The 48,042-nt window shown below is 42.1% G+C and carries 43 protein-coding genes and 1 other annotated feature; of the genes, 28 read left to right on the top strand and 15 right to left on the bottom strand.

Annotated elements, in window-relative coordinates; all coding sequences use genetic code 11:
• Positions 1-1,851: DNA translocase FtsK 4TM domain-containing protein (locus tag PSI14_RS15885; protein WP_273576791.1), on the bottom strand; the 1,851-nt coding region annotated here is incomplete at its 3' end.
• Between the two features lie 133 nt (positions 1,852-1,984).
• Positions 1,985-2,479 (bottom strand): leucine-responsive transcriptional regulator Lrp, encoded by a 495-nt coding sequence (lrp, locus tag PSI14_RS15880; RefSeq protein WP_004256338.1) that lies wholly within the window; start codon positions 2,477-2,479, stop codon positions 1,985-1,987.
• A gap of 837 nt (positions 2,480-3,316) precedes the next feature.
• On the opposite strand from lrp, the gene trxB reads away from it, so the two are divergent.
• The 5 genes from trxB (at position 3,317) to infA (ending at position 9,060) form a co-directional block, all read left to right on the top strand.
• Positions 3,317-4,276, top strand: coding sequence for a thioredoxin-disulfide reductase (gene trxB / locus PSI14_RS15875; protein WP_273576790.1), 960 nt, complete (start codon positions 3,317-3,319; stop codon positions 4,274-4,276).
• A 105-nt stretch (positions 4,277-4,381) separates the two neighbouring features.
• Complete coding sequence (gene cydD / locus PSI14_RS15870) at positions 4,382-6,166, top strand: heme ABC transporter permease/ATP-binding protein CydD (RefSeq protein WP_273576789.1); 1,785 nt, start codon at positions 4,382-4,384, stop codon at positions 6,164-6,166.
• Positions 6,167-6,168: 2 nt separating this feature from the next.
• Positions 6,169-7,974, top strand: a complete 1,806-nt coding sequence (cydC, locus tag PSI14_RS15865; protein ID WP_273576788.1) for a heme ABC transporter ATP-binding protein/permease CydC — start codon at positions 6,169-6,171, stop codon at positions 7,972-7,974.
• Between the two features lie 11 nt (positions 7,975-7,985).
• On the top strand, positions 7,986-8,675 hold the full coding sequence (gene aat / locus PSI14_RS15860) for a leucyl/phenylalanyl-tRNA--protein transferase (RefSeq protein ID WP_273576796.1): 690 nt from the start codon (positions 7,986-7,988) through the stop codon (positions 8,673-8,675).
• A gap of 163 nt (positions 8,676-8,838) precedes the next feature.
• On the top strand, positions 8,839-9,060 hold the full coding sequence (gene infA, locus PSI14_RS15855) for a translation initiation factor IF-1 (protein ID WP_086111255.1): 222 nt from the start codon (positions 8,839-8,841) through the stop codon (positions 9,058-9,060).
• A gap of 119 nt (positions 9,061-9,179) precedes the next feature.
• Here infA and clpA read toward each other — a convergent pair whose 3' ends face one another.
• Both clpA and clpS read right to left on the bottom strand, forming a co-directional pair.
• A complete protein-coding gene (gene clpA, locus PSI14_RS15850; protein ID WP_273576787.1) occupies positions 9,180-11,465 on the bottom strand; it encodes an ATP-dependent Clp protease ATP-binding subunit ClpA in 2,286 nt (761 codons plus the stop codon).
• A gap of 31 nt (positions 11,466-11,496) precedes the next feature.
• On the bottom strand, positions 11,497-11,817 hold the full coding sequence (gene clpS / locus PSI14_RS15845; protein WP_273576786.1) for an ATP-dependent Clp protease adapter ClpS: 321 nt from the start codon (positions 11,815-11,817) through the stop codon (positions 11,497-11,499).
• 324 nt (positions 11,818-12,141) lie between these two features.
• Here clpS and cspD point away from each other — a divergent pair, with 324 nt between their 5' ends.
• Positions 12,142-12,372, top strand: coding sequence for a cold shock-like protein CspD (cspD, locus tag PSI14_RS15840; RefSeq protein WP_273576785.1), 231 nt, complete (start codon positions 12,142-12,144; stop codon positions 12,370-12,372).
• Between the two features lie 62 nt (positions 12,373-12,434).
• Here cspD and macB read toward each other — a convergent pair whose 3' ends face one another.
• Together macB and macA are read right to left on the bottom strand one after the other, a co-directional pair.
• A complete protein-coding gene (gene macB / locus PSI14_RS15835) occupies positions 12,435-14,390 on the bottom strand; it encodes a macrolide ABC transporter ATP-binding protein/permease MacB (RefSeq protein ID WP_273576784.1) in 1,956 nt (651 codons plus the stop codon).
• A gap of 2 nt (positions 14,391-14,392) precedes the next feature.
• Entirely contained in the window at positions 14,393-15,556 is a 1,164-nt protein-coding gene (gene macA, locus PSI14_RS15830) for a macrolide transporter subunit MacA (protein ID WP_273576783.1), read from the bottom strand.
• Positions 15,557-16,076: 520 nt separating this feature from the next.
• Here macA and PSI14_RS15825 point away from each other — a divergent pair.
• From PSI14_RS15825 to artM, 5 genes are all read left to right on the top strand, one after another.
• Positions 16,077-16,979 carry a LysO family transporter gene (locus PSI14_RS15825; protein ID WP_273576782.1) on the top strand — a complete coding sequence of 301 codons (903 nt, stop codon included), beginning with the start codon at positions 16,077-16,079 and terminating at the stop codon, positions 16,977-16,979.
• Positions 16,980-17,203: 224 nt separating this feature from the next.
• Positions 17,204-17,932 carry an arginine ABC transporter ATP-binding protein ArtP gene (gene artP / locus PSI14_RS15820; RefSeq protein ID WP_273576781.1) on the top strand — a complete coding sequence of 243 codons (729 nt, stop codon included), beginning with the start codon at positions 17,204-17,206 and terminating at the stop codon, positions 17,930-17,932.
• A gap of 158 nt (positions 17,933-18,090) precedes the next feature.
• The gene (gene artJ / locus PSI14_RS15815; protein WP_273576780.1) at positions 18,091-18,828 is read left to right on the top strand and encodes an arginine ABC transporter substrate-binding protein; all 738 of its coding nucleotides are present in this window, start codon (positions 18,091-18,093) and stop codon (positions 18,826-18,828) included.
• Positions 18,829-18,839: 11 nt separating this feature from the next.
• The gene (artQ, locus tag PSI14_RS15810) at positions 18,840-19,556 is read left to right on the top strand and encodes an arginine ABC transporter permease ArtQ (RefSeq protein WP_273576779.1); all 717 of its coding nucleotides are present in this window, start codon (positions 18,840-18,842) and stop codon (positions 19,554-19,556) included.
• Positions 19,556-20,224, top strand: a complete 669-nt coding sequence (gene artM / locus PSI14_RS15805; protein ID WP_273576795.1) for an arginine ABC transporter permease ArtM — start codon at positions 19,556-19,558, stop codon at positions 20,222-20,224. The genes artQ and artM overlap by 1 nt, the downstream gene beginning before the upstream one ends.
• Before the next feature lie 88 nt (positions 20,225-20,312).
• Here the strand turns inward: artM and rlmC are convergent, their stop codons facing one another.
• The 3 genes from rlmC to PSI14_RS15790 form a co-directional block, all read right to left on the bottom strand.
• Positions 20,313-21,446 carry a 23S rRNA (uracil(747)-C(5))-methyltransferase RlmC gene (rlmC, locus tag PSI14_RS15800; RefSeq protein ID WP_273576778.1) on the bottom strand — a complete coding sequence of 378 codons (1,134 nt, stop codon included), beginning with the start codon at positions 21,444-21,446 and terminating at the stop codon, positions 20,313-20,315.
• 24 nt (positions 21,447-21,470) lie between these two features.
• Positions 21,471-21,992, bottom strand: a complete 522-nt coding sequence (locus tag PSI14_RS15795) for a type III secretion system chaperone family protein (RefSeq protein WP_273576777.1) — start codon at positions 21,990-21,992, stop codon at positions 21,471-21,473.
• 86 nt (positions 21,993-22,078) lie between these two features.
• Positions 22,079-22,384: a YbjC family protein gene (locus tag PSI14_RS15790; protein WP_273576776.1), complete on the bottom strand. Its 306-nt coding sequence runs from the start codon at positions 22,382-22,384 to the stop codon at positions 22,079-22,081.
• A 210-nt stretch (positions 22,385-22,594) separates the two neighbouring features.
• Here PSI14_RS15790 and PSI14_RS15785 point away from each other — a divergent pair, with 210 nt between their 5' ends.
• The 3 genes from PSI14_RS15785 (at position 22,595) to PSI14_RS15775 (ending at position 26,317) form a co-directional block, all read left to right on the top strand.
• Entirely contained in the window at positions 22,595-22,858 is a 264-nt protein-coding gene (locus PSI14_RS15785) for a GrxA family glutaredoxin (RefSeq protein ID WP_273576775.1), read from the top strand.
• 486 nt (positions 22,859-23,344) lie between these two features.
• Complete coding sequence (gene ybjG, locus PSI14_RS15780) at positions 23,345-23,965, top strand: undecaprenyl-diphosphate phosphatase (RefSeq protein WP_273576794.1); 621 nt, start codon at positions 23,345-23,347, stop codon at positions 23,963-23,965.
• A gap of 1,041 nt (positions 23,966-25,006) precedes the next feature.
• Entirely contained in the window at positions 25,007-26,317 is a 1,311-nt protein-coding gene (locus PSI14_RS15775) for a serine/threonine transporter (protein ID WP_273576774.1), read from the top strand.
• Positions 26,318-26,394: 77 nt separating this feature from the next.
• Here the strand turns inward: PSI14_RS15775 and PSI14_RS15770 are convergent, their stop codons facing one another.
• Positions 26,395-27,600, bottom strand: coding sequence for a serine hydrolase (locus PSI14_RS15770; RefSeq protein ID WP_273576773.1), 1,206 nt, complete (start codon positions 27,598-27,600; stop codon positions 26,395-26,397).
• A gap of 253 nt (positions 27,601-27,853) precedes the next feature.
• Here PSI14_RS15770 and PSI14_RS15765 point away from each other — a divergent pair, with 253 nt between their 5' ends.
• Positions 27,854-28,417 carry a glutathione S-transferase family protein gene (locus tag PSI14_RS15765; RefSeq protein WP_273576793.1) on the top strand — a complete coding sequence of 188 codons (564 nt, stop codon included), beginning with the start codon at positions 27,854-27,856 and terminating at the stop codon, positions 28,415-28,417.
• 11 nt (positions 28,418-28,428) lie between these two features.
• On the opposite strand, the gene PSI14_RS15760 is transcribed toward PSI14_RS15765, so the two are convergent.
• Complete coding sequence (locus PSI14_RS15760; RefSeq protein WP_273576772.1) at positions 28,429-29,262, bottom strand: SDR family oxidoreductase; 834 nt, start codon at positions 29,260-29,262, stop codon at positions 28,429-28,431.
• 353 nt (positions 29,263-29,615) lie between these two features.
• On the opposite strand from PSI14_RS15760, the gene hisL reads away from it, so the two are divergent.
• The 9 genes from hisL (at position 29,616) to hisIE (ending at position 37,017) form a co-directional block, all read left to right on the top strand.
• Positions 29,616-29,663: a his operon leader peptide gene (gene hisL / locus PSI14_RS15755; protein WP_113967449.1), complete on the top strand. Its 48-nt coding sequence runs from the start codon at positions 29,616-29,618 to the stop codon at positions 29,661-29,663.
• Positions 29,639-29,761, top strand: a sequence feature (His leader region). It overlaps the preceding gene by 25 nt.
• 56 nt (positions 29,762-29,817) lie before the next feature.
• Positions 29,818-30,717, top strand: coding sequence for an ATP phosphoribosyltransferase (hisG, locus tag PSI14_RS15750; protein ID WP_273576771.1), 900 nt, complete (start codon positions 29,818-29,820; stop codon positions 30,715-30,717).
• A 2-nt stretch (positions 30,718-30,719) separates the two neighbouring features.
• Positions 30,720-32,033 (top strand): histidinol dehydrogenase, encoded by a 1,314-nt coding sequence (gene hisD / locus PSI14_RS15745; protein WP_273576770.1) that lies wholly within the window; start codon positions 30,720-30,722, stop codon positions 32,031-32,033.
• A gap of 43 nt (positions 32,034-32,076) precedes the next feature.
• Positions 32,077-33,195 (top strand): histidinol-phosphate transaminase, encoded by a 1,119-nt coding sequence (hisC, locus tag PSI14_RS15740; protein ID WP_273576769.1) that lies wholly within the window; start codon positions 32,077-32,079, stop codon positions 33,193-33,195.
• Entirely contained in the window at positions 33,192-34,274 is a 1,083-nt protein-coding gene (gene hisB, locus PSI14_RS15735; RefSeq protein WP_273576768.1) for a bifunctional histidinol-phosphatase/imidazoleglycerol-phosphate dehydratase HisB, read from the top strand. Before hisC ends, hisB begins: the two co-directional genes overlap by 4 nt.
• Positions 34,275-34,297: 23 nt before the next feature.
• On the top strand, positions 34,298-34,888 hold the full coding sequence (gene hisH, locus PSI14_RS15730; protein ID WP_273576792.1) for an imidazole glycerol phosphate synthase subunit HisH: 591 nt from the start codon (positions 34,298-34,300) through the stop codon (positions 34,886-34,888).
• Positions 34,889-34,892: 4 nt separating this feature from the next.
• Positions 34,893-35,630: a 1-(5-phosphoribosyl)-5-[(5-phosphoribosylamino)methylideneamino]imidazole-4-carboxamide isomerase gene (gene hisA / locus PSI14_RS15725; RefSeq protein WP_273576767.1), complete on the top strand. Its 738-nt coding sequence runs from the start codon at positions 34,893-34,895 to the stop codon at positions 35,628-35,630.
• Positions 35,612-36,388 (top strand): imidazole glycerol phosphate synthase subunit HisF, encoded by a 777-nt coding sequence (gene hisF, locus PSI14_RS15720; protein WP_273576766.1) that lies wholly within the window; start codon positions 35,612-35,614, stop codon positions 36,386-36,388. Before hisA ends, hisF begins: the two co-directional genes overlap by 19 nt.
• Positions 36,382-37,017, top strand: a complete 636-nt coding sequence (gene hisIE, locus PSI14_RS15715) for a bifunctional phosphoribosyl-AMP cyclohydrolase/phosphoribosyl-ATP diphosphatase HisIE (protein ID WP_273576765.1) — start codon at positions 36,382-36,384, stop codon at positions 37,015-37,017. The genes hisF and hisIE overlap by 7 nt, the downstream gene beginning before the upstream one ends.
• A 225-nt stretch (positions 37,018-37,242) precedes the next feature.
• On the opposite strand, the gene PSI14_RS15710 is transcribed toward hisIE, so the two are convergent.
• Positions 37,243-38,325, bottom strand: a complete 1,083-nt coding sequence (locus PSI14_RS15710) for a methyltransferase domain-containing protein (RefSeq protein WP_273576764.1) — start codon at positions 38,323-38,325, stop codon at positions 37,243-37,245.
• Positions 38,326-38,478: 153 nt separating this feature from the next.
• Positions 38,479-39,483 carry a permease gene (locus PSI14_RS15705; protein ID WP_273576763.1) on the bottom strand — a complete coding sequence of 335 codons (1,005 nt, stop codon included), beginning with the start codon at positions 39,481-39,483 and terminating at the stop codon, positions 38,479-38,481.
• A gap of 120 nt (positions 39,484-39,603) precedes the next feature.
• Between PSI14_RS15705 and PSI14_RS15700 the strand changes: the two genes are divergently transcribed.
• Positions 39,604-39,942 (top strand): ArsR/SmtB family transcription factor, encoded by a 339-nt coding sequence (locus tag PSI14_RS15700; protein ID WP_273576762.1) that lies wholly within the window; start codon positions 39,604-39,606, stop codon positions 39,940-39,942.
• A gap of 365 nt (positions 39,943-40,307) precedes the next feature.
• On the opposite strand, the gene yiaY is transcribed toward PSI14_RS15700, so the two are convergent.
• On the bottom strand, positions 40,308-41,459 hold the full coding sequence (gene yiaY / locus PSI14_RS15695; RefSeq protein ID WP_273576761.1) for an L-threonine dehydrogenase: 1,152 nt from the start codon (positions 41,457-41,459) through the stop codon (positions 40,308-40,310).
• Positions 41,460-41,628: 169 nt separating this feature from the next.
• Here yiaY and PSI14_RS15690 point away from each other — a divergent pair, with 169 nt between their 5' ends.
• Positions 41,629-42,123 (top strand): YbaK/prolyl-tRNA synthetase associated domain-containing protein, encoded by a 495-nt coding sequence (locus PSI14_RS15690; protein WP_273576760.1) that lies wholly within the window; start codon positions 41,629-41,631, stop codon positions 42,121-42,123.
• A 324-nt stretch (positions 42,124-42,447) separates the two neighbouring features.
• Here PSI14_RS15690 and gnd read toward each other — a convergent pair whose 3' ends face one another.
• Complete coding sequence (gene gnd / locus PSI14_RS15685; RefSeq protein ID WP_273576759.1) at positions 42,448-43,854, bottom strand: NADP-dependent phosphogluconate dehydrogenase; 1,407 nt, start codon at positions 43,852-43,854, stop codon at positions 42,448-42,450.
• A gap of 290 nt (positions 43,855-44,144) precedes the next feature.
• On the opposite strand from gnd, the gene PSI14_RS15680 reads away from it, so the two are divergent.
• Both PSI14_RS15680 and PSI14_RS15675 read left to right on the top strand, forming a co-directional pair.
• Positions 44,145-45,725 carry a TerC family protein gene (locus tag PSI14_RS15680; RefSeq protein WP_273576758.1) on the top strand — a complete coding sequence of 527 codons (1,581 nt, stop codon included), beginning with the start codon at positions 44,145-44,147 and terminating at the stop codon, positions 45,723-45,725.
• A 255-nt stretch (positions 45,726-45,980) separates the two neighbouring features.
• Positions 45,981-48,042, top strand: a 2,062-nt coding sequence (locus PSI14_RS15675; RefSeq protein WP_273576757.1) for a phage tail protein, incomplete at its 3' end; no start/stop codon positions are given.

The following is a 48,042-nucleotide window of genomic DNA, read 5'->3' as shown; positions in this document are numbered from 1 at the left end:
AAAAGTATGCTGACTTTTCAATTCGTGAGAATCAAGAGCAGTAGCTATATTTTTCTCCTGAACTTGTTGAATCGAAGATTCTGTTGGCATCAATGTAGATTCAGCAAGCTCAGTTTTATTAAGATCACTTATCTGAGGGAGATAATTGGGTTCTGGTTTTTCATCCTGTGCAGAAACTGGTACTAAAGAGGCAGGTTGATTCATTTGATAACGTTCACGTTGCTGTTGTTCAAATGCTATTTGCAACGTTTCTTCCTGCGTTTTCTGTTCATCTACTGCTTGTTCGTATACCTGTTCATCTACGCTATTTTTCGTAAATTCGGCTACTGATGGTTGTTTATGTATCAACGTGCCTTCTTTACGATCTTCACTATGCTCTCTATTTTCTTCTTCAAAATTGGCACCATAGCGTTCACGCTGTTGCTCGATAAATTGCTGGCGCAACACATCTTGCTGTTGAGCATCCATTTGCTGTTCATTGGTTTCTGCAATCAGCTCATTCTGTCTCTCTTTTTCTTCCCGTTGCATATGTTCTGCCAAACGGTAAGAGGGCACTTTGATACCATATAATTCTCTGCGTGTTGGGATCCTAACAGGATTAGGGCGAGGCATTTCAGGGCCAATACCTTGCTTAACCTGAGGATTTTTCGACGCAACTGTAGAACTGGCTATACCCGCTGCCGCATTTTTCAAATTGGCATTATCGTGTGGAGAAAGAGTAAATGTCTCTGTTACATCAGCTTGTGACTGCGTATTCGTGACGGCAAAACTGTCTGTAGATTGCTTCGAAATAGTCTGGGAAACGTTATCCGCTTCTGGATTTGTACCTGATTGATAATCGTCGGGTAATTCAAAAGTATAACGAACAGGCTCTTGCCCCTGACTTCCCTCTTCCTGGTTTTCCCCTTCCCGATGTTGTAATTCAGGTTGATCAAATGCTGGAGAGAAGTCTGTGGAGTGAGATTCTACTGAAATATTTTTTTGAAGTTTTTCGCTTTCTTCTATAACCAAAGAAGCCGAAGAAGGCTGCAAATCTGGATCTGTATTAGCTAATTCGGCCACCGTCGGAGCCGTCAATAATACATCATCTTCATCTGCGTTTAGCGTTTCCGTAGCAACTGCGGGTTTATCCATGTCATGTGCATCTACATGCTCCGTTCGTTTCTGTTCACTGGCTGAGCGATTGGAAACTAATGCATTTTCTGAATCATCTTCGTCATATTCAGCATCATTACGACCACGGTTGACTACAAAACTCAGTGAATCCAGAATAACTGCGCCAATTTTTTCTGCGATCGTGAGCCATGACCACCCCGTAAACAGGGTGAATCCAACAGCCCAGATACCAAGCAGAGTCAATGTTGTTCCGAGGATATTGGACCAAGGCAGAATTGCATTACTGAATAAATTGCCAACGACTCCACCTGCTGCAAAGTCATTTAAATCATCAATATTGAGTGCAGCCAAGCCACATGAAGTCAGTATCAGAGCTAAAGCGCCAATGACACGTAATGCGAGTGTGAAGAAATCAATGTACTCTTGCCTATCTTTCTGACGGAAAGCATTCCAACAACCTAAAAACATAAACGGCGGGACTGCATAGGCAAGAACACCAAATGCCGAGAACAGCGCGTCAGATAACCAAGCACCAACACTGCCGCCCCAATTGTGAATAGGTTCATGCCATGATGTCTGTGACCAACTAGGATCAGATGGATTGAAGCTGATAAGTGCTACCATCAAGTACACGGCACAAATAACAATAACCAACAGAACGGCTTCCAGAAGCCGGCGGCTACTGCTTATTTTCTTTAACTTAACACGTTTGTCTTCTGTATATTCCTGGTTCAAGAAAGGCTCTCCAGGTTTTCCTGTTGATTAAACGGAACAACGCTGAGGGTAGCTCAGCGTTGAAACTGTATACATAAACAGGAGTGTACCTAAGTTTTTCCTGTTTTGCATCTGTACATTTTTAGGCAAAAGCTCAACGAGTCTTAATTACCAAACGGTTACTCTGTTTCACTTCTTCCATTACAACATAAGTACGGGTGTCGTTAACGCCAGGAAGGCGTAACAAGGTTTCGCCGAGCAATTTACGATATGCAGACATATCCGGCACACGTGTTTTCAGCAAGTAATCAAAATCACCAGAAACTAAATGGCATTCTTGAATTTCTTCTAGTTTCTGAACTGCTGTATTGAATTGTTCAAATACATCTGCTGCGCCGCGGTTCAACGTAATTTCAACGAATACCAGCAATGATGCATCCAAATAATGAGGATTCAGTAAAGCTGTGTAGCCAGAGATAAAACCCTGACGCTCCAAGCGACGTACACGTTCCAAACAAGGAGTTGGTGACAAACCAACTCTCTTGGATAACTCCACATTAGAAATACGGCCGTCTTTCTGCAACTCGTTAAGGATATTACGATCTATACGATCAAGATCTTTTCCTGGACGCTTCTTATTATCTATCATCTTATTGCTCTCTCTTTATTTCCTACACCTATAACATTTTCCCTATCTCTTTCAAGCGGCTGAGCTGGAAAAGATGTCTTCAAAGGCTAAAGCTCAATCCGTAACCAAAGATTTGAGGTCTACCACAATTTTTCAGAATACAATCTTCTGACATTCGATTATTATCCCTTTTACCTTCCAAGTTGCTGCTATATTGGCCGTGCTCACTCACCTTAGTCGCTAATATAATTTCTATACACTTAAGGCTTCGTTCCCTTGCAGCCAAACTGCAACTTATAATCTATTGGGCATATAGTATGATTTATCAGAATGCTATTCTCCAGAACACTATTTTACGGATCATTATCTTCCAGAGTACGATCTTCCAGAGTACGATCTTCCAGAGTACTATCTCCCAAAACATTATCTCCTAAAACACTAGGTTTTTCAGAAAACAGCTTAACGACAATTTTTAATATTCAATAAGAAAATTATCCACACTAATTTGTCTATTCTATATAAATAATTGATTAGCGACGCAGATAGTTATCCCTTACACCGATGTTTTCGCAAATGCACAGCCGATTGTCAAAGTAAATGAACAAAAATCAGAACAACCTGCCGAACAAATTTTCAATAAATCGTTTCAATAGCTTGTTTCATACCTCAAATGTATAAATGATATTCGATTCAGAAAGTTAAACAATCTATTCTTACAATTCGATTACATCATAGTTACTATCTATCGGTAAAATCGTTAATAACATAAATATTTTATCTGATAATCGCTTTTTTTAACTTATTATTTCTCCTACAATCGCTAAATCCGCAATATGCGATAATGGAAATGAGGTATTCATGAGCACAGCCAAACACAGTAAACTTATCATTCTTGGCTCAGGTCCTGCTGGTTATACCGCTGCTGTGTATGCAGCCCGCGCTAATCTAAATCCCGTCCTTATTACTGGGGTTGAAAAAGGCGGCCAATTGACCACCACGACTGAAGTTGAAAACTGGCCCGGTGATCCTGAAGGGCTGACTGGCCCAGGTTTGATGGAGCGCATGTTCCAACACGCTGAAAAATTTCAAACAGAAATCATTTCTGACCATATTCAGAAAGTTGATTTCTCAAACAGACCGTTCCGTTTATTTGGTGATGAGCAGGAATATACCTGTGATGCTTTAATCATCGCGACAGGTGCTTCAGCCCGTTATCTCGGATTGCCTTCCGAAGAGGCTTTCAAAGGTCGCGGTGTATCTGCTTGTGCAACATGTGATGGTTTTTTCTATCGTAAACAAAAGGTTGCTGTCGTTGGTGGTGGCAATACTGCTGTCGAAGAAGCGCTATATTTAGCGAACATTGCCTCTGAAGTACATTTGATTCACCGCCGTGATACTTTCCGTTCAGAGAAAATCCTGATTGACCGCTTGATGGAGAAAGTGAAGAACGGCAATATTATTCTGCATACTGATCGTACTCTGGATGAAGTTCTGGGTGATGATATGGGGGTTACGGGTATCCGCATTCGTGATACGAACAGTGACAATATCGAAGAACTGGATGTCACTGGAGTGTTCATCGCCATTGGCCATAGCCCGAACACTGGCATCTTTGACGGTCAATTGGAACTGGAAAACGGATATATCAAAGTCCAATCTGGATTGCATGGTAATGCCACCCAAACCTCTATTTCAGGTATCTTTGCCGCCGGAGATGTTATGGATCATGTATATCGCCAGGCTATCACCTCAGCAGGTACAGGCTGTATGGCTGCACTGGATGCAGAACGTTTCCTTGACGGATTGGCAACCAAATAATCCATCTTTCCTCAAAAGCGCTATCGAAATAGCGCTTTTTTACAGGTAACATACAGCTTGTTTTGATATTCCGTATCATCACCCGCTTAATCAGAAATTTTTCTTATGGACAAAGCAAGACAATCTGAACTTGTTCGATGGCTGAAGCAGCAAACTGCTCCTGCACGTCGGTGGCTTCGTTTATCAATGTTACTTGGCCTAATCAGTGGACTGCTGATTATCTCTCAGGCCTGGCTCTTGGCTACCATCCTTCAAGCCCTGATTATGGACAATGTTCCCCGCGAAAATCTTATCAACCAATTTCTCATGTTGGCAGCCACCTTTACATTACGGGCAATTGTCAATGCCGTTCGGGAGCGTGTTGGGTTTATCTGTGGCAAAGTTGTACGCCAACAAATCCGTAATATGGTACTGGATAAGCTTGAACAACTGGGACCAGTGTGGGTTAAAGGGAAACCAGCAGGAAGCTGGGCAACTATTATTCTAGAGCAGATAGAAGACATGCAAGATTTTTACTCTCGCTATCTCCCTCAAATTGCTCTTGCTACGATGATTCCTATCTTAATCCTGATTACCGTGTTCCCAATTAATTGGGCCGCAGGATTGATTTTATTTGTAACTGCTCCATTGATTCCTCTGTTTATGGCCTTGGTTGGATTAGGGGCCGCAGATGCCAATCAGCGCAATTTTGTTGCACTCAGTCGATTAAGCGGCAATTTCCTCGATCGTTTACGGGGCCTGGAAACATTGCGCCTGTTCCACAGAGGAGAAGCTGAAGTTAAACAAATCACTGAGTCAACAGAAAACTTTCGCCGTAAAACGATGGAAGTATTGCGCATGGCATTTTTATCTTCAGCCGTTTTAGAGTTTTTTGCCGCAGTTTCCATTGCCGTTGTTGCTGTTTATTTTGGTTTTTCCTATTTGGGAGAATTACATTTTGGCAGTTATGGGATGGGTGTAACGTTATTTGCAGGATTTCTCGCTTTAATCCTTGCACCTGAATTTTTTCAACCTCTGCGCGATTTAGGTACGTTTTATCATGCAAAAGCTCAGGCAATCGGAGCGGCAGAATCGCTTTTCACTTTGCTTAGCAGCGATGGAGAACAAGCCGCAAACAGTGGCGAGAAAACACTATTAGATAAAAAAACAGCAGATAAAAAACCAGTAACCATTGAAGCCTGCAAACTGGAAATTATGTCCCACGATGGTCATCGCCTTGCTGGCCCCTTGAATTTTACGATTGATAGACACCAGAGAATTGCTTTAGTTGGAAAAAGTGGAGCCGGCAAAAGTTCGTTGATCAATGTATTACTGGGATTCCTGCCTTACCATGGTTCCCTGAAAATTAATGGAATTGAGTTGCGTGAACTCGATCTTACCAAATGGCGCGAATGTTTGAGTTGGGTTGGGCAAAACCCACATCTGCCAGAGCAAACACTGCTCGATAATATTCGGCTTGGTCAATATGACGCAACACAAGAGCAAATCAATGATGTGATGGAACGAGCTTATGTCAGTGAGTTTATCAACGATCTTCCGGATGGAATCAATACGGTGGTAGGTGATAACGCTGCTCGCCTGTCTGTCGGGCAAGCTCAGCGTATCGCGGTGGCACGAGCATTATTAAACCCTTGCCAATTATTGCTATTGGATGAACCAGCCGCTAGCCTTGATGCGCATAGCGAACAACGTGTGATGATGGCCCTAAATCAAGCATCTCATCAACAAACCACATTGCTGGTGACTCACTTGCTGGAAGAAACACTATCATATGACCAGATTTGGGTAATGGAAAATGGATTACTCATTGAGCAAGGTGATTATCAAACTTTAAGCCAGTCTCAAGGTGTATTTTCTCGTTTGTTGTCTCACCGTAGTGTGGAGCTTTAATCATGCGTGTATTACTCCCATTTCTCGCCCTCTATCGCCGCCATTGGTTTCTTATTAGTTTAGGCATGATGTTGGCGATTGTAACGCTGCTAGCCAGTATTGGGCTACTAACACTATCTGGTTGGTTCCTTGTCGGTACGGCTTTGGCTGGATTCGCGGGACTATATACATTCAACTACATGCTGCCCGCCGCTGGCGTTCGTGGCGCTGCTATTTTCCGTACTGCTGGCCGTTATGGCGAACGGCTTGTTAGCCACGATGCAACATTTCGTGTATTGGCGCATTTACGTGTTTTTGCTTTTCAAAAAATACTGCCACTTTCTCCCGGAGGCATTGCCCGTTTTCGTCAAGGTGAGTTGTTAAATAGGCTCGTTGCGGATGTCGAAACACTGGATCATCTCTATCTACGAGTTATTTCTCCTGTCCTCGCCGCATTTGTCGTCATTCTGGTACTGACATTTGGCCTAGGATTCCTTGATATCACCCTTGCCTATACGATTGGCGGTATTATGCTAGGGCTACTGCTGATATTACCTTTCGTGTTTTACCACGCAGGAAAACCCTACGGGAGAAATATTACCCAACAACGCGGTCAGTATCGTACATTACTTACCAGCGCCTTGCAGGGGCAAGCTGAATTAAGCGTATTCGGCGCACTCAAACGCTTTCGTCAATCCATGACAGAAGTTGAAAATAACTGGTTAAAAAGCCAGCAAAAACAAGCCAATTTGACCGGACTTTCACAAGCCATCATGATCTTCTCTACCGGCATGACAGTGACGCTAATACTTTGGCTCGCTGCGGCTGGTATTGGAGAAATAGGCGTTGGAGAAATAGATGTTGGAGAAATAGATGTTGGAGAAAATAGTCAGGCAGGTGCATTAATTGCGCTGTTTACATTCTGCACCCTTGCTGCGTTCGAAGCACTTGGGCCAGTCACAGTAGCATTCCAGCACATGGGGCAAGTCATTTCATCTGCGACGCGGGTTTCTCAGTTGATGCACCAGAAACCGGAAGTCACCTTCCCTTCTCATGGACCTCAGACGAATAATGAACTCAGCCTTGAGATAAAAAATGTCGATTTCACCTATCCTGATCAACCTTTGCCAGTATTGAAAAATATTTCTCTATCCCTAACATCAGGCGAACATATTGCTTTATTGGGAAAAACAGGATGCGGTAAATCAACACTTTTGCAGTTATTGACCCGTGCGTGGGACATCGATAGCGGTGAGATTCAACTCAATCAGCACCCTATCTCCCACTATGATGAGACAACGCTGCGCTCAATGATGTCTATCGTTCCCCAACGGATACATGTATTTAGCCATACCCTGCGTGAAAATCTTTTATTGGCAAAACCAGATGCTAATGACGATGAATTAACAACCGTATTACAACAAGTAGGTTTAGAATACTTGCTAGACACTGATAAAAAACTAAACTGTTGGGTGGGGGAAGGTGGCCGTCAACTTTCTGGTGGAGAACAGCGCCGTTTGGGGATTGCCAGAGCATTGTTACACAATGCTCCCTTAATGCTTCTGGATGAGCCGACTGAAGGGCTTGATGCAGATACAGAACAACAAATTCTGTTGCTGTTACGCCGTAGCTGTCAGCATAAGACACTAATTATTGTTACCCATCGACTCACAGGCTTACAATACATGGATAGAATCTGTGTGATGGATGGAGGACGTATTATCGAGCAAGGCAAGCATAATGTGCTACTAGCTCAACAGGGGCGTTACTATCAATTTTATCAGCGGCAACAATTTTATCAGCCACAGAGCTACCCTGAGCAAGAGTGATTCAACTCATGATGTCAATAGCTCAACTGGATAACTCTTATGAATTTCCTCATCCCACCAACGCACTAACTGAACCTAATGGTTTACTGGCGTTTGGTGGAGATCTAAGTGCAGAACGCTTACGAGTAGCGTATCATGAGGGTATTTTTCCATGGTACTCACCTGATGAACCTCCTTTATGGTGGTCTCCCGACCCTCGGGCAGTGCTGATTCCGGGAGAATTGCATACTGGCCGAACATTGCGTCGTTTTATTCGCAAACATACTTACCAAATTACGGTAAACTATGCTTTCGATGAAGTGATTTATAATTGCGCCCAACGGCAAGAAGGCACTTGGATTGGACCAGAAGTTCAAAAAGGTTATCAAACCTTACATAAGGAAGGTTTGGCTCATTCAATAGAAGTCTGGCATGATCATCAACTTGTGGGTGGCTTATACGGCGTTTGTGTCGGTACACTATTTTGCGGTGAATCAATGTTTAGCAAAATGGAGAATGCCTCCAAGTGTGCTTTTGTAGCATTCTATCACCACTTTTTACGTTATGGCGGCCAATTGTTTGACTGTCAGGTATTAAATCACCATACAGAATCATTGGGTGCCAAAAATATTCCGAGAAACAAGTTTCTCCAGCATCTTTATCAATTAAGAAGGCAGTCATTGCAATCAGGATGCTGGTCTGTACAAAGACTGGATTTATAATCATCTCTTAGAGATTAATGCTGTTCAAGGTGGGAATGTCACTAACCATCATTTTATCGTATATAAAATGATGGCTTAAAATACAACATTCCTTTACATAATGATGGTTTTTCGGCATTATCTTGCCGATTAAAAACTAGGGTTGTTACATTTAGAGGATTAGATGGCCAAAGAAGACAATAATTTTGAAATGCAAGGTACTGTGTTAGAAACACTACCAAATACTGTGTTTCGCGTTGAATTAGACAACGGGCACATTGTCACTGCTCACATCTCAGGAAAAATGCGTAAAAACTATATCCGCATCCTGACTGGAGACAAGGTTACAGTTGAGCTAACTACATATGATCCGGAAAAAGGACGCATCACTTTCCGTAGCCGCTGATTAAGATACCTTTAGCACCACAGGTGATCGCATTCACCTGTGGTTTGGCTATGTTTTTTACCACCAGTCACCAGTTTCGATCACTGATACTTATTATTCCGTTTTATGCTATTTATACTTTATAACACAGCATCTTCTGATTTCTTTCTGTTCGATTTTTGAGCGCTATTAAAATCGTATATTAGTGCCTGTTTAGCTTTGTCGAGTTTGATCCTGACCGAACCTCCATGTACCAAAGAGCCAAATAACAGCTCATTCGCCAATGGTTTTTTGAGGTTGTCCTGGATTATACGAGCCATAGGGCGAGCACCCATTGCCTTATCATAACCTTTATCACATAGCCACTGGCGGGCATCTGCACTGATTTCCAGAGAAACACCTTTTTCATCCAGCTGAGCTTGTAACTCGACGATAAATTTATCAACAACTTGCTGAATAACTTCGGAAGAGAGTGCATCAAACCAGATGATACCATCAAGACGATTGCGGAATTCAGGTGTGAAAATCCGTTTTATCTCTTCCATTCCATCTGTGCTGTTATCCTGTTCGGTGAATCCAATAGATTTACGCTGTATTTCACGTACCCCAGCATTGGTTGTCATCACCAAAATAACATTGCGGAAATCAGCCTTACGGCCATTATTGTCGGTCAATGTACCATTATCCATAACCTGTAACAACAGGTTAAATACATCGGGATGGGCTTTTTCAATCTCATCCAGCAACAGTACAGAATGAGGATGTTTGATGATTGCATCAGTCAATAATCCGCCCTGATCATACCCAACATAACCCGGTGGAGCGCCAATTAAACGACTGACAGTATGACGTTCCATATATTCTGACATATCGAATCGCAATAATTTGATATTCAATACCTTGGCAAGTTGAACAGTTACTTCCGTTTTCCCCACCCCGGTAGGCCCTGCAAACAAGAAAGATCCCACTGGATTATGATCCTGCCCCAATCCAGCACGGCTCATCTTAATGGCTTCCGTCAAAGCACCAATAGCCCTGTCTTGACCAAAAACCAACATTTTCAAACGATCATCCAGTGTTCTCAAGACATCTTTATCACTGGCTGACACAGTTTTTTCTGGAACACGGGCTATGCGAGCAACCACAGACTCAATATCAGAAACATTGATCGTTTTCTTGCGGCGGCTAACTGGTACTAATCTTGTCCTTGCCCCTGCTTCATCAATGACATCAATAGCTTTGTCCGGTAAATGACGATCGGTAATGTACTTCACAGATAACTCAACTGCGGCACGGATGGCTTTCGCTGTATAACGAACATCATGATGTGCCTCATATTTAGTACGCAGCCCATTGATAATCTGTATTGTTTCTTCAGAAGAAGGCTCAAGAATGTCAATTTTTTGGAATCGACGAGCCAAAGCCCGATCTTTTTCAAAAATATTGCTGAATTCGTGGTAAGTCGTTGAGCCAATTACCCGTATACGCCCACTGGACAACAGCGGTTTAATAAGATTAGCTGCGTCCACTTGTCCACCTGAGGCAGCACCAGCTCCAATAATAGTATGGATTTCGTCAATAAAGAGAATGCTTTTACTGTCTTGCTCCAGTGTTTTTAACAAAGACTTGAAGCGCTTCTCAAAATCACCGCGATATTTTGTACCTGCCAGCAATGAACCAATATCCAGAGAATAGATGGTACAATCCAGCATCACTTCGGGAACATTCTTTTGTACAATACGCCATGCGAGTCCCTCAGCAATAGCCGTCTTACCAACACCTGACTCCCCAACAAATAAAGGATTATTTTTACGGCGACGACACAGTACCTGAATTGTCCTTTCCAATTCATTCTGACGACCAACAAGCGGATCAATTTGCCCTTTCTGTGCCAATTGATTCAGGTTGGTAGTGAAATTTTCCAATCTATCTTCACTAACTACCTGCTCTTCCTGAACTGGATTAATACTATGGTGAGAATCATTATCGAATTCATCTTTGCGCGTTCCATGAGAGATGAAATTCACAACATCCAAGCGACTGACATCGTGCTTACGCAATAAATAAGCAGCTTGTGATTCCTGTTCGCTAAAAATGGCAACTAAGACATTCGCCCCTGAGACTTCTGAGCGTCCCGAAGATTGAACATGAAATACCGCGCGTTGCAAAACACGCTGAAAACTTAATGTAGGTTGTGTATCCCTGTCATCATTCTCAGATAACAAAGGGGTAGTTTGTGCAATAAAACTTTCTAATTCCTGGCGTAACATTGCCAGATCGACTTTACAAGCCTCCAATGTTTCTCGCGCTGATGTATTACTTAACAACGCCAGCAACAGGTGCTCTACAGTCATAAATTCATGTCTGTTATCCCTTGCTTTGGCAAAAGCAATGTTGAGACTAAGCTCCAGTTCTTGATTGAGCATAAGCACCTCCTCCTAAATTCAGTGAGCCAGATCAGACCTTTTCCAGCGTGCAAAGTAACGGATGCTCGTGCTCCTTAGCATACATGTTCACTTGCGCAGCTTTAGTTTCTGCGACCTCTGCCGTATAAATTCCGCAAACTGCTTTCCCTTTTTGATGGACATCCAGCATTAGTTGCGTTGCTCGTTCAACATCATAAGAAAAGAACTTTTGCAATACGTCAACCACAAACTCCATAGGGGTATAATCGTCATTGTTAAGAATAACCTTATACATTGATGGTGGTTGTAGTTTTTGTTTTGCTTCATCCCTAATAAACTCTTCAACTTTCAAGTTGTTATAAAACTCAGTCATCATTCTTCCATTGGGTATTAACTTTCCGCTGAATTTTAGTATGAACTAATTCATTCTACTGCTATATATTTTATCACTTCATAAAGCACTCTGCTTACCCCTCTTTGATTAACGAATAAAGATTTTGCGTAAAAATCGGATATCGTTATCTATATCAAACTTTGGTCATTTGGGACAACTTGACGCTGTTTATGTGCTTGACGACGTAATCAATTTCACTACAGTATATTTTATGAACACCACCTTCTGTCTGGGTGTTTGTTCATATTTCAAAATTTTTAGTGACTCTTAAACCCGAAATCGAGATACGAGGGATAGAGAAGTATGGAAACAGGTACTGTTAAATGGTTCAATAATGCAAAGGGCTTTGGATTTATTTGTCCAGCCAGCGGAGGCGATGATATATTCGTTCACTATTCAACCATTCAAATGGATGGTTATAGGACGCTGAAAGCTGGGCAGAAAGTGAACTTTAGCGTTCATCAAGGCCCTAAGGGTAACCACGCCAGCCTTATTGTGCCTCTGGAAGATAGCTCAAAATCGAAACAAGAGTAACCCGATAAGCTCATAATTTCCACGCCACAAATAGGCTATGGGCTTATTTGTGGCGTGCTATTTTATTCCCTTGCAAGCGCCTCTATGGGATTGAGACGAGCTGCATTTCTCGCAGGCAGGAAGCCAAATACTATTCCTATTGCCGTTGAACAACCAAACGCGATAATAAATACAATGGGGTTATAAACGAAATTCCATTTCGGCAGCATCCACTGTGCAATCAAAGAAAGGCTATATGACAGGGTAATCCCCAGTATTCCCCCGATTAAACAAACCAAAACAGCTTCAATAAGAAATTGCTGCATAATGTCACTGGTTCTGGCACCAACCGCCATGCGAATACCAATCTCCCGCGTACGCTCGGTAACTGATACCAACATGATATTCATGACGCCAATTCCCCCTACAACCAAAGATATTACTGCAATTAACGTTAAAAATATTTGCATCGTCCGTGTTGTTTTATCCATTATTTTAATGATTGTATTTACGTTATAAGTGTTGAAGTCTTTTTTGCCATGAAGGAATATCAACAACTGGTTAAGTTTTTTTTCTGCTTCATTGGAAGAATAGCCATTTTTCAGTCTGACAACGATCGAATTCAAGTAATTTCGATTCATCAAACGGCTATTCATCGTACTGTAGGGCATCCAAACTTGTAATGAATTACTCTTATTAAGACTTTGCCCACCCACAATTACACCAATCACCGTCAGGGGGATATTTGCCAACAACAACTGTTTACCTATCACATTGTTCTGGTGAGGAAAAAACTTCTTACGTGTATTATCGTCAATGACAATCACCTGAGACTGGCGATAAATCATTTCGGCAGTAAAAGGTATGCCTTGGGAAAATTTCATGGCATTTACCTGAAAAAACTCATTTCCTACACCAGATATCTGTGTATTAGCATCTATATTTCCTTGGCGCAAACGCCCGCTGTATGTGAATTCTGGAGAAACAGCCTGAACATAGGGCTGAGATTTTATTACAGGGATATCGTTAAGTTTCAGTGCCTGCATACTCAAAGCATTATCACTGCCAAAATCTTTTCCGGGGTAAATCGATATAGAATTAGTCGCAATAGATTTAATATCTGATAACAACATCGACTTTGCCGCATCACCAATCACTAGAATCGTTGCGACAGAAGCAATACCTATTATAATTCCAAGCATTGTCAATAGAGTACGTAGTTTATTAACATTCATGGCGCGCCATGCCATAAATAAAGCTTCATTAAAACGTCCCCAGATTTGTTGAACTGAAGAGGTTTTTGCATCTGCAATCTTTTCTTCCAAAGAGGAGATATGAGGCAATGTTTGATGCTCAGAAGCGCATGAATCACTCATGATTCGCCCATCTTTAATCTCAATCACTCTTTGCGCCTGTGCAGCAATATTAGGATCATGAGTAACAATAACAACCGTATGCCCTCGTTGGCAAAGCGTCTTCAAGATGTCCATCATTTCCTGACCAGAAGTACTATCCAATGCTCCTGTCGGTTCATCAGCAAGAATGACCTGACCACCATTCATAAGTGCCCTGGCAATGCTAATTCGTTGTTGCTGCCCACCTGAAAGCTGGCTTGGTCGATAGTTAATCCGATTTTCCAATCCAAGACTCTTTAGCAATTCAATAGCCCGCTCACGACGTTGTATTTTGGAAATACCGAAGTAAGTTGCCGGAACCTCAACATTTTGTTCGGCTGTTAAATGCGTCAATAAATGATAACGTTGAAAAATGAACCCAAAATATTCCCTGCGCAATTCTGCCAATTGATTGCTATCCAAGTCAGCAATATTTCTCCCTGCAACCCAATATTCTCCACTGCTGGATTTATCCAAGCAGCCAAGTATATTCATCAAAGTGGACTTACCTGAACCCGAAGCGCCAACAATAGCCACCATTTCCCCAGCCTGTATGGATAACGAAATATTATCCAAGACATTGACTTGTCCTTCTCCAGATGGATAACTACGGCTAATATCTTTCAGTTCCAATAACACACTCATGATTAATCCTCTACGTCACTATCACTGCGGTTAGTGATCACACGTTCATGTTCCTTTAATCCAGAGAGCACTTGAACGTTGGTGTTATCAAAGGCACCTATCGTAATTTTGCGTTTCTCTGCTTTTCCATTATGTAAGACACTAACTTCATATTGGGTAGAAGCTATATTTTGGGGTGATGATACATTTTGGGTTGAAGACGTATATTGGCGAGAAGATATCTCTAAGGCGGAAATCGGGATCATCAATACATTATGCAACGACTGTAGATCTATTTTTACTTGTGCAGTCATCTGTAAGCGTAAGATATAGCTGGGATTAGGTATTTCAAAGCGGGCATAGTAGAAAATAGCATTATTCACAATTTGCGGTGTTGCTAGAATATCTTTCAAAACGCTGTGAAATTGCCTTCCCGGAGCCCCCAAGATGGTAAATGATACTTTTTGTCCGGGCTTTAAATTTATGACATCGGCCTCCGATACTTCCGCATTAACTACCATGGTATCGAGATTTGCAAGTGTCAAAATAGTGGGTGCTTGCTGTGCAGCAATCACAGTTTGTCCCTGAAATGTTTTGATATCTGTCACTGTGCCCGCGATAGGGGCAGTGATTCTGGTATATTGCAAATTTGTTTTTGCAGTATCAAGTTTGACCTTATTTTGCTTAATTTGCGCCATTAAGTCGTCAATTCGGGCGGCCTTAGACTGCATATCTGTCATGCTGGAGTCTAATTCCTGCTGAGGTGTTAAATGTAATTTAAACAAATGCTTCAGACGATTCACTTTGAGCTGCGCAAGTTTTAATTCTGCCTTCATGCCACGGAGATTAGCCTCCAGTGATTTCGCGGTTTCCTGTATTTCTGCCACAGAATTTTTTGCTGTTTGTGGGTCAATCAATGCCAATAATTGACCTTGTGTAACCTTGTCTCCTAATTTCACATAAAGTTCTTTCAACTGACCACTAACCTGGGCCCCCACGTCAACTTTACTGACAGCGTCCAACTTCCCTATCGCTAGGACACTTCTTTCTAAATCCCTTTTGATCACTGCGCTCGTCTGGTATGTGACTGGCTTCGGCGAATAGAAAAGATAGGACAACACAAAGACAATAGTGATAAAGATAAGCCCAGTCCCAACCCAGCGATACTTGGTAGAAAGACGATTCATTACAAATACCCACCATTAAATATGACCTCTAATTATTTCACTTTACTGTAGACAATATAAACGTAACCTATCAACGGGATATTTCTGATAAGAAAATGTCTGATTATTTTCTTTCATCCCTCTTAAAAGTAATGGAATAGCGCCAACGCCGCGTTCTTCTGCATAGTTGGTAATAACAAACTCCCCTTTTCCACATCGGGTTTACTTAATTTTTTTTATAACACCCCTTCTATTAGAGATTAAAAAATGCGTTGAGTTTCAGTATGCTTCCCTTTATCCTGTTTGTTACTTTAGTGTAAATTTTTTGTTTTCATACGCTTACTGACCTTTGTAGCGGATTTTAGTTATCAGGACTATACCCTTCGTCTTTCAAGTTGCCTCTTTGTTGGCTGCGCTCACTCACCCCGATCACATAGTTATCTATGCTTCTGGGGATTTGCTCCCTTGCCGCCGCGACGCATCTTGAAATCCATTGGGTATAGATAAAAAGATGTTTTTTTATTGAATAAGGATATGAATCATGTATTCAGGACTGTTGATTATTCTCCTGCCTTTGGCTCTGGGTTATCTTATTCATCTGAGTAATAAATCGATGCTAATCCTTGTGCATCAGCTACTCAATGTCATGGTTTATATCATTCTCATTCTGATGGGCGTCAGCCTCGCCATGCTGGAAAACTTGGGCAGTAATTTACTTTCTATTTTGCTGTATGCGATGACGTTTTTCCTGTGCACTTTTATAATTAACATACTAGCGCTTTACCTCTTGGATAAACGGGACCCGTGGATTATTAATGCACATAAACAAGAAAAGCCTCCTTCCCGTTTACATATGGCATTAGATTCCGTCAAATTATGTGGTGCATTAATATTGGGATTTCTCATCGGGTTAACAGGTTGGTCATGGTTTCGTTTTTCCGGCCAAGCCAGCAAGGTAGCTTTGATTTTTTTACTCTTTCTGGTTGGAATTCAACTGCGCAATAACGGTATGAGCTTAAAACAAACGCTGTTGAATCGCCGTGGCACGATTATCGCCATCGTGGTTGCCATCAGCTCTTTGCTTGGCGGCATATTGGCCGCATTTTTACTGGAATTGCCCATCAAAACAGGTCTTGCCATTGCGTCTGGGTATGGTTGGTATTCGCTTTCCGGCATTTTAATTTCTGATGCTTATGGGCCTGTACTTGGTAGTGCTGCGTTTTTCAATGATCTGGCTCGTGAATTGGCATCAATCATGCTCATTCCCATATTAATAAATCGCTACCGTTCAACCGCATTGGGTTTAACTGGTGCTACTTCAATCGACTTCACTTTACCGATCTTACAACGCTATGGAGGTGTAAGTATTGTGCCGGCGGCCATCGTTCATGGTTTTATATTGAGTTTAATAACGCCTTTGTTTATCGCATTTTTTACTCAATAAAAAGCAATCTTCATTTGATACACGATCTGACTAAAAAAGCTTTTTTGATATAAGGTTAGCCTATTTAATCAAGGAAAGAACAAAAAACGATCTAAAAAATGGCTTCAACTTGATTATTTAACCTTATAATTCGATTAAAATAACAATTTTTCGCAGATATTATTGCATAGTTATGTTTGCAAGATTAATATCACACCAATCAATTAACTATTCACATTTTTCGCATGAACATTCAATTAAAAAACATCAATTGTTTCTATGGCTTACATCAGGCTCTGTTCGATATCAATTTTGAATGTACATCGGGAGAAACTGTTGTCTTACTAGGGCCAAGTGGGGCTGGAAAGAGTTCTTTGCTGCGTGTCTTGAACCTGCTAGAAATGCCTCGTTCTGGGCTGCTCAATGTGGCAACACACCAATTTGATTTCAAACAGCAGCCTAACCACAAAGAAATTCTAGCATTACGACAAAAAGTTGGTATGGTCTTCCAACAGTACAATCTGTGGCCACATTTAACTGTGATGGATAATTTGATTGAAGCGCCTTGCCGAGTGTTGAAGCAATCTAAACAACAAGCGAGGGAAAAAGCGGCAAAACTACTTTCCCGACTTCGTTTGGATGAATTCGCTAACCGTTTTCCATTACATCTTTCCGGTGGGCAGCAACAGCGGGTTGCCATTGCACGTGCGTTAATGATGGAGCCTCAGGTTCTATTGTTTGATGAACCTACTGCTGCACTCGATCCCGGAATCACCTCTCAACTCATTGACATTATAAAAGAATTGGCTGAAACCGGTATCATCCAAATTATCGTGACTCATGAGGTGGAGCTGGCCCGCAAAACAGCAAGCCAAGTTGTATATATGGAGCAAGGACACATTATTGAAAAAGGTGACGCAACTCATTTTATGTGCCCTCAAACAGAAGCCTTTGCTCATTATTTATCACACTGAAATACCAGACTGAATCTGTAAACCCGATAGATTTCAAGCCACAGCATCACCAATAAAGCAGCAGCTTGAAAGATGAAGTGTATATATCGATAATCGATTACAAAACAAACATCAAAGCAGTTATCAACCATAAAGCTCATGAACGACAGGATATTGCTATGAAAAAATTATTGTTTGCAGCTTTGTTGAGTGCAGTAACCTTATCAGCAACCGCAGCAGAGAAAGCCACTCTCCGTTTTGCAACAGAAGCAACTTACCCTCCATTTGAATTTATTGATGCAAACAATAAGATTCAAGGATTCGACATCGATTTGGCTAATGCCATATGTGCAAAGCTCAACACAAAATGCACATTCTCCAACCAGGCTTTCGATAGCCTCATCCCCAGCCTGAAATTCCGCCGTTTTGATGCCCTGATGGCTGGCATAGACATTACGCCAGACCGCCAGAAACAAGTTGATTTCACTCATACCTATTATGATAACTCTGCCACTTTCATTGCTATCAAAGGGAAATTTGACCAAATTACGGCTCTCAAAGGCAAACAAGTGGGGATCCAGAATGGAACTACACACCAAAAGTATTTGATGGAGCAGCATAAAGAAATCAAGACCGTACCTTATGACAGCTACCAAAATGCAATTCTGGATTTGAAAAATGGCCGTATTGATGCTGTGTTTGGTGATACTGCCGTTGTCAATGAGTGGCTAAAAAAGAACCAAGAATTAAGCGCAGTTGGCAATAAAGTGACAGATAAAAACTATTTTGGTATCGGTTTAGGAATTGCAGTTCGCAAAGGCAATACTGAATTGCTGAATAAACTGGACAAATCACTAGCAGAAATTAAACAAGACGGTACTTACGATACCATCTACAAAAAATGGTTCAAACAATAAACTAAACCCCAATGAATGAACTTCAATCTTTAATCAGTGCCGCCGGAATTACCGTCGGCCTTGCTATTTCTTCGCTGGTCATTGGTTTAATTTTGGCAATGCTTTTTGCTGCATGGGAATCCATTCGCTGGAAACCTATCGCGTTTTTAGGCTCCTGCTGGGTCACATTGATCCGAGGACTACCTGAGATTTTAGTTGTTCTCTTCATCTATTTTGGAAGTTCACAACTTCTGATTATGTTGTCCGACGGTTTTGATATCAATCTTATTGCCTGGCACTTCAGAATACAGATGAAAATTGACAATTTTAATGTTAGCCCTTTCCTATGTGGCGTTATCGCTCTGTCCTTGCTCTATTCCGCTTATGCTTCACAAACGCTGCGGGGAGCATTGAAAGCGGTTCCAATAGGGCAATGGGAAGCTGGACAAGCTCTGGGATTGAGCCAAAGTCGTATCTTTTTTCGCTTGATTATGCCTCAGATGTGGCGCCATGCACTACCCGGACTGGGTAATCAGTGGTTAGTTTTGTTAAAAGATACTGCGTTGGTTTCATTAATTAGTGTTAATGACTTAATGTTACAAACAAAAAGTATTGCAACCCGAACTCAGGAACCATTCACATGGTACATGATTGTTGCTGCGATCTATCTGATAATTACCTTGATCAGCCAATTTATTCTCAAACAGCTTGAAATACGCACCACCCATTTTGAACGGAGTGCTACATGATGTTTGAGTATATCAAGGAAATTTTACCCGGTTTGCAAATCAGCCTCAGTTTGACTTTCTCAGCACTCTTGGCTGCACTCATGCTATCCATTGTCCTGACCATGATTCTGACAATGAAATTGCCTGTGCTTTCTCAATTGGTAAAAGGCTATATCACCCTATTTACCGGAACCCCACTGCTCGTTCAGTTTTTTTTGATCTACTACGGGCCGGGGCAATTTCCGTCAATCAAAGAATATCCGTGGTTATGGAAACTTATGTCAGAGCCGTGGCTGTGTGCAATGGTTACACTGGCATTAAATAGCGCAGCCTACTCAACCCAGCTATTTTACGGGGCTGTCAAAGCAATTCCTGCGGGACAATGGCAATCCTGCCAAGCTCTTGGTATGTCCAAAGCACATTCTATGCGCATTCTGTTACCTTATGCTTTTAAGCGAGCGCTCTCTTCTTATTCCAATGAAGTTGTATTGATTTTCAAGAGTACTTCACTAGCCAGCACAATCACCCTATTAGACATAATGGGATATAGTCAGCTCCAATTCGGGCGCAGTTATGATGTAACAGTATTTATTGCTGCAGGTATAATTTACCTTTGCATAAATGGTCTTTTGACACTACTGATGCGTATGATTGAACAGCGTGCCTTATTATTTGAACATCGAAATTAATCAATCTCCATACTGAATAATCTGACTTGACTTCCCCTATTCCGTGATAACAGTAAGTTATCACGGAATAATCATATAAATCAGGTTATTAATTTACATCAAGAACTAACAATGCCAATGTTTCATAATGTTCAGTATGAGGAAACATATCAAATAACTGAATTTTATCTATTCGATATTGCTTAAGCATAGTTATATCTTTCGCCATTGTCTGAGCATTACAACTTGAATAAAGAATAAATTTTGGTGCCATCCGGCTCAGATATTCACAGAGTTCCTTACCAATTCCTCTCCGAGGAGGGTTTACCAGTACTAACTCAGGTATTTGTGATTTATCAAGGGCGAAATGGGTGGAATCCAGCGCCTGAAAGTCCACCTGTTCTAACCCAAGGCTTTTCGCAGAACTTTTGGCGCAACTAATCGCTTCTGTACTGATCTCAATACCCGTCAGTCTGGTCTTTTTATCTGCACAATGCAGACCAAAACCACCAGCCCCACAAAACAGATCCCACATACTGCAAATGCTCAATTCCCTAACCCAACGCCCGGCTGTTGCATACAATTCTGAAGCAATATCCGGATTCGTCTGGAAAAAACTACGTGGGCGAATATACAGCGGAATATCGTTAAAAACTTCCATCAACATTTTGCGCTCAGTAAAAATGATTTCCTTTTCACCTTCCAAAATCGCCATGTGGGTTGGTTGAATATTAGCGGACACCACTGTTGCTTGTGGCAACTGTTCCTTTAACCAAGGCAAAGATCGCTCCAACTGAGCCAATTTTGTTTCTGAACGCAAGACAAAGCGCAGCATCATTTCACCATTAGCACGACTTTCTGTCAGAAGAATATATTTTAATTCCCCTTTCTTACGTTCAACGTTGTACGGAACCAAGCCAGCTCTGGCGATAAATGTTTTTATTACTGCAAATACTGTCTGAAAATATTTTGGATACAGCGGACAATCACAAAGATCCACTGTTCTGCCATCACGATGCAACATGCCAAGCAATGGGCGTTCAACGCTACCACTTACTACCATCTTGGCTTTATTACGAAACTCACTCGTTTTGCTGGTTACTGGCGATAGCCAATGTACTACTGATGTTTCCTGTAAAAGTTGTTTTAAATGTTGTTGTTTATCAGATAATTGCTGTGAATAGGACTTATCGAGCCACTGGCAGGAGTGACAATGCCCCGCGGTATACTGCACACATTGCATTGTAAAAAACCGTATCAAAAAATATTAGTGCAAAGTAAATGTTGATGTTTCCGTCGAGGTCAAAGAGTCTTCATCTTCAACTTCCACCTCAATTTCCATCTCACTTTCCATATCATGATTGACATAGAGAAGATTATTGCTGTGAATCTCAAAAATCACATTAGCAATTTGCTCTTCACCCTGCTGTATAAAATTGGAAAACTGTTTGAAAGTCATTCCAGCAGCAGCCGGAAATGCCTGACAAACAATCAACTTAGGCAAGTTTTCATCCTGAATATCAAGAAATGCCTTTACAGTGAGAGAACTGGCATTAATCTGGCTCAAATTAGCAACCAGTGGAATTATTGCAGTTGGCCTAACTTCAGCCAGAGCAGAAAACAATACTACATCCCCCAACAGATCGATCTTGGCATCAAACAGGCCATCAATATTCTGCATATGAGGCAAATGCAAGACTGAGCCTGAATCATTCTCAAAATAAGAGATCTTGAGTTGTTCAAGCCACGTGCGCAAAATTGACAAATCGGGAATAACCATAGAATCCATCGAATTAACCTCATATGACCGAGAAGTTGCACATGCTACCTAAAGGGCCCCCTGCAAGTAGCAGAACGAACAATAATTAATCTATTTTATTTTTCATCATCAGTGACAATCTGATGATTTTTATCCGCTTTCTTATGATCGATTCCCAAAAAGGAAAGATTATAGACCGCACGCCAGATAATATGGATAGCTGCCGGTAACAAGCAACCGATACCCAATAAGATCATAGCAATGTGCGCTTCTGTCGTCATTAATAAAGGTGATAGAATTATGCTATCAGTTATCGACAAGTAAGCCAGAACTAATAGACCAACTCCCAATACTTCCAATAAAATGACTAACTTAGGCATGTCAGCCAATGAGCGCATCTCTTTTGATGGGTTAATATTCATTCTTTAACCTGTTTCAGCCTGAAAAATAGGTTTCCCATTACTCAATAGACTTCAGTAAATTATAGTAAGCCTATCATACCTGAGCCCAATTATTGGCAGGGCTAATTACAATAAAAGGTAATTCCTGCTTTTTTTTATTAATACTTACAGGCATAGTTACTCCAGATGACACTCTATGAAGTTCATGATCATTACCACTAAGGAGTTTGTATGTACACTGTCATTTTTGGCCGCCCTGGTTGCCCATACTGTGTTCGCGCTAAAGAGCTAGCCGAAAAATTAAAAACAGAGCGCGACGATTTTGATTACCACTATGTGGACATCTGGGCCGAAAACATCACCAAAGACGACTTATCAAAAACAGTGGGCAAACCTGTTGAAACTGTTCCTCAGATCTTTATTGACGAAAAACACATCGGTGGTTGCACAGATTTTGAAGCCTATGCCAAAGAAAATCTGGAACTATACAAATAATTGAACCAGATAATTAGCTAGAAAATCGGTCGCTTAAAAACCGCTATCCAGCCATAAGCCTTATCCTTACTGGATAGCGGTAACCTTAACCATACTACCCTTCGAAAAAGATTCCATCCTCTTGAAAAAATTTTGTGATTTTTTTCTCAAGGATGAGAACTTTCACATCCTAATGTAGTCTTAATTATTGCCACTGCTTTTCTTTGATGTCCCCATATTGAGGAGCCCGATAGTCATCCACTTTGGTTAAAGACTATCGGGTTTTTTGTTGTTCACAACGCGAGTTACGAGTTACTTGCAGGATAGAAGTTACCTTTCATTACTATCACAATCTATATATTATTAACTTATGCAATATCAACAAGCATTAAATAAAATTATGAATCCATACGATTCTCTTTTTTTATAGGTTATATATTGTAAAATTACTGTTTTTAACAATAAGTTGATAAAATAGAATCATCTTGTTTGCATAATATCTCGCTTATGAGGCTTACTTTGCTAGAACAACTTAACCACAATCTGTTTACGTTTATCAACGCAACACCAGATTCGCCACCAGTAATGATCTCGCTTGCCATTTTTATAGCAAAATATTGCGTATTTATTTACCCCATCACATTGGCCACTTGTTGGCTTTGGGGAAAAGAAAAGACCATTGCATCTCAACGCATAGTTGTCAGTAAATCTTGCATTGCTTTTGCCTTTGGCATAACTGCTTCCTATATCATCGGAACAATTGTTCCACATGCCCGGCCATTTGTTGAAGGTTTTGGCTATAACGTTCTCTACCACGCTCCTACGGAATCTTTTCCCAGTAACCACGGCACAGCAGTTTTTACTTTCGCCCTGGCATTTATATTTTGGCATCGGATTTGGTCAGGTTTATTTTTAATGCTCATTGCTTGTGCAATTGCCTGGTCCCGTGTCTATGTGGGGGTTCACTGGCCAATAGACATGGTAGGCGCATTTTTAGTAAGTCTGTTAGGGTGTGCTTTTTCCCAAATACTTTGGAAACAATATGGAGAACGTTTACAAAACAAACTGACTCAGCTTTACCAATTCTGTTGTGCATTCTTTATCAAAAAAGGATGGATAAAAAATTAATTAAACGTCAATACAGCCCCAATAGATTTCAAATAGCGGCATGAAAACGGGCTTCTCAAGTATATAGTTAACTATTCACCAGTCACATAATTATAATAACTATGTGGCTGGCACCACTGAAGCATTTACACATAGCCAACAAAACAACAAATAACCACCATATAAACAAACAAACCATTAACATTTAATTTGCTACTCATGATGACTTTAGATATCAGAATAAAATCCTTTGTTATATTTAACAATATATAACCTAACAAATGATTACCATATCTTCATAAACACAGAGTAAATGAAAAAATCTCCCATGAAAAAATTGCTTATTCTTAAACCCTTACCGATGAATAATCAATAAAAAGCAAATTTTCATCTAAAGACAGAATGTCATATAAAACAAAGATGAAAAGAATAATTTACCTTATTTATCATTTGGTTAATCAAACACAGATTACAGATAAATATAGAAAGATAAAAATATTGACATTTATAATTCAATTTGAGCCCATACTAACGCCAAAAAATAGCATTCATTAATATATAAATATCATTGAACGGAAAATCAGTTAGGTATTAGAGTTTAAAATAAAAAATAATGATACATCCTTTAACAACGATTGAGGTTTATTTTATTTAATATTTAATCAACATTTAGACAAATATTTATAACAACCTTCATTTTCTATATAAATCTTGCAATTGCGAGAGTGATCACGGTACATTTCACTGAAAATAACTATATTTTCCCCATCAAAAGTCTGGAGTTAAGTTTTTGGATTTAGGAATCAAAAAACAAAGCAGATGAGTTGCAAAACCCATTGCTTTAGATGAACAGATTTTAGTCAACTTATTAATGTAATAATAGTGTAATAACAATGTAGTAGTAACAATGTAATAATAATGTAGTAGTAAAGACGTTTAGATAAACACCAGCGCAATATCTGACAACTTATACATATAAAAAAATCCAACTCGCGCATTTAATTAATGTGCGGGTTTAGCAGTTTTTAAATTTTACTTTACCGCGTTATTTCGGAGATATTTATGGACACATCTCAATCAGGCTCAATCGCATCCTCTGCTTCTTCTGGTAAAAGCGATTACACTACCTGGCGTAAATCAGACACTGTATGGATGCTGGGATTATATGGCACAGCGATTGGTGCCGGCGTTTTATTTCTCCCCATCAATGCTGGTATCGGTGGTTTGATTCCACTCATTATCATGGCAATTCTTGCGCTTCCCATGACATTTTTTGCTCACCGTGGAATGTGTCGTTTTGTTTTATCAGGTAAAAACAGCGGTGAAGACATCACCGGCGTAGTAGAAGAACATTTTGGTAAAGTTGCAGGTTTCCTGATCACAATCCTCTACTTTTTTGCCATTTATCCTATCCTACTCGTATACAGCGTTGCACTGACCAATACGGTAGAGAGCTTTATTGTGCATCAGCTACAAATAGATGCTCCTCCACGTGCATTGCTGGCGTTGGTATTGCTTCTCGGTGTGATGAGCATTATCCGCTTCGGTGAAAAAGCCATTGTTAAGGCAATGAGTGTATTGGTATTCCCATTTGTCACCGTTTTAATGCTGTTGGCACTGTATTTAATCCCTCACTGGAACACAACCATCTTTGATACCCTGTCGCTGAGCAATACCATATCTTCCACAAGCAATAGTGGTCTGCTATTTACCCTGTGGCTGGCAATTCCTGTTATGGTTTTCTCCTTTAACCATTCTCCAATCATCTCAGCCTTTGCAGTTGCAAAACGTGAAGAGTATGGTGAGCATGCGGAGAAAAAATGTTCACGCATTCTGGCTTATGCCCATATTATGATGGTGTTGACAGTCATGTTCTTTGTTTTCAGCTGCGTACTGAGCTTATCACCTGAAAACTTGGCAGAAGCAAAAGCACAGAACATCACTATTCTGTCCTATCTGGCTAACCACTTCCGCGTACCAACTATTGAATATATTGCTCCACTCATCGCTTTTATTGCTATTACCAAGTCTTTCCTTGGTCACTATCTCGGTGCTCGTGAAGGCTTCAACGGCATTGTGAACAAAGCAATGATGAACACTAGAGGAAAAACTATTCAGCACAAAACGCTGAATCGTATCACCAGTCTCTTTATGTTAATCAGTGCTTGGTTCGTAGCTACACTTAACCCAAGTATCCTGAATATCATTGAGTCACTGGGTGGGCCAATTATTGCGATGATCCTGTTTATCATGCCAATGTACGCAATCAGCAAAGTTCCAGCTATGCGCAAATATGCAGGTAAACCAAGCAATATTTTTGTTATTGTGACGGGTTCAATTGCTATTTCAGCAGCAATTTATTCAGTCATGTAATCAAAATCCATGTGCTGCCTTTTTCGGCGGTAGAACCTAAAAAATGCCAGTCAACCTTTTGGTGACTGGCATTTTTACTAACCGAAAATAGAGTTAAACCAACCAATAACCGTTTTTACAACGAAATCCCACATACGTCCAAAGAAACCACTTTCTTCCACTGCTTCTTTAACTACTAATGGGCGCTGGTCAATGATTTTATCATTCAGCACAAAGTCCACTGTGCCTACAATTTGATTCTGAGCCAATGGTGCTTCAAGTGAAGCATTATTTAGAGTAAAGCTCGCTTTCAGATTTCCTGCTTGTCCACGGGGAACTAACACCGAAGCATCTTTTTCCACTCCCAATGCGACTTTTGAACGAGTCCCATACCATACTTTTTCCGTCACCAATGTATCACTGGCCTTCAACAGTGTGGCAGATTCATAAAAACGAAATCCCCATGACAATAGTTTTTCGCTGTCAGAAAAACGCACTCGATCACTGGGAGCACCCAATACGACTGAAATAAGGCGCATTGGCCCCTCAGTTGCCGATGCAACAAGGTTATAGCCAGCCCCACTTGTATGTCCGGTTTTGACACCATCCACATTCATATTTTTATTCCACAACAGACGATTGCGGTTAGGTTGGCGGATTTTGTTAAAAGTGAACTCTTTTTCTTTATTCAGGGCGTATTCTTCCGGTACATCACGGATCATAGCCTGACTCAAAAGAGCCATATCATGAGCGGTACTATACTGCCCTGCTGCATCGAGGCCATGCACTGTCTTAAAATGGGTATTCGTCAATTTTAGTGTTTCCGAGTATTTATTCATCAAATCAACGAAAGCATCCTGACTGCCTGCTACATAATCTGCAAGTGCAATGCTGGCATCATTACCGGATTGAATTACAATACCGCGGTTCAGATCAATCACCTTAACCCTGTCACCCGGCTTCAAAAACATCAGGGATGATCCTCTAAGTACCGGATTCCCTGTAGCCCAAGCATCTTTGCCAACGGTTACCATGTCTTCCATAGAAATTTTCCCTGACTTAATCGCCTGCCCAATGACATAGCTGGTCATCATCTTCGTTAAGCTGGCAGGGTCTAACCGCTCATCTGCGTTATTTGAGGCTAAGACTTTTCCACTGGAATAATCCATCAACACATAAGCTTTTGCATCAATTCCAGGTGCTGCGGGCTGTTCCATTGCGTATGCGTTGACACTAACCAACCAGAAAACACTCAAGCTAAAAGTAAAAGATTTAATTATCGGTATCTGCTGCTTTTTTTTCATCGTCGCTCACCTTTTTTTCTGCTACTCAACTTTGTGTCGTATCTACAGAGTAAATATGAAAAATAAAAACGCTATTAATATAGGATGTTATAAAAGAAGACTCCAATCCAAAACGTAAAGGCTTTTCTGTTATCCAACGGGTTTTATTGGCATATTATCAATAGATAAGAATGTTCTGACATTAAGGAAAATAACCATGTTGACAATCTGGGGTCGTAAAAACTCATCAAACGTAAAAAAAGTTCTTTAGTGTCTGGAAGAACTAAATGTGCCATATCGACAAATTGATATTGGTGGCAAATTTGGCAGACTCAACGACCCTGAATACCTGCGGATGAACCCCAATGCAGTTATTCCTTGTTTACAAGAAGACGATTTTATCTTATGGGAATCCAACACAATTATTCGTTACATTGCTGCAAAATTTGGCAAAGACAGTCTTTATCCATCCGATCTTCGAGAAAGAGCCAGCATTGAAAAATGGATGGATTGGGTAGGCTGCAACCTCTTCCCTCCTATTAAACAATTCATGATCAGCTTTATCAGAACACCGGAAGACCAACGCGATCCTAAAATGATCACCCAATCCTTAACAGAGATTGAAAAATTACTGAAAATTATCGATGACACCTTAAGCAATCAACAATATCTTTCCGGTAACACATTTGGCATGGCAGATATTGCGCTAGCTCCACTGGCCTATTTATGGTTAAACGTAGAAATAGAGCGCCCATCTTTGCCAAATCTAGAGCGCTGGTATCAATTACTGACCGAAAGACCCACTTTTAAAAAAATTGTCATGATAGAAATAAATTAAGCTTTTTCCTGTTAGCTCATTGGCATTCTGCCGGGATCTGGGAACTGGTATTCAAACCCCAGTTCCCGACAGATACGGCTACCATCAACTATCTTGCTCTCAATTTCTACACTTTCTGACTGCAAAAATTCTGGTGGAGTCAGATCGAGCTGATGACAGGCTAACGGATAAAATTCCGATCTTTTCGGGTGTATTGGCGCGCACAAATTAAAGATATGTCCGCCTTCCGGTTGTTGAATAAGAAGCTTAATGGCAGAAATAACATCATCTTGATGAACCAAATTGACCGCATTATTTCCTCCCCTGAGTGCTTTTTTCCCTGTAAGAAAACGTCCAGCATGACGTCCATTACCCACCAAACCAGCCAGACGTAATATATCGACCGATGTATTGGGGAGTTGATGCAGCCAGTTTTCCAACTCTACTAACGCCTTGGCTGATGCAGTTTCGGGCCGCAATGGTTCATCTTCATTGAGATAGCCAACAGACGATCCATAAACTGAGATTGAACTAGTAAAGATAATCCGTGGAACCGAATAAGCAAGCGCAGTATCAACAACCAATTGCACTGCTTGTACATATTTTTCCCCACCGCCAGCAACACCACTAACGGGCAGTGCCAAAACCAGCACATCAACAGACATCAATTGGTCAAGAACATCTGCATCACAGATAATCTGAGGCTCCAAGTTCAGTAAATAACAATCTATCCCACACATACATGCAGCTTCAACACCATCTGGTGTTGTTTTACTACCTACGACCTGCATCCCTCCGCTTTGTAATGCTTGAGCCAATGGCATTCCTAACCAGCCCAATCCAATAATGGAAACTTTTCTCACCATGATTCTCCCAAGAGCAATAGCGTTTTTACCCGTAGGCCATTATATGACCATGACTAACATTACTCAGATATTGATTTAATGGCAACCGAGCATATTTCAATTTAAAAACAATGCATTAATACAAAATAAACATCTTTTTTAAAAAAAAGTTTGCTTTTTATACATAAAATCGGATAGGTTAAACAACAAGCAACCAATTCTTAAACGTAAATATAACGTTACGTACAAGTATCACTCAGTACAACGTACTCTTGTATAAAGATCTTTTTGTATAAAAATAAGGTCATAAAAAACAGCTTTATATAAAAACGGCACTGAAAATAACATCAAACGCAGATAGAGAGTTCGTATACATGAATCGTATTCAATTTAACCATCACCACCACCATCATCCTGACTAGTCTTTCAGGCTGCTGTGTGCTGGAAGACATTTGACCCGTCTTCCGGTGGCATGAATATGATGAAAAACCCCCGGAAGATTTTCCGGGGGTTTTTTTATTCCTGATTTTTACAAATTAATGACTGACTGAATACTGAGATAGGATAAAACACAACATGCTAGATAAAACACGCTTACGCATAGCCATTCAAAAATCAGGCCGCCTTAGTGATGACTCCAGAGCATTACTGGCCCGCTGTGGTATCAAAATTAATTTACAGCAACAACGCCTGATTGCATTTGCTGAAAATATGCCTATCGACATTCTGCGTGTCCGCGATGATGACATCCCAGGTCTTGTCATGGATGGTGTTGTCGATTTAGGTATTATTGGGGAAAACGTCCTTGAAGAAGAATTACTGACTCGTCGGGCACAAGGAGAAGACCCTCGCTACTTAACATTGCGTCGCCTCGATTTTGGCGATTGCCGACTCTCTCTGGCAACACCTTTTGATTGCGATTATACAGGTGTGGAATGTCTGCAAGATTCCCGCATTGCGACCTCTTACCCGCATTTATTGAAACGTTATTTAGATCAAAAAAACATTCGCTTCAAATCCTGCCTGCTCAATGGTTCAGTTGAAGTTGCCCCTCGTGCAGGGCTTGCCGATGCTATCTGCGATTTAGTTTCAACAGGTGCTACATTGGAAGCCAATGGCTTGCGGGAAGTTGAAGTCATTTATCGCTCAAAAGCCTGTTTGATCCAGCGTGATGGAGAAATGCCAGCAGCCAAACAACAGCTCATTGACAAGTTGATGCTCCGCATCCAAGGCGTCATTCAGGCGCGAGAATCCAAATACATCATGCTACATGCCCCCAATGACAAACTGGAAGAGATTATATCCCTGCTTCCGGGCGCAGAACGCCCCACTATCTTGCCACTGGCAGGTGCACAAAATCGCGTAGCTATGCATATGGTCAGCAGTGAAACTCTGTTCTGGGAAACGATGGAAAAGCTTAAGTCATTAGGTGCCAGTTCCATTCTGGTTCTGCCAATTGAAAAGATGATGGAGTAACCTTGATGAACACCAATTTTAAGACCATCATTCGCTGGCAAGAATGCACACCAGAACAACAAAAAATATTGCTGACACGCCCGGCGATTGCCGCATCCGACGATATTTCCAACACGGTTAAACAGATTCTGGAAACCGTAAAAACACGCGGAGATCAAGCATTACAAGAATTCAGCCAACGCTTCGACAAAACGACTATTGAAACCATTCAGATTTCTGCAAATGAAGTGAATGCCGCCGCTGCTCGCCTAACGCCAGAAATCAAGCAGGCCATGCAACAGGCCATGAATAATATCCGTCAGTTCCACGATGCCCAAAAACCAGCAGAGATTGACATTGAAACATTACCGGGCGTTCGTTGCCAGCAAGTTACGCGGCCAATAGACTCAGTTGGGCTCTATATTCCCGGAGGCTCTGCCCCTTTGCCTTCCACGGTACTAATGCTCGGTACACCCGCCAATATTGCGGGTTGCCGTAAAGTCATCCTGTGTTCACCTCCCCCCATTGCTGATGAAATCCTCTATGCTGCCCAACTGTGTGGGATCAGTGAAATATTTCAAATCGGTGGGGCACAAGCAATTGCAGCAATGGCATTCGGAACCGAATCCATTCCCAAAATAGACAAAATTTTTGGTCCCGGAAATGCATGGGTTACAGAAGCCAAACGTCAGGTAAGCCAACAGATCGACGGTGCAGCGATCGATATGCCCGCAGGCCCATCTGAGGTACTGGTTATCGCTGATAGTGGAGCCAACCCCATATTCACAGCAGCGGATCTACTTTCACAAGCAGAACACGGCCCCGATTCCCAAGTCATTCTGGTAACCCCCGATGAAAATTTGGCAGAACAAGTTATCCGTGAAATTGAAACCCAGCTTGCAGTTTTGCCACGCCAGCAGATCGCAGCACAAGCCTTGCAAGCCAGCCGGATTATTATTACTGACGATCTCACCCAATGTGTGGCGATCAGCAATCAATATGGCCCAGAGCATTTGATCATTCAAACTCGTCAACCTGAGCAACTGGTTGAGCAGATTACCAGTGCGGGTTCCATTTTTCTCGGTGACTGGTCGCCTGAATCCGCTGGAGATTACGCTTCTGGCACTAATCACGTTCTGCCTACCTATGGCTATACTTCAACCTATTCCAGCCTCGGCTTGGCGGATTTCCTGAAAAGAATGACCGTTCAGCGGCTCACTCCCCAAGGATTAAGAAACCTCGCACCAACTATCGAAACACTGGCACAGGCAGAACAGCTCATCGCGCACAAAAATGCCGTTACGTTACGCATGACTGCCTTGAATAACGCAGATTGAGAATCCACAGGGTTTGATAACCATAAAAAGTTAAGGAACAATCATGAGTACGGTTTTTGATATCAATTCATTGGCAAGAGAAAACGTTCGCAAATTAGTCCCTTATATGTCTGCCCGCCGTCTGGGCGGTCATGGTGATATTTGGTTAAATGCGAATGAATACCCCATCGCACCCAATTTTCAACTCACTGAAAACACACTCAATCGCTATCCTGAATGCCAACCAGCAACAGTCATTCAACGTTATGCCAATTATGCTGATCTGCAACCGGAGCAAGTTCTTGTCAGTCGTGGCGCAGATGAATCCATCGAATTGCTGATCCGAGTTTTTTGTGAGCCGGGACGCGATGCTGTACTGTTTTGCCCACCCACCTATGGCATGTATAGCGTTAGTGCCGAAACCTTTGGCATAGAGCAAAAAAAGATCCCTGTCAGCGTCGACTGGCAACCGGATATTGCCGCCATAAAAAATAATCTGGATCGCGTCAAGTTGATCTATATCTGTAGTCCCAACAACCCTACAGGCAATCTCATTGAACCTGCCGTATTACGCCAAATCCTTGAATTGGCCCGTAACCGTGCCATCGTTGCCATTGACGAAGCCTACATCGAATTTTGCCCACAACATGCAACTACCCATGCTACCACCCGTTGGCTACAAGACTACCCTCACTTAGTCATTTTGCGAACCCTCTCGAAAGCTTTCGCTTTGGCTGGATTGCGTTGTGGATTTACGCTGGCTTCTGCCGATATTATCGCGCTAATGCTAAAAGTGATTAGCCCTTATCCACTTGCTACACCTATCGCAGATATCGCTGCACAAGCGCTAACTGAAAAGGGCATTCAAACAATGAGAAATCGAGTGGAGGAGATCATCAGCAATCGGACTTATCTCCAGCAAGCACTCAGCAAATTGACGTTGGTAGAAAACGTGTTTCCAAGCGAAACCAACTATATTTTGGTGAAATTTATCAATGCAGAATTCGTTTTCAAAACGCTATGGGAGCAAGGGATCATCTTGCGTGATCAAAGTAAACAACCGGGATTAGAGAATTGCCTGCGCATTACCATTGGCAGCCGGAATGAATGTGAACAGCTAATCAGTGCCATTAGTGCACTTTCCAACCAAACTCAACAAATCAAGGAAACTGAGAACCCATGAGCCAGAAAATGCTTTTTATTGACCGCGATGGAACATTGATCACCGAGCCTCCTAGTGATTATCAAGTTGATCGCCTTGATAAATTGGCTTTTGAGGTTGGTGTGATCCCCGCCTTACTGTCCCTGCAAAAAGCCAATTACAAATTAGTGATGATCACTAATCAGGACGGATTAGGTACAGCCAGTTTTCCACAAGCGGATTTTGAACCACCCCATACCCTGATGATGCAGGTTTTCACTTCACAAGGCATCCATTTTGAAGAGGTGCTGATCTGCCCACACAAACCAGAAGATAACTGTCTTTGCCGTAAACCCAAACTCGGATTGGTACAAAAATATCTGGTCGAAAATGTCATTGATACTGAAAACAGTTATGTCATCGGTGATCGGGAAACCGATCTGCAATTAGCCCAAAACATGGGAATTAAAGGCATTCGTTATCAACCCGAATCACTGGGATGGTCAGCTATTTGTGATCAATTACTCCGCAAGGAGTTAATCCGTAAAGATCGCCATGCCCACGTTGAACGAAAAACCAAAGAAACCGTTATTGATATTGAAATTTGGCTGGATCGTGAAGGAGAAAGTCGCATTAATACAGGCGTTGGTTTCTTCGATCACATGCTGGATCAGATCGCGACTCATGGTGGTTTCCGCATGAATATACAAGTAAAGGGCGATCTTTATATTGACGATCATCATACTGTTGAAGATACCGGTCTCGCACTGGGAGAAGCTTTAAAACAGGCGTTGGGAGATAAACGTGGCATTGCCAGATTCGGCTTCACATTGCCAATGGATGAATGTCTTGCACGCTGTGCTCTGGATATTTCAGGTCGTCCACACCTCGAATATAAAGCTGAATTTAAACATCAGCGTGTCGGAGATTTGAGCACAGAGATGATCGAACACTTCTTCCGTTCCCTCTCTTACACCATGGGATGCACCCTACACCTGAAAACCAAAGGCAAGAATGATCACCATCGGGCAGAAAGTCTGTTTAAAGTCTTTGGCCGGACATTGCGGCAAGCCATTCGCATAGAAGGCGATACTTTGCCTAGCTCTAAAGGTGTTTTATAGGAAATGCTATAAAGGAAGTCATGATGAACGTTGTTATTCTAGATACAGGCTGCGCTAACCTTGCTTCTGTTACCTATGCTATTCGTCGGCTAGGTTATAAGCCCATTGTCAGTTTAGACGCGGATATTGTACGTACAGCCGATAAACTATTTCTACCGGGAGTGGGCACGGCTACCGCCGCAATGAAACAGCTTGAACAGCGACAATTAATTCCTTTGATTAATTCTCTTACCCAACCTGTATTGGGTATCTGCCTCGGTATGCAATTACTTGCCAAAGTCAGTGCAGAGGGAGATAACGTTCCCCTACTGAAATTAATTGATGCCCCTGTAGAAAAAATAATGACCATAGGTCTGCCGTTACCACATATGGGCTGGAATCAAGTGAAAGCACAGTCAGGTCATCCACTGTTTCGCTATATTGCCGACAATTCTCGTTTCTATTTTGTTCATAGCTATGCTCTGCCTGTTGGGGAATATACGATTGCCCAAACTGAGTATGGCAATACATTTAGCAGTGCGATTGCAAAAGGCAATTTCTTTGGTGTGCAATTTCACCCTGAACGTTCAGGTGCAGCAGGCGCACAATTACTAAAAAACTTTTTGGAGATGTAAGCGCATGATTATACCTGCATTAGATTTAATTGATGGTAATGTGGTACGTCTGCATCAAGGAGATTATGCTCAACGTCGGGATTATGGCAGTTCTCCACTCCCCCGCTTACAACAATATGAACAGGAAGGCGCTAACTTGCTGCATTTGGTGGATCTCACTGGCGCAAAAAATCCAACCAAACGTCAAATTGCACTTTTGAAAGAATTACTGGCAGGAGTTACTGTTCCCGTTCAAGTCGGTGGAGGAATTCGTTCAGAGGCAGATGTAAAAACATTGCTTGAAGCAGGGGCAAGCCGGGTTGTCATTGGTTCTACTGCTATGACACAACCTGAATTAGTCAAGCAATGGTTTCATCGATACGGCGCTGACGCAATTGTACTGGCACTGGACATCCGCATCAATGCAGATGGAATTAAGCAAGTCGCCATCAGTGGTTGGCAGGAAAACAGCAATGCTACCCTTGAGTACGTGATTGAACAATATCTCCCTGTTGGACTAAAACATGTTTTATGTACCGATATTTCCCGTGATGGCACATTAAGCGGCTCCAATATTGCGCTCTATCAGGAGATCAGCCAACAATATCCGCAAATCCAATTTCAAGCCTCTGGTGGTATTGGCAGCCTCAGCGATATTTCTCCCCTGCCTGCATCTGGTGTCGCAGGCGTTATCGTCGGTCGCGCATTATTGGAAGGAAAATTCACACTGACGGAGGCTATCCAATGTTGGCAAAACGCATAATTCCATGCCTGGATGTCCGTGATGGGCAAGTCGTCAAAGGCGTACAATTCCGTAACCACGAAATTATTGGTGACATTGTTCCTCTCGCACAGCGCTATGCACAAGAGGGGGCTGATGAGTTGGTGTTTTATGATATTACCGCCTCTTCCGATGGTCGCGTGGTAGATAAAAGCTGGGTGGCAAAAGTTGCTGAAGTCATCGATATCCCTTTCTGCGTGGCGGGTGGAATTAAAACTGTCGAAGAAGCAGGGCAAATATTGGCGTTCGGTGCAGATAAAATTTCCATCAACTCTCCAGCCTTAGCTGACCCGGATTTGATTAACCGTCTGGCTGATCGCTACGGTGTCCAATGTGTCGTCGTGGGTATTGATACGTGGTTTGATGAGAAAACCAACAGCTATCAGGTTTACCAGTTTACAGGAGATGAAAAGCGCACAACCGCAACACGCTGGCAGACATTGGATTGGGTCAAAGAAGTACAACAACGTGGGGCTGGTGAAATCGTTCTGAACATGATGAATCAAGATGGTGTCCGTAATGGCTATGATCTTACTCAGCTAAAATCAGTGCGCGATGTCTGCTCTGTGCCATTGGTTGCTTCCGGGGGAGCCGGTGCACCAGAACATTTCCTGGATGCTTTTCAACTTGCAAATGTTGATGGGGCTTTGGCTGCTTCCGTCTTCCACAAACAGATCATTAATATCAGTGAACTTAAACAATATCTTGCTACACAGGGTGTCGAGGTTAGAACATGTTGACAGCACAGCGATTAACAGCTCAAGAAATTGAGAAACTAGATTGGAAAAAAGTGGATAATCTGATGCCTGTCATCGTTCAACATGCCACTTCTGGAGCGGTGTTAATGATGGGCTATATGAATCAGGAAGCACTGAATGTAACGCTTAATTCTGGCAAGGTAACCTTTTTTTCCCGTACTAAACAGCGATTGTGGACAAAAGGCGAAAGCTCCGGCCACTTCCTGAATCTGGTAGAGATCTATCCTGACTGCGACAACGATACTCTGCTGGCCTTAGTGAATCCTATTGGCCCAACCTGCCATAAAGGTACTGAGAGCTGCTTTGCACCTGCACAAACCGAATGGGGTTTTCTCTATGAATTGGAACAATTACTGGCAAGCCGAAAACATGCCTCACCAGACAGTTCTTATACTGCTCGCTTATATGCCAGCGGAACAAAACGCATCGCCCAAAAAGTTGGCGAAGAAGGTGTAGAAACCGCATTAGCAGCTACAGTAAATGATAGAGACGAATTGACCAACGAAGCCGCAGATTTAATCTATCACCTGCTGGTTTTACTCCAAGATCAAGAACTCGATCTTAGTCGTATCATCAGTCAATTGCGGGAACGGCACTCTACTCAACAGTAGAGTTCTGAGTAAATAAAGTTCCGAGCAAAAGTTGAAAATTTAAAAAATGTCAGCCACTTTGCCAAGTTATATGTACGAAGTGGCTTCTTACTGTCTTATTAGATGACTTTTTATATCTGAGATCGTATGTAGTACCAATAATGGTAGCTATTCAAATTAATGCCCTCTCCTGCTACTCAGAATGTCCGGCAAATTGTAAACCACTGCCAGTGGATTAGAGGCTATTTAGCAGCCACAGACTCCTGCTGCGCTCATAGGGGGTTCAATTGAGGTTACAAAATTGCTTGAGGCTGTTCCACAGTTAAAAACCCCATAATGTGTACGGCCTTCACCAATCACATTAAACAAACTATGGTATCGGCTTTTGCAAATGATATCTGCTGTATTTCGACATATTGGCACCGCTTTCCCTGCTGCAAACACATGTTCTTGATCAAACATAAAGCAAATGGGGGCATCAGGGAGATTACCTTTGTATATGGCGACCTGACCATAATCTTCGCAACTATCTTCTAAATCAATCTTGAATAACCTGAGAGTCATTGAATACAGTCTTGCACCACCCAATTTTTCTTCAATGGATTTGTTGTTAATAGTTTTTAAATTGCTTGCAACAATTCGTATATCCCGAAAGCCAGCATCACGCGCTATTCGCACAAAGTCGCCATAATACAATACATCACCAATACACTCTCCAATCAGCAATGGATCATTTTTTAACTCTTGTGAAAGTCTGCGATCAGAGAAAATATCAGAAAAATAAATTTCTCCACCAGATTTGAGTAGCTGAGCCATTCCCTGAAGCACATCAGATTTTGCAGCAGCTAGGTTAATGACGCAATTGGAGACGATGACATCGACACTATTCGGCGGTAAATTGAGTAGCTCCAAGGACTCAATATTACCGTGTATAAAATGTACATTACTTTCGTTGTAGCCATAGGCTTCTCGGTGATATTCAACATAACTCTCAGCAAATTCAATTTGTTCAAGGGTAGTATCCACGCCGATAACGTTCCCTTCTGGCCCGACCAACTTAGATAAAATGAAGCAGTCTCTCCCGCCACCACAGCCTAAATCCAACACAATTGATCCGGTCAGCAAAGGAGGAAAAGGAGTACCGCAGCCATAAAAACGCTGCTGCACATCTGGGTGAATTGCTTTTAGTATATCTTTGATCTCATCAGAAGGTGGTTCATCTACAGTGCAAACATTAGTTATCAGGTCTTCCTTGCCTGAAAGTGTTGTACCATAGTAATTTTGTACATTTTCAATTCGTTGAGACAATTGTTGTTCTTTGGTTTTCATCATTCTATTCCTCTAATAAAACCGTTCAATACTCGCTATATCCTGTACCTGTATCACGCCATAACAACACGTTTAACATAGTATTTATTCATACATTAATGATCAGTAACCTTCAGTTAAAATGAGTGGCAGCCTACCCATTCGGATTAGCATTCAGAAAAATAGGAAAGCCGTGTAACCCGCAATCATAGCCATAGCAAAAATAACCGCCACAAAGGTCGCCAAGAGCTTAAATGTAAATAGGGAGCGTAATAAAATTAACTCAGTCAGGCTGGCACCGGCACCACCGATAATTAACGCCAGAATCGTTCCGGCGCCGACCCCTTTCGCCATCAAGGCTGCTGAAAGCGGTATCAGGGCTTCGGCACGAATATACAGCGGCACGCCAATGACAGCAGCAATTGGAATAGCAAAAGGATTATCTGAGCCAGCATATTGTTCGAGCAGGCTAGTAGGTACATAGCCATAGATCACACTACCGATTGCTATACCAATAAACAGATACGGTAGGACGTCCTTGAAATCTGACCAAGCTTCCTGCCACAGACCACTATACTTACTTTTCGGGCGCTCAGTTTTGATGGTTTGGTTATCGCAGCAACCTGTAGATTGCGTGGTGATCTGGGAAGCAGGACAACAGGAAGTCACTATTGATTCACAACTGTTTGATACCGTTGGCCTAACGTCACAACTACTTCCAGAGCCCCCGCAACCAGACGCTTCTTCATGGCGTATATAACGTTCAAATCCCAATTTTTGTAGCGACCATCCGGCACCAAGTGAGACCAGAAGAGCTGATAGTACGTAAATAGCTGTTAGCGTCAGACCAAAAGTCACAACAAGCAATACAACGATGATGGGGTTCAATAGAGGAGAAGTAAATAGAAATACCATCATTGGACCAAAACCAGCTTTAGCACGAATTAGCCCTTTCAACATAGGAATGGTCGAACAACTACAAAAAGGGGTGATAGATCCGAGGATTGCAGCCAAAAAATATCCCCTTCTCCGGTTAGCACTCAGTAAGGCTTCCACTTTGGCTGGAGGTATATGTCGCTGGAGAATACCAACCAATAAACTAATACCAATGAATAAAGCTGATAACTCTATGGCAAGGAAGACAAACATGTTTAAGGTTTCTTGCAATTGAGAAGACATTCTAAACCTCCAAATATCTATATTTCTAGTTTTATGGAAATATTGGAGATATTAGATTGCCATTGCAGTTCCTGTCAATTATATTTCCAGAAACATAGAAATTTTTGTTTAGAGACACGTATGAAACATGAAGAAGTCGCAGTAAGTCTGGCTGAACTGGGGAATAGTCACCGATTAGCTATATTTCGCTTTTTAGTTAAGGCCGGTCATCAGGGAGCTTCCGTCGGAGAAATTCAGAAAGCCCTGGGTATTCCTGCTTCAACACTATCACATCATCTCACCCGTATGGTGAAGGTTGGACTCATCCGTCAGGAGAAGCACAGTCGTACTATTGTATGTATACCTGAGTACCAACACTTGGAAAACTTGATCAACTTCTTGCAAGAAGAGTGTTGTGTCGGGATTTCGGTTGAACACTTCACCGAACAATCATGTGGGTTATGTGAAAAACAGGGGTGAGAGAAGAGGACGATATTTCTATCAGGTATATGGAATAAAGTCACAGTAGACCCGAAAGGAAGAACATGTATGTATAGTACATCTGTACTCTTTTGAAAACAGACACTGCCAGAAAAAATCACTATTAGGGAATGACAGTGAAGATTTTTTATCATTTATAGCATAACTTGCCTATCTCCTAATGAAAAACACATTCCCTGAGGGAAAATGTGTTTTTCAAAGGAATACCCAATACTAAAAAATAACGCTGTTACAACCGAGCAATATGACACTTAGCTTAAACAGGCTCTCTTTGAAAAATCATCTCCACGAAAAAATCATTAGAACTAATGTACACTCAGCTATTAAAACCACTACTCAGTGAGTTACATTGCCGCTTTAAAGATAGCTACGATTTCTTCATGAGAAGCTTGAATCGGGTTAGTGAATCCACAGGCATCTTTCAATGCATTGGTCGCCAGTGTTGGCAAATCTTCCTCTTTTACATTCAACTCGGACAAACCTGACGGAATATTGACATCTTTTGCCAATTCACTGATCGCTTGAATACAGGCTTCAGCACCTTGCTCAGCGTTTAGAGTATTAACCTCAACACCCATAGCAGCGGCAATTTCTTTCAGGCGTGCAGCAGAAGCTTTTGCATTGAATCGCTGGACATGTGGCAGCAAAACCGCATTACAGACACCATGTGGCAAATCATAGAATCCACCTAACTGGTGTGCCATAGCATGGACATATCCTAAAGACGCATTATTGAATGCCATACCTGCCAAGAACTGGGCATAAGCCATATTCTCACGCGCTTCCATATCATTTCCATCTTCAACAGCACGACGCAAATTATGACTAATCATTGTCACGGCTTTCAACGCGCAAGCATCAGTGATAGGGTTAGCCGCCGTAGAGACATAAGCCTCAATCGCATGAGTCAATGCATCCATCCCTGTCGCGGCAGTCAATCCTTTTGGCATTCCTGCCATCAACGCAGAATCATTGACTGACAAAATAGGCGTAACATTTTTATCCACAATTGCCATTTTGATATGGCGTTCAATATCCGTAATAATACAGAAGCGTGTCATTTCAGACGCCGTTCCCGCAGTAGTATTAATGGCAATCAAAGGTAGCTGTGGCTTAGCTGAACGATCAACCCCTTCATAATCACGAATGTCCCCACCATTAGCTGCCACCAATGCAATGCCTTTTGCACAATCATGCGGTGAACCACCACCTAAAGAGATCACACAATCGCAATGATGTTGACGCAGAATTTCCAAACCTTCCGCAACATTAATCGTCGTTGGGTTTGGATTTGTTCCATCATAAATTGCACTTTTTATCCTGACATCCGCCAGTAAAGCCTGAACTTTTCCAACAACACCAATCTCATTTAGCACACGGTCAGTAACAATCAAAGCCTGCCTGTAGCCATAATTTTTCATTAATTCGATGGCTTCAGTCATGCATCCCGTACCGATTTTATTTACTGGTGGGATAAAGAAAGTTGATGCTGCCATTTGAAACTCCTTAGATTTTACTGAAGTATTTCGAAGCTCAATGTAAGAGAATTGAATTACAATGTGACACTTATCTCTCGCAGTAAATTTGACCAGAATCAATAATTGCCTATGTAAGATTAAAAAAATAGATATCAATTTTTACTTTGAGTTTATGCAGGAGAATATTTTGCTAAAAAAAGACATTTTTGAATGCCTCACAGCCTTATTGGACACTAACAATGCCCATTATCGTATTATAGAACATACTACTGGTGGTCGTTCAAAAGAAGTGGCAAAAATACGGGGAACCCATCTAGGGCAAGGGGCTAAAGGCCTAGTCTGCCATGTGAAAGGAAATGGCTATCGGCAGTATGTCCTTGCTGTCTTGCCTGCTGATCAACAGGCCGATCTTGCAGCTCTTGCCAAACAAGTGGGAGGAAGCCGGGCTTCTCTGGCAAGTCCAAAAGAAGTTTCTGAATTGACTCGCTGCGTTTTCGGTGCCATCCCACCATTTAGTTTCCACCCAGACCTAAAGTTGGTTGCCGATCCACTATTGTTCGAGCGCTATGATGAACTGGCATTTAATGCGGGTAGCTTAGAGCGTTCGATTATTTTGAATACGCAAGATTACCGGCGCATCGCTATACCAGAATTAATTGCTTTTCGGAAAATAGCCGATTGAGGCTAACTCTAAGAAATGACCCAATAAATTAAAACTAAATTAAACAAAGTTTACATTTTGCTATAATTTAACCAGACGAAGATGAGCGATTATTATATGAGTAATATTTTTGTTCTGGTAATACTTGGTCTTGCTATTCTCAGCCTCGCTGTATTTCTTTTCCTTCACGATGCAGAGATAGCACAATGGTTGGAGAGATTTGCGCAACGATTGCTTAAGTGGCAACCTTCAACTTGATACTTTAGTTTCACTCAGTAAAAAAGGTGCTGATAATTCAGCACCTTAATTTTAGATATGCTTATTTCTTATAAAGATATCTAATAATTAACCCAGCCATTCAGTGTGGAAAACACCTTCTTTATCAGTACGCTTATAAGTATGCGCACCAAAATAATCGCGCTGTGCCTGAATCAAATTAGCAGGCAATACAGCAGAACGATAGCTGTCGTAATAAGAGATAGCAGCAGAGAATGTTGGCGTTGGGATACCATTCTGCACACCGTAGGAAACAACATCGCGCAGAGCTTGCTGATATTCGTCTGCGATTTGTTTGAAATAAGGTGCTAACAACAAGTTAGCGATAGCTGGGTTTTCATTGTATGCATCTGTGATTTTTTGCAGGAATTGTGCACGAATAATACAACCAGCACGGAAGATCTTAGCAATTTCACCATAGTTCAGATCCCAGTTGTACTCATCCGATGCCGCCTTCAATTGTTGGAAGCCTTGCGCATAAGAAACAATTTTACCCAAATACAGAGCACGGCGAACTTTCTCAATAAATTCAGCCTCATCTCCGTTGAACTGCTGAGCTTCCGGGCCTGACAGCACCTTGGATGCAGCTACGCGCTGATCTTTCAGGGAAGAGATATAGCGAGCAAATACAGATTCCGTGATAAGTGTTACCGGAACACCTAAATCCAGCGAGCTTTGGCTGGTCCACTTACCGGTGCCTTTGTTGGCCGCTTCATCCAGAATCACATCAACCAGATATTTCCCTTCTTCATCTTGTTTACGGAAAATATCGGCAGTAATCTCGATCAGGTAGCTGCTCAGCTCACCTTGGTTCCAATTACTGAATACTTCAGCCAATTCCTGATTACTCAGGTTCAATGAATTTTTCAAAAGAGAATAGGCCTCTGCAATCAACTGCATATCACCATATTCAATGCCATTGTGAACCATCTTCACATAATGGCCTGCACCATCTGCCCCAATATAAGCGACACAAGGCTCACCATCAGCCTGGGCAGCGATCTCTTTCAGAATTGGTGCTACCAACTCATAAGCTTCTTTTTGACCACCCGGCATAATTGAAGGGCCTTTCAATGCGCCTTCTTCACCGCCAGAAACGCCAGTACCGATAAAATTAAAACCCTGAGCAGACAACTCACGATTACGGCGGATAGTATCCTGAAAATAGGTGTTGCCACCATCGATCAGAATGTCACCCTTATCCAAATGTGGCGTCAGTGATGCAATGGTTTTATCCGTAGCTTCACCAGCCTTAACCATCAACAGAATACGACGTGGCTTTTCCAGCGAATCGACAAACTCTTCAATGGAATAACTTGGAACTAATTTTTTCCCTGGATTTTCGGCAATAACTTCATCAGTTTTATCGCTGGAGCGGTTAAAAATAGATACAGAGTAACCACGGCTTTCAATATTCAACGCCAGATTGCGCCCCATTACCGCCATACCGACAACACCGATCTGTTGTTTGGACATGAATAACTCCCGTCTAATAATGACTGCTGCCCACCCAAGATGCATACGTAATACCATGTGTATTACATGCCGTATGCAACAAAACAGAGTGAGCAATTTGTTAATGAGGTCACATGTTAACTCAGGAAAGGCCATAGAGGGTAGTTATTGATGTAACCGATACCGTCGAGACGTTTTTTTGCTGAAAAAATTTCCAACTGAGATAAATCACCTATTGATATTTCGCACTTCAATACGCATTATTTAACAGTCGGCAAATGCCGTCCTATTAAAAAGGTAAAACAAATTGTATGGAATGGATCGCTGATCCGACGATATGGGCAGGTCTGGCCACACTTATCGTTTTAGAAATTGTTCTTGGAATAGACAACTTAATATTCATTGCCATTCTGGCAGATAAACTTCCTGAAAAAGAGAGAGACAAAGCTCGCCTGACAGGGCTTTCCTGCGCCCTTATCATGAGGATATTGCTGTTATTCAGCCTATCCTGGCTCATTTCCCTGACTAATCCATTGGTTACTTTATGGGAACATCCTCTCAGCGCCCGTGATTTAATTATGTTGATAGGGGGTATCTTCTTGCTGTTCAAAGCAACAATGGAGTTAAATGAACGGTTAGAAGGAAAAAACCTGCATACCAATCAACAACGCAAAGGAGCCAGCTTCTGGGCGGTAGTTGTGCAAATTATTGTCTTGGATGCAGTATTTTCTCTCGATTCTGTTATCACTGCCGTGGGGATGGTCGATCACATTGGTATTATGGTTGCGGCTGTGATTATCGCCATGATCCTGATGATATGGGCCAGCAAGCCTCTGACAAAATTTGTCAATGCGCATCCCACAATCGTTATCCTGTGTCTCAGCTTCTTACTGATGATCGGCTTCAGCTTAGTTGCTGAAGGCTTTGGCTATCACATTCCGAAAGGCTATCTTTATGCAGCCATCGGCTTCTCCATCATGATTGAAGCACTGAATCAGTTCGCTCAGTTCAATCGCCGCAAATTCTTGAGTGCTTCCCGCTCCCTGCGCGAAAGAACCGCAGAGGCTGTTCTTCACATTTTAAATGGTAAACGTGAAAACGCTGCACTTGATAACCATACTTCCAACCTGATTGCGGATCATACAGAGAACAAAGAAGTCTTTGAGCCTCAAGAACGCCAGATGATCGCCCGCGTTCTCAGCATGGCACAACGTACCGTCAGCAGTATCATGACTTCACGCCATGATGTGGTTTATCTTGATGTCCATGCCCCTACAGAAAAATTAACTACGCTACTGGAACAAAAGCCACACACGCGAATTGTGGTCACAGACGAGCAGACCAGTGATGAGCCTCTTGGCGTTGTACATGTGATTGATATCCTTAATCAACAGCTGACTCACAATACTTTTGATTTAAGGAAGTTAGTCCAGCAACCGTTGATTTTCCCTGAATCTCTCTCCCTGCTACAAGCATTGGAACAGTTCCGTCAGGCACAAACACACTTTGCTTTTGTCGTTGATGAATTCGGTTCTGTTGAAGGGGTAGTTACGGTAACTGATGTGATGGAAACCATTACAGGCAATCTCCCTGTCGGTGGTGGAGAGCTTGATGCCCGCCATGATATTCAGGTTATGGAAGAGGGGTATTGGATTGCCAATGGATTTATGCCACTGGAAGATTTAGTGCTTTACGTGCCGCTGCCATTGGATGAAAAACGAGAATATCAGACACTGGCAGGCCTGTTAATGGAATATCTGCAACATATTCCACAACAAGGTGAGCAACTGAAGATTGGCGACTATCTGTTTGAAGCATTGGAAATCACCAGCCACCGCATCAATAAAGTGAAAATTACCTCACTGAAAGTGGAAGAATATGCTGAAATATAATCAGAAATCTTAAAACCACACCACCTACTAAGAAAAAACCGGCATAAGGCCGGTTTTTTTATTCCTATAAGTTTTATCAGTTTGATTCAATTTTTAGGATATTTGCTCACGATTACACCAAGTACAATAACCCCCGATTCAATAGCAGTTAGCGGGGATGTCGCACCGCCTTCATATGGCCCAAGAGCTTTACAAAGCTTTTTTGTGGCTGAGTTAGCAATACATACATTTATTGTTGATAAGTGAGGGTTTTATATGAGTACGAAATATTTTGCATTATTAACACATACTGGCACCGAAAAACTGAAAAAAGCAGCCTTATCAGGCACCAAACTTGAAATTACCCATATGGCTGTAGGCGACGGTGGTGGTAGTTTACCCACACCCAATGCCAAACAAGCCTGTCTGATTAATGAAAAGCATCGTGCTGAACTTGATGCCCTGACCATTGCACCTCAAAAACCCCACCAAATTATCGCCGAACAGATAATTCCTGAAGGTGAAGGTAATTGGTGGGTTCGTGAGATGGGCCTATTCGATAAAGATGGCACACTGATTGCGGTAGGAAACTGTGCTGACCTCTATAAGCCAGAATCTCAGGAACAAACTATCCGCATGGCATTGACGGTTGGCGATAATAGCTTGGCTGAATGGATAAGAGAGCTAATTTCTGGCCTTGCCACTCGCAGATATGTGAGAGAAAGAATTAAAGAACACGCTGAAAGCCGCAACCATCCTAATGCAACCTTAAAAGAAAAGGGGTTTGTTGCGTTAAGTAACGCGGTAAACAGTGACAGCGAAGCTCATGCTGCAACACCCAAAGCAATAAAAACGGCGTATGAATTAGCCAATAAAGCTTATGAATTGGCTACATCAATCTCTTCGACAGATAAATATGTGCCACTAACGCGTAAAGTTAATGGCAAAGAGCTGTCCAAAGACATTGAGCTGACAGCCGCGGATGTCAATGCCTATGACAAGATCCAAACAGATTCTCTTGTCGATAAAGCTACGACATTAGCCCATCAAGCCATTGATACTGCAAATAACAAAGTCCCTTTGAGCCGCAAGGTTAATGGCAAAGAGCTGGTAATAGATGTTGAACTTACAGCGCTTGATGTGGATGCCTACAGCAGGAAGGAAACCGATGGACTTATCGCTCCCGTTGAGGCGCTGGCTAAAACTGCTGAGCAACTTGCCACCACGGCCATTCAAGATGCTAATAATAAAGTCCCAGTGACCCGCAAGATCAACGACAAAGAGCTGACCACCGACATTCAACTGGTGGCGGCGGATGTCGATACCTACAATAAAGCAGAAATCGATGATCGTATCAGCAAAGTGGATAAGCTGTCGGAAACCGCCAACCACAACGCCAATGTGGCCATTCAGGAGGCCAGCAGCAAAGTTCCCTTGAGCCGCAAGGTCAATGACAAAGAGCTGATCACCGACATTCAACTGACGGCGGCAGATGTCGATACTTACAATAAAGTGGAAATCGATGATCGTATCGGCAAAGTGGATAAACTGGCGGAAACTGCCAACCACAATGCCACGGCGGCCATTCAGGATGTGAACAACAGAGTTCCTCTAACCCGCAAGGTTAATAACAAAGAGTTGATAACCGACATTCAACTGACCGCGGCAGATATCGATGCTTACAGTAAAGAACAAACTGATGGCATGCTCAAAGATATCAAAATACAGATCAGTGATGTCAATAACTTGGCGGAAACTGCCAATACTAACGCAATCAAAGCTATCAACGATACGAGCAGCAAAGTCCCCCTGACCCGCAAGATCAACGACAAAGAGCTGACCACCGATATTCAGCTGACCGCAGCGGATGTCGATACCTACAATAAAGTAGAGATCGATGAGCGTATCAGCAAAGTGGATAAGCTGGCCGACACCGCCAACAGCAACGCCACCATAGCTATTCAGGAAGCCAATAGCAAAGTTCCCCTGACCCGCAAGGTCAACGACAAAGAGCTGTCCGTAGATATTCAACTGACCGCGGCGGATGTCGATACCTACAATAAAGTGGAGATCGATGAGCGTATCAGCAAAGTGGACAAACTGGCCGACACCGCCAACAGCAACGCCACCATAGCCATTCAGGAGGCCAACAGCAAAGTTCCCCTGACCCGCAAGGTCAATGACAAAGAGCTGTCCGCCGATATTCAACTGACCGCGGCGGATGTTGATACCTACAATAAAGTGGAGATCGATGAGCGTATCAGCAAAGTGGATACACTGGCCGAATCCGCCAACAGCAACGCCACCATAGCCATTCAGGAGGCCAACAGCAAAGTTC

This window comes from Xenorhabdus anantnagensis (genome assembly GCF_028598555.1).
Taxonomy (GTDB): domain Bacteria; phylum Pseudomonadota; class Gammaproteobacteria; order Enterobacterales; family Enterobacteriaceae; genus Xenorhabdus; species Xenorhabdus anantnagensis.
The sequence above is the reverse complement of the archived record's forward strand: the minus strand, read 5'-3'. Positions and strand labels throughout refer to the sequence as shown.

Coding starts and splice junctions, on each gene's coding strand:
- cspD (WP_273576785.1), top strand. CDS start 12,142: ATGGAAACAGGTACTGTTAAATGGTTCAATAATGCAAAGGGCTTTGGA.
- hisG (WP_273576771.1), top strand. CDS start 29,818: ATGCTAGATAAAACACGCTTACGCATAGCCATTCAAAAATCAGGCCGC.
- macA (WP_273576783.1), bottom strand. CDS start 15,556: ATGAATCGTCTTTCTACCAAGTATCGCTGGGTTGGGACTGGGCTTATC.
- PSI14_RS15705 (WP_273576763.1), bottom strand. CDS start 39,483: ATGTCTTCTCAATTGCAAGAAACCTTAAACATGTTTGTCTTCCTTGCC.
- hisH (WP_273576792.1), top strand. CDS start 34,298: ATGAACGTTGTTATTCTAGATACAGGCTGCGCTAACCTTGCTTCTGTT.
- PSI14_RS15680 (WP_273576758.1), top strand. CDS start 44,145: ATGGAATGGATCGCTGATCCGACGATATGGGCAGGTCTGGCCACACTT.
- hisIE (WP_273576765.1), top strand. CDS start 36,382: ATGTTGACAGCACAGCGATTAACAGCTCAAGAAATTGAGAAACTAGAT.
- hisA (WP_273576767.1), top strand. CDS start 34,893: ATGATTATACCTGCATTAGATTTAATTGATGGTAATGTGGTACGTCTG.
- artJ (WP_273576780.1), top strand. CDS start 18,091: ATGAAAAAATTATTGTTTGCAGCTTTGTTGAGTGCAGTAACCTTATCA.
- gnd (WP_273576759.1), bottom strand. CDS start 43,854: ATGTCCAAACAACAGATCGGTGTTGTCGGTATGGCGGTAATGGGGCGC.
- PSI14_RS15785 (WP_273576775.1), top strand. CDS start 22,595: ATGTACACTGTCATTTTTGGCCGCCCTGGTTGCCCATACTGTGTTCGC.
- PSI14_RS15795 (WP_273576777.1), bottom strand. CDS start 21,992: ATGGATTCTATGGTTATTCCCGATTTGTCAATTTTGCGCACGTGGCTT.
- artQ (WP_273576779.1), top strand. CDS start 18,840: ATGAATGAACTTCAATCTTTAATCAGTGCCGCCGGAATTACCGTCGGC.
- PSI14_RS15775 (WP_273576774.1), top strand. CDS start 25,007: ATGGACACATCTCAATCAGGCTCAATCGCATCCTCTGCTTCTTCTGGT.
- macB (WP_273576784.1), bottom strand. CDS start 14,390: ATGAGTGTGTTATTGGAACTGAAAGATATTAGCCGTAGTTATCCATCT.
- PSI14_RS15790 (WP_273576776.1), bottom strand. CDS start 22,384: ATGAATATTAACCCATCAAAAGAGATGCGCTCATTGGCTGACATGCCT.
- cydD (WP_273576789.1), top strand. CDS start 4,382: ATGGACAAAGCAAGACAATCTGAACTTGTTCGATGGCTGAAGCAGCAA.
- hisF (WP_273576766.1), top strand. CDS start 35,612: ATGTTGGCAAAACGCATAATTCCATGCCTGGATGTCCGTGATGGGCAA.
- clpA (WP_273576787.1), bottom strand. CDS start 11,465: ATGCTCAATCAAGAACTGGAGCTTAGTCTCAACATTGCTTTTGCCAAA.
- trxB (WP_273576790.1), top strand. CDS start 3,317: ATGAGCACAGCCAAACACAGTAAACTTATCATTCTTGGCTCAGGTCCT.
- PSI14_RS15760 (WP_273576772.1), bottom strand. CDS start 29,262: ATGGTGAGAAAAGTTTCCATTATTGGATTGGGCTGGTTAGGAATGCCA.
- yiaY (WP_273576761.1), bottom strand. CDS start 41,459: ATGGCAGCATCAACTTTCTTTATCCCACCAGTAAATAAAATCGGTACG.
- lrp (WP_004256338.1), bottom strand. CDS start 2,479: ATGATAGATAATAAGAAGCGTCCAGGAAAAGATCTTGATCGTATAGAT.
- artM (WP_273576795.1), top strand. CDS start 19,556: ATGTTTGAGTATATCAAGGAAATTTTACCCGGTTTGCAAATCAGCCTC.
- infA (WP_086111255.1), top strand. CDS start 8,839: ATGGCCAAAGAAGACAATAATTTTGAAATGCAAGGTACTGTGTTAGAA.
- cydC (WP_273576788.1), top strand. CDS start 6,169: ATGCGTGTATTACTCCCATTTCTCGCCCTCTATCGCCGCCATTGGTTT.
- PSI14_RS15825 (WP_273576782.1), top strand. CDS start 16,077: ATGTATTCAGGACTGTTGATTATTCTCCTGCCTTTGGCTCTGGGTTAT.
- artP (WP_273576781.1), top strand. CDS start 17,204: ATGAACATTCAATTAAAAAACATCAATTGTTTCTATGGCTTACATCAG.
- rlmC (WP_273576778.1), bottom strand. CDS start 21,446: ATGCAATGTGTGCAGTATACCGCGGGGCATTGTCACTCCTGCCAGTGG.
- PSI14_RS15700 (WP_273576762.1), top strand. CDS start 39,604: ATGAAACATGAAGAAGTCGCAGTAAGTCTGGCTGAACTGGGGAATAGT.
- clpS (WP_273576786.1), bottom strand. CDS start 11,817: ATGACTGAGTTTTATAACAACTTGAAAGTTGAAGAGTTTATTAGGGAT.
- aat (WP_273576796.1), top strand. CDS start 7,986: ATGTCAATAGCTCAACTGGATAACTCTTATGAATTTCCTCATCCCACC.
- PSI14_RS15770 (WP_273576773.1), bottom strand. CDS start 27,600: ATGAAAAAAAAGCAGCAGATACCGATAATTAAATCTTTTACTTTTAGC.
- hisB (WP_273576768.1), top strand. CDS start 33,192: ATGAGCCAGAAAATGCTTTTTATTGACCGCGATGGAACATTGATCACC.
- PSI14_RS15710 (WP_273576764.1), bottom strand. CDS start 38,325: ATGAAAACCAAAGAACAACAATTGTCTCAACGAATTGAAAATGTACAA.
- hisC (WP_273576769.1), top strand. CDS start 32,077: ATGAGTACGGTTTTTGATATCAATTCATTGGCAAGAGAAAACGTTCGC.
- ybjG (WP_273576794.1), top strand. CDS start 23,345: ATGAGGCTTACTTTGCTAGAACAACTTAACCACAATCTGTTTACGTTT.